Origin of the sequence: Christiangramia sp. (genome assembly GCF_029937855.1) — a bacterium.
GTDB lineage: Bacteria > Bacteroidota > Bacteroidia > Flavobacteriales > Flavobacteriaceae > Christiangramia.
In genome coordinates this window covers 9,275-66,945 of the sequence record NZ_JAPYPC010000001.1, presented here as the reverse complement: position 1 = coordinate 66,945, position 57,671 = coordinate 9,275, and the positions used below count along the sequence as shown (strand labels likewise).

The 57,671-nt window shown below is 37.7% G+C and carries 58 protein-coding genes (1 of these 58 cut by a window edge); 45 read left to right on the top strand and 13 right to left on the bottom strand.

The genetic code is table 11. From position 1 onward, the window contains the following. The 3 genes from mnmG to Q1K34_RS00335 form a co-directional block, all read left to right on the top strand. Positions 1 to 1,836: the 3' portion of a tRNA uridine-5-carboxymethylaminomethyl(34) synthesis enzyme MnmG gene (gene mnmG, locus Q1K34_RS00345; RefSeq protein WP_300433676.1), read on the top strand. The gene continues 36 nt to the left of window position 1, outside the view; the window shows 1,836 of its 1,872 coding nt (coding positions 37–1,872); its start codon lies off the left edge, out of view; the stop codon is at positions 1,834 to 1,836. Positions 1,837 to 1,870: 34 nt separating this feature from the next. Continuing rightward, positions 1,871 to 2,734 (top strand): class I SAM-dependent methyltransferase, encoded by an 864-nt coding sequence (locus tag Q1K34_RS00340; protein ID WP_300433675.1) that lies wholly within the window; start codon positions 1,871 to 1,873, stop codon positions 2,732 to 2,734. 215 nt (positions 2,735 to 2,949) lie between these two features. After that, positions 2,950 to 3,501: an OmpH family outer membrane protein gene (locus Q1K34_RS00335; RefSeq protein ID WP_300433674.1), complete on the top strand. Its 552-nt coding sequence runs from the start codon at positions 2,950 to 2,952 to the stop codon at positions 3,499 to 3,501. A 73-nt stretch (positions 3,502 to 3,574) separates the two neighbouring features. Here Q1K34_RS00335 and Q1K34_RS00330 read toward each other — a convergent pair whose 3' ends face one another. Beyond that, positions 3,575 to 3,970: a DoxX family protein gene (locus Q1K34_RS00330; RefSeq protein ID WP_300433673.1), complete on the bottom strand. Its 396-nt coding sequence runs from the start codon at positions 3,968 to 3,970 to the stop codon at positions 3,575 to 3,577. Position 3,971: 1 nt separating this feature from the next. Continuing rightward, a complete protein-coding gene (locus Q1K34_RS00325; protein WP_300433672.1) occupies positions 3,972 to 5,129 on the bottom strand; it encodes a DNA polymerase III subunit delta' in 1,158 nt (385 codons plus the stop codon). Positions 5,130 to 5,197: 68 nt separating this feature from the next. Here Q1K34_RS00325 and pgk point away from each other — a divergent pair, with 68 nt between their 5' ends. From pgk to Q1K34_RS00310, 3 genes are read left to right on the top strand one after another with little or no spacing between them, the layout of a single operon-like run. Beyond that, positions 5,198 to 6,382: a phosphoglycerate kinase gene (gene pgk, locus Q1K34_RS00320; RefSeq protein ID WP_300433671.1), complete on the top strand. Its 1,185-nt coding sequence runs from the start codon at positions 5,198 to 5,200 to the stop codon at positions 6,380 to 6,382. A 49-nt stretch (positions 6,383 to 6,431) separates the two neighbouring features. Then, positions 6,432 to 8,018, top strand: a complete 1,587-nt coding sequence (locus Q1K34_RS00315) for a lytic transglycosylase domain-containing protein (protein ID WP_300433670.1) — start codon at positions 6,432 to 6,434, stop codon at positions 8,016 to 8,018. A 26-nt stretch (positions 8,019 to 8,044) separates the two neighbouring features. Then, positions 8,045 to 9,031: a DUF4837 family protein gene (locus Q1K34_RS00310; RefSeq protein ID WP_300433669.1), complete on the top strand. Its 987-nt coding sequence runs from the start codon at positions 8,045 to 8,047 to the stop codon at positions 9,029 to 9,031. A 79-nt stretch (positions 9,032 to 9,110) separates the two neighbouring features. Here the strand turns inward: Q1K34_RS00310 and Q1K34_RS00305 are convergent, their stop codons facing one another. Further along, positions 9,111 to 9,320 (bottom strand): twin-arginine translocase TatA/TatE family subunit, encoded by a 210-nt coding sequence (locus tag Q1K34_RS00305; RefSeq protein ID WP_300433668.1) that lies wholly within the window; start codon positions 9,318 to 9,320, stop codon positions 9,111 to 9,113. 155 nt (positions 9,321 to 9,475) lie between these two features. On the opposite strand from Q1K34_RS00305, the gene Q1K34_RS00300 reads away from it, so the two are divergent. From Q1K34_RS00300 to Q1K34_RS00270, 7 genes are read left to right on the top strand one after another with little or no spacing between them, the layout of a single operon-like run. After that, the gene (locus Q1K34_RS00300) at positions 9,476 to 10,345 is read left to right on the top strand and encodes a M23 family metallopeptidase (protein WP_300433667.1); all 870 of its coding nucleotides are present in this window, start codon (positions 9,476 to 9,478) and stop codon (positions 10,343 to 10,345) included. Positions 10,346 to 10,348: 3 nt separating this feature from the next. Next, positions 10,349 to 11,842: a GH3 auxin-responsive promoter family protein gene (locus Q1K34_RS00295; protein ID WP_300433666.1), complete on the top strand. Its 1,494-nt coding sequence runs from the start codon at positions 10,349 to 10,351 to the stop codon at positions 11,840 to 11,842. A 9-nt stretch (positions 11,843 to 11,851) separates the two neighbouring features. Continuing rightward, positions 11,852 to 13,540, top strand: a complete 1,689-nt coding sequence (locus Q1K34_RS00290) for a hypothetical protein (RefSeq protein ID WP_300433665.1) — start codon at positions 11,852 to 11,854, stop codon at positions 13,538 to 13,540. A gap of 9 nt (positions 13,541 to 13,549) precedes the next feature. Beyond that, entirely contained in the window at positions 13,550 to 14,095 is a 546-nt protein-coding gene (gene rfbC / locus Q1K34_RS00285) for a dTDP-4-dehydrorhamnose 3,5-epimerase (protein WP_300433664.1), read from the top strand. Then, a complete protein-coding gene (gene rfbD, locus Q1K34_RS00280) occupies positions 14,092 to 14,943 on the top strand; it encodes a dTDP-4-dehydrorhamnose reductase (RefSeq protein WP_300433663.1) in 852 nt (283 codons plus the stop codon). Before rfbC ends, rfbD begins: the two co-directional genes overlap by 4 nt. A 19-nt stretch (positions 14,944 to 14,962) precedes the next feature. Continuing rightward, positions 14,963 to 15,952, top strand: coding sequence for an SDR family oxidoreductase (locus tag Q1K34_RS00275; RefSeq protein WP_300433662.1), 990 nt, complete (start codon positions 14,963 to 14,965; stop codon positions 15,950 to 15,952). A 1-nt stretch (position 15,953) separates the two neighbouring features. After that, positions 15,954 to 16,739: a glycosyltransferase gene (locus Q1K34_RS00270; RefSeq protein ID WP_300433661.1), complete on the top strand. Its 786-nt coding sequence runs from the start codon at positions 15,954 to 15,956 to the stop codon at positions 16,737 to 16,739. Here the strand turns inward: Q1K34_RS00270 and Q1K34_RS00265 are convergent. Next, positions 16,720 to 18,030, bottom strand: a complete 1,311-nt coding sequence (locus Q1K34_RS00265; RefSeq protein WP_300433660.1) for a phenylacetate--CoA ligase family protein — start codon at positions 18,028 to 18,030, stop codon at positions 16,720 to 16,722. The genes Q1K34_RS00270 and Q1K34_RS00265 overlap by 20 nt on opposite strands. Before the next feature lie 84 nt (positions 18,031 to 18,114). On the opposite strand from Q1K34_RS00265, the gene purD reads away from it, so the two are divergent. Continuing rightward, the gene (purD, locus tag Q1K34_RS00260; RefSeq protein ID WP_300433659.1) at positions 18,115 to 19,392 is read left to right on the top strand and encodes a phosphoribosylamine--glycine ligase; all 1,278 of its coding nucleotides are present in this window, start codon (positions 18,115 to 18,117) and stop codon (positions 19,390 to 19,392) included. Here the strand turns inward: purD and Q1K34_RS00255 are convergent. Continuing rightward, positions 19,378 to 19,608, bottom strand: a complete 231-nt coding sequence (locus tag Q1K34_RS00255) for a uracil phosphoribosyltransferase (protein ID WP_300433658.1) — start codon at positions 19,606 to 19,608, stop codon at positions 19,378 to 19,380. The two genes, purD and Q1K34_RS00255, sit on opposite strands and share 15 nt — an antisense overlap. A gap of 43 nt (positions 19,609 to 19,651) precedes the next feature. Here Q1K34_RS00255 and Q1K34_RS00250 point away from each other — a divergent pair, with 43 nt between their 5' ends. From Q1K34_RS00250 to Q1K34_RS00240, 3 genes are all read left to right on the top strand, one after another. After that, positions 19,652 to 20,575 (top strand): DUF6427 family protein, encoded by a 924-nt coding sequence (locus tag Q1K34_RS00250; protein ID WP_300433657.1) that lies wholly within the window; start codon positions 19,652 to 19,654, stop codon positions 20,573 to 20,575. A gap of 115 nt (positions 20,576 to 20,690) precedes the next feature. Continuing rightward, positions 20,691 to 21,299: a DUF4254 domain-containing protein gene (locus Q1K34_RS00245; RefSeq protein WP_300433656.1), complete on the top strand. Its 609-nt coding sequence runs from the start codon at positions 20,691 to 20,693 to the stop codon at positions 21,297 to 21,299. Positions 21,300 to 21,301: 2 nt separating this feature from the next. Further along, positions 21,302 to 22,372 carry a glycosyltransferase family 9 protein gene (locus Q1K34_RS00240; protein WP_300433655.1) on the top strand — a complete coding sequence of 357 codons (1,071 nt, stop codon included), beginning with the start codon at positions 21,302 to 21,304 and terminating at the stop codon, positions 22,370 to 22,372. 598 nt (positions 22,373 to 22,970) lie between these two features. Here the strand turns inward: Q1K34_RS00240 and Q1K34_RS00235 are convergent. Beyond that, entirely contained in the window at positions 22,971 to 24,020 is a 1,050-nt protein-coding gene (locus Q1K34_RS00235) for a ferredoxin--NADP reductase (RefSeq protein ID WP_300433654.1), read from the bottom strand. A 96-nt stretch (positions 24,021 to 24,116) separates the two neighbouring features. Here Q1K34_RS00235 and Q1K34_RS00230 point away from each other — a divergent pair, with 96 nt between their 5' ends. From Q1K34_RS00230 to Q1K34_RS00130, 21 genes are all read left to right on the top strand, one after another. Continuing rightward, entirely contained in the window at positions 24,117 to 25,601 is a 1,485-nt protein-coding gene (locus Q1K34_RS00230) for a DUF5687 family protein (RefSeq protein WP_300433653.1), read from the top strand. 10 nt (positions 25,602 to 25,611) lie between these two features. Next, positions 25,612 to 26,322 carry an ABC transporter ATP-binding protein gene (locus tag Q1K34_RS00225; protein ID WP_300433843.1) on the top strand — a complete coding sequence of 237 codons (711 nt, stop codon included), beginning with the start codon at positions 25,612 to 25,614 and terminating at the stop codon, positions 26,320 to 26,322. Between the two features lie 94 nt (positions 26,323 to 26,416). Further along, positions 26,417 to 28,954 carry a hypothetical protein gene (locus Q1K34_RS00220; RefSeq protein WP_300433652.1) on the top strand — a complete coding sequence of 846 codons (2,538 nt, stop codon included), beginning with the start codon at positions 26,417 to 26,419 and terminating at the stop codon, positions 28,952 to 28,954. An 11-nt stretch (positions 28,955 to 28,965) separates the two neighbouring features. Next, complete coding sequence (locus tag Q1K34_RS00215) at positions 28,966 to 29,364, top strand: polymer-forming cytoskeletal protein (protein WP_300433651.1); 399 nt, start codon at positions 28,966 to 28,968, stop codon at positions 29,362 to 29,364. Next, on the top strand, positions 29,345 to 29,560 hold the full coding sequence (locus tag Q1K34_RS00210; protein ID WP_300433650.1) for an AtpZ/AtpI family protein: 216 nt from the start codon (positions 29,345 to 29,347) through the stop codon (positions 29,558 to 29,560). Before Q1K34_RS00215 ends, Q1K34_RS00210 begins: the two co-directional genes overlap by 20 nt. After that, positions 29,561 to 29,944 carry a hypothetical protein gene (locus tag Q1K34_RS00205; protein ID WP_300433649.1) on the top strand — a complete coding sequence of 128 codons (384 nt, stop codon included), beginning with the start codon at positions 29,561 to 29,563 and terminating at the stop codon, positions 29,942 to 29,944. 134 nt (positions 29,945 to 30,078) lie between these two features. Continuing rightward, positions 30,079 to 31,182, top strand: coding sequence for a F0F1 ATP synthase subunit A (atpB, locus tag Q1K34_RS00200; protein ID WP_300433648.1), 1,104 nt, complete (start codon positions 30,079 to 30,081; stop codon positions 31,180 to 31,182). 24 nt (positions 31,183 to 31,206) lie between these two features. Beyond that, entirely contained in the window at positions 31,207 to 31,428 is a 222-nt protein-coding gene (atpE, locus tag Q1K34_RS00195) for an ATP synthase F0 subunit C (RefSeq protein ID WP_011711113.1), read from the top strand. 84 nt (positions 31,429 to 31,512) lie between these two features. Continuing rightward, complete coding sequence (locus tag Q1K34_RS00190) at positions 31,513 to 32,007, top strand: F0F1 ATP synthase subunit B (protein ID WP_300433647.1); 495 nt, start codon at positions 31,513 to 31,515, stop codon at positions 32,005 to 32,007. Between the two features lie 3 nt (positions 32,008 to 32,010). Then, positions 32,011 to 32,565 (top strand): ATP synthase F1 subunit delta, encoded by a 555-nt coding sequence (gene atpH / locus Q1K34_RS00185; RefSeq protein WP_300433646.1) that lies wholly within the window; start codon positions 32,011 to 32,013, stop codon positions 32,563 to 32,565. Positions 32,566 to 32,609: 44 nt separating this feature from the next. Further along, positions 32,610 to 34,190 (top strand): F0F1 ATP synthase subunit alpha, encoded by a 1,581-nt coding sequence (gene atpA, locus Q1K34_RS00180; RefSeq protein ID WP_300433645.1) that lies wholly within the window; start codon positions 32,610 to 32,612, stop codon positions 34,188 to 34,190. Between the two features lie 91 nt (positions 34,191 to 34,281). Continuing rightward, positions 34,282 to 35,142 carry an ATP synthase F1 subunit gamma gene (gene atpG, locus Q1K34_RS00175; protein ID WP_300433644.1) on the top strand — a complete coding sequence of 287 codons (861 nt, stop codon included), beginning with the start codon at positions 34,282 to 34,284 and terminating at the stop codon, positions 35,140 to 35,142. 132 nt (positions 35,143 to 35,274) lie between these two features. Continuing rightward, positions 35,275 to 35,718, top strand: a complete 444-nt coding sequence (locus Q1K34_RS00170) for a hypothetical protein (RefSeq protein ID WP_300433643.1) — start codon at positions 35,275 to 35,277, stop codon at positions 35,716 to 35,718. Between the two features lie 60 nt (positions 35,719 to 35,778). Next, entirely contained in the window at positions 35,779 to 37,230 is a 1,452-nt protein-coding gene (locus Q1K34_RS00165) for an oligosaccharide flippase family protein (protein ID WP_300433642.1), read from the top strand. 3 nt (positions 37,231 to 37,233) lie between these two features. Then, on the top strand, positions 37,234 to 37,668 hold the full coding sequence (dut, locus tag Q1K34_RS00160) for a dUTP diphosphatase (RefSeq protein ID WP_300433641.1): 435 nt from the start codon (positions 37,234 to 37,236) through the stop codon (positions 37,666 to 37,668). A gap of 21 nt (positions 37,669 to 37,689) precedes the next feature. Then, positions 37,690 to 38,700 carry a sugar phosphate nucleotidyltransferase gene (locus Q1K34_RS00155; RefSeq protein ID WP_300433640.1) on the top strand — a complete coding sequence of 337 codons (1,011 nt, stop codon included), beginning with the start codon at positions 37,690 to 37,692 and terminating at the stop codon, positions 38,698 to 38,700. Between the two features lie 9 nt (positions 38,701 to 38,709). Continuing rightward, entirely contained in the window at positions 38,710 to 40,074 is a 1,365-nt protein-coding gene (locus tag Q1K34_RS00150) for a tetratricopeptide repeat protein (RefSeq protein ID WP_300433639.1), read from the top strand. Further along, positions 40,074 to 40,844, top strand: a complete 771-nt coding sequence (locus Q1K34_RS00145; RefSeq protein WP_300433638.1) for a DUF4292 domain-containing protein — start codon at positions 40,074 to 40,076, stop codon at positions 40,842 to 40,844. Before Q1K34_RS00150 ends, Q1K34_RS00145 begins: the two co-directional genes overlap by 1 nt. Then, positions 40,841 to 42,064 (top strand): peptidoglycan DD-metalloendopeptidase family protein, encoded by a 1,224-nt coding sequence (locus Q1K34_RS00140; protein WP_300433637.1) that lies wholly within the window; start codon positions 40,841 to 40,843, stop codon positions 42,062 to 42,064. The genes Q1K34_RS00145 and Q1K34_RS00140 overlap by 4 nt, the downstream gene beginning before the upstream one ends. Before the next feature lie 55 nt (positions 42,065 to 42,119). After that, the gene (locus tag Q1K34_RS00135; RefSeq protein WP_300433636.1) at positions 42,120 to 42,812 is read left to right on the top strand and encodes a hypothetical protein; all 693 of its coding nucleotides are present in this window, start codon (positions 42,120 to 42,122) and stop codon (positions 42,810 to 42,812) included. Beyond that, entirely contained in the window at positions 42,796 to 43,413 is a 618-nt protein-coding gene (locus tag Q1K34_RS00130; protein WP_300433635.1) for an outer membrane beta-barrel protein, read from the top strand. The genes Q1K34_RS00135 and Q1K34_RS00130 overlap by 17 nt, the downstream gene beginning before the upstream one ends. Here the strand turns inward: Q1K34_RS00130 and Q1K34_RS00125 are convergent, their stop codons facing one another. After that, entirely contained in the window at positions 43,414 to 43,926 is a 513-nt protein-coding gene (locus tag Q1K34_RS00125) for an acyl-CoA thioesterase (protein ID WP_300433634.1), read from the bottom strand. Between the two features lie 56 nt (positions 43,927 to 43,982). Continuing rightward, positions 43,983 to 44,912, bottom strand: a complete 930-nt coding sequence (locus tag Q1K34_RS00120) for an SPOR domain-containing protein (RefSeq protein ID WP_300433633.1) — start codon at positions 44,910 to 44,912, stop codon at positions 43,983 to 43,985. Between the two features lie 99 nt (positions 44,913 to 45,011). Between Q1K34_RS00120 and dprA the strand changes: the two genes are divergently transcribed. Then, entirely contained in the window at positions 45,012 to 46,112 is a 1,101-nt protein-coding gene (gene dprA, locus Q1K34_RS00115; RefSeq protein ID WP_300433632.1) for a DNA-processing protein DprA, read from the top strand. Here dprA and trpS read toward each other — a convergent pair. Next, positions 46,109 to 47,077: a tryptophan--tRNA ligase gene (gene trpS, locus Q1K34_RS00110; RefSeq protein ID WP_300433631.1), complete on the bottom strand. Its 969-nt coding sequence runs from the start codon at positions 47,075 to 47,077 to the stop codon at positions 46,109 to 46,111. The genes dprA and trpS overlap by 4 nt on opposite strands. A 75-nt stretch (positions 47,078 to 47,152) precedes the next feature. Here trpS and Q1K34_RS00105 point away from each other — a divergent pair, with 75 nt between their 5' ends. After that, positions 47,153 to 47,896 carry a lysophospholipid acyltransferase family protein gene (locus tag Q1K34_RS00105; RefSeq protein ID WP_300433630.1) on the top strand — a complete coding sequence of 248 codons (744 nt, stop codon included), beginning with the start codon at positions 47,153 to 47,155 and terminating at the stop codon, positions 47,894 to 47,896. Here Q1K34_RS00105 and Q1K34_RS00100 read toward each other — a convergent pair. From Q1K34_RS00100 to recA, 4 genes are all read right to left on the bottom strand, one after another. Continuing rightward, positions 47,893 to 49,329, bottom strand: a complete 1,437-nt coding sequence (locus tag Q1K34_RS00100) for a hypothetical protein (protein ID WP_300433629.1) — start codon at positions 49,327 to 49,329, stop codon at positions 47,893 to 47,895. The two genes, Q1K34_RS00105 and Q1K34_RS00100, sit on opposite strands and share 4 nt — an antisense overlap. Next, positions 49,326 to 49,871: an RNA polymerase sigma factor gene (locus Q1K34_RS00095; protein WP_300433628.1), complete on the bottom strand. Its 546-nt coding sequence runs from the start codon at positions 49,869 to 49,871 to the stop codon at positions 49,326 to 49,328. The genes Q1K34_RS00100 and Q1K34_RS00095 overlap by 4 nt, the downstream gene beginning before the upstream one ends. A gap of 29 nt (positions 49,872 to 49,900) precedes the next feature. Further along, positions 49,901 to 50,350 carry a hypothetical protein gene (locus Q1K34_RS00090; protein ID WP_300433627.1) on the bottom strand — a complete coding sequence of 150 codons (450 nt, stop codon included), beginning with the start codon at positions 50,348 to 50,350 and terminating at the stop codon, positions 49,901 to 49,903. 91 nt (positions 50,351 to 50,441) lie between these two features. Next, a complete protein-coding gene (gene recA / locus Q1K34_RS00085) occupies positions 50,442 to 51,455 on the bottom strand; it encodes a recombinase RecA (protein WP_300433626.1) in 1,014 nt (337 codons plus the stop codon). Positions 51,456 to 51,652: 197 nt separating this feature from the next. Here recA and Q1K34_RS00080 point away from each other — a divergent pair, with 197 nt between their 5' ends. From Q1K34_RS00080 to Q1K34_RS00060, 5 genes are all read left to right on the top strand, one after another. After that, complete coding sequence (locus tag Q1K34_RS00080) at positions 51,653 to 52,684, top strand: rhodanese-related sulfurtransferase (protein ID WP_300433625.1); 1,032 nt, start codon at positions 51,653 to 51,655, stop codon at positions 52,682 to 52,684. Positions 52,685 to 52,890: 206 nt separating this feature from the next. After that, positions 52,891 to 54,072 (top strand): regulatory iron-sulfur-containing complex subunit RicT, encoded by a 1,182-nt coding sequence (locus tag Q1K34_RS00075; RefSeq protein ID WP_300433624.1) that lies wholly within the window; start codon positions 52,891 to 52,893, stop codon positions 54,070 to 54,072. Beyond that, positions 54,065 to 54,553: a gliding motility lipoprotein GldH gene (locus Q1K34_RS00070; protein WP_300433623.1), complete on the top strand. Its 489-nt coding sequence runs from the start codon at positions 54,065 to 54,067 to the stop codon at positions 54,551 to 54,553. The genes Q1K34_RS00075 and Q1K34_RS00070 overlap by 8 nt, the downstream gene beginning before the upstream one ends. A 15-nt stretch (positions 54,554 to 54,568) precedes the next feature. Further along, a complete protein-coding gene (locus tag Q1K34_RS00065) occupies positions 54,569 to 56,881 on the top strand; it encodes a transglycosylase domain-containing protein (protein WP_300433622.1) in 2,313 nt (770 codons plus the stop codon). A 107-nt stretch (positions 56,882 to 56,988) separates the two neighbouring features. Continuing rightward, positions 56,989 to 57,671: CoA transferase subunit A (locus Q1K34_RS00060; protein ID WP_300433621.1), on the top strand; the 683-nt coding region annotated here is incomplete at its 3' end.

Below are 57,671 nucleotides of genomic sequence, written 5' to 3'. Positions count from 1 at the left end.
GCTGGGCATGCTGGAAGTGAAGCAGCGGCAGCGGCAGCTAATATGGGTAGTAAAACGCTTCTTATTACCATGAACCTCCAAAATATTGCTCAAATGAGCTGTAATCCGGCAATGGGCGGAATAGCAAAAGGGCAGATAGTACGTGAAATCGACGCTATGGGTGGTTATAGTGGAATTGTTAGTGACACTAGTGCTATTCAGTTTAAAATGCTTAATAAATCTAAAGGGCCTGCAATGTGGAGTCCTCGTGTTCAAAGTGACCGCATGAGGTTTGCTGAGGATTGGAGAATTAAATTGGAACAGACACCTAATCTCGATTTTTATCAGGAAATGGTGGCTGGTTTAATTATAAAAAATGATAAGGTTATTGGGGTTAGAACTTCTCTTGGACTGGAGATATTCTCCAAATCTGTAGTATGTACCAATGGTACTTTTTTAAATGGATTGATACATATTGGGGATAAACAATTTGGAGGAGGTAGAGCAGGAGAGAGGGCAGCAACTGGAATTACCAAAGATCTAATAGATGTCGGTTTTGAAGCAGGTAGAATGAAAACAGGCACTCCACCAAGAGTTGATGGAAGATCTTTGGATTATTCTAAAATGGTTGAGCAACCTGGCGATGATATTCCAGGAAAATTTTCATATTCAGATGAAACAAAACCGCTTGCCAAACAACGTTCCTGTCACATGACTTACACTTCTAATGAGGTACATGAGATTTTGAAAGAAGGTTTTGACAGATCTCCAATGTTTAATGGGAGAATTAAAAGTATTGGCCCGAGATATTGCCCTTCCATAGAAGATAAAATTAATCGTTTTGCAGATAAAGACAGGCATCAGCTTTTTGTAGAGCCAGAAGGCTGGAACACTGTGGAGGTATATGTAAACGGATTCTCTACTTCCCTGCCTGAAGATGTTCAGTTTAAGGCTTTACGCTCTGTAGCTGGTTTTGAAAACGTGAAATTTTTCAGACCGGGATATGCGATCGAGTATGACTACTTTCCGCCAACGCAATTAAAGCATACATTAGAGACAAAACTTGTAGAAGGTTTATATTTTGCAGGTCAGATCAATGGAACAACCGGATACGAAGAAGCTGCTTGCCAGGGAATGATGGCGGGTATAAATGCGGCTTTAAAAGTGCAGGAGAAGGATGAATTTATCCTAAAGCGAAACGAAGCTTACATTGGTGTTTTAATTGACGATCTTATCACTAAGGGAACCGAGGAGCCTTATAGAATGTTTACTTCCCGTGCGGAATATCGAACTTTATTAAGGCAGGATAATGCGGATTTCAGGTTAACTGAAAAATCTTATAGATTAGGATTGGCTTCTGAAGATCGTATGAGAAAAATGGAAGAGAAGAAAGAAAAGTCTTTTAAATTCGTTCAGTTTCTGAAAGATCTTAGTGTGGTACCGGAAGAAGCAAACCCTGTTTTAGAACAGAGAAAATCATCCCTGATGAAACAAAGCGATAAGGCTTTTAAAGTTTTTTCACGCCCACAGATCACCATGGAAGATGTGAAAAATTTTAGCGGGGTAGAAGAATTTATTTCGGAAAATGATCTGGATGAAGAGATGATCGAGCAAACAGAAATTCAGGTAAAATATTCAGGGTATATTCAAAAGGAAAAAAACAATGCTGATAAGCTGAACCGATTGGAAGATCTTAAGATCCCACAGAACTTTGATTATTCCAATATTAAATCTATGTCTTACGAAGCTCGGGAGAAACTTAAAAAAGTCCAGCCCGCAACCGTTTCTCAGGCTTCAAGAATTAGTGGTGTGAGTCCTAACGATATTTCCGTTTTATTGGTTTATATGGGAAGATAAGTTTAAACGTTCCACGTGGAACAAATTATATTCATTGATCAAAATAGAGAATAAATATAATTCCGGGTTGCAGCCTGAATCAAAGTTAATCTGCAAAGATTATTTGGTAAGTGGCGAAAGTTTTGAAATCTCAGAATTCGAAAAAGGGATTTTTAAGACAGAGCCGGTGCCGGAAAATTTATCGCGGTATTATGAGAGCGAAGATTATATTTCTCATAGTGATTCAAAGAAAAATTTCAGGGAAAAAATATATCAGCTTGTAAAATCCTATATGCTTTCAAAAAAAGCAGGCTGGATACAAAATTTTAAAAGACAAGGAAAAATTTTAGATTATGGAGCCGGCACTGGAGACTTTCTAAACAAGATGAAAAGTTTAGATTGGAAAGTTGAAGGAATTGAACCTAATAATGATGCTCGTAAACTTGCTGTTTTAAAAGGGCTGAATCTTAAACCTGATTTATCAGATTTGGGAAGTGATCAATATGATGTAATAAGTCTTTGGCATGTGCTGGAGCATATTCCAGATTTTGAGAAAAAATTAGTACGTTTCCATAAATTATTAAAAGAAGACGGCTTATTGATAATAGCCGTTCCTAATTATAATTCTTACGATGCCCATCATTACAATAAAAATTGGGCAGCCTGGGACGTGCCCCGACATCTTTGGCATTTTTCGAGGACAGGACTGGAAAGCAAACTCGTAGAATATGGCTTTAATTTAGTGAAAGAAAAACCTCTCAAGTTTGATTCTTATTATGTAAGTCTTTTGAGTGAAAATAGCGATTCCAAAATCTCAAATTTATTAAATGCGTTTTATAGAGGTTTTATTTCAAATATTAAGGCTAAGCAATCTGGAGAGTATTCATCTATAGCTTATTTCTTCAGAAAAGGAGCTTAAAGTCAATTTAAGCCTTTTTAAGAGCTTATTTCCATCTAAAGCAATATGGATTAACAAAAAACTTCGTTTTATCTTTGAGCCGCTTTAAAATTTATTATTTTCTATAAGCAAAACTTATATTAAAAAATTTACGATTAGAAATGATTATAAGTGGTTCACTTTCTTCTTTGCCACAAAAAATACTTTTATACATTTGCGGTTCAAAACGAAAAATTATGATCAAAAGATTTATTGGTATTGCAGCAGTTGCAATTTTAATGGCCTCATGTAATGAACAAAAAACAGCGTATGTAGATACCACTGTTTTAATTAAGGAATACAAAGAGATGAAAGATGTAGAAGCTCAATTCACATCAAAATCTGATTCTGTTAGACAACAGCTGGATTCTGTAGCAAAGGTTTTCCAACAGGAAGTTCAGGAATATCAGTCGCAAATGAATTCTATGTCTGAATCTCAACGTAAGGCAAAAGAGCAGGAATTAATGCAGAAGCAACAAATGCTTCAGCAACAACAGCAGATGGTGGGTAACCGTCTTAGAGAAGAGAGCAATACGGTAATGGATTCTCTTGTAACCAAGATCAAGGACTACGTAAAGGATTATGGTAAGGATAATAATTATACCTATATTTTTGGTTCTAATGAAAGCGCTAATATTATGTACGCTGAAGAAGGACTGGATATTACCCAGGAAATCCTAAGTGAACTGAATGAAGAATACGGTGGAGTAGAAGAAACCGAAACTGAAGAAGCAACTAACGAAGACTAATTCTTATTCGCTTATCTTAATAAAAAAAGCTTCAGAGAAATCTGAAGCTTTTTTTATGTTATAATTTTTGAATTTAACTTAAGAGGTAAACCCCGAAAATTGATACTACAAAATATCCTGTTAAGGTGAACGCTCCCGCATAATCTTTAGCAATTCGCTGCCCAAAAAGGAGCATTAGTAAAGTTACGCAAGCTAAAACACAGGTATATAAGCCAAACGAAGGTTCATTATAGGCAATTATCTGGAATATAGCGGCAATTGCCAGAATTCCAGTTATTATTTCAATAATCATAATAATACCCACCATAAGTGGAACTACGCCTGATAATATGGTTTCTGAAAAATGATCCTTCAACCAGCCCGTATTCCCATTCCAGTCGGCTGCTTTGTCTATACCTGATTGTAGGAAGGTGATCAGGATAAATAAAAGAATTAAAATTTCAGTAATGTTGGTTGTAAGATTGGCCATTTTATGCTGCTTTTTTATGTAAAAATCGGGTTAGTTTAATAGAGAGATCTGTTAAGATGATTTTAGCGTTTCCATTTCGTTCAATATGATAAATTGCAGTTTCCAGTGCTTCGGTAATTTCTTTAATATTATTACCATGTACATAGGAAGCAAAATTCTCAAGTTTAAATTTTTCTGCGGAAGGTTCCAAATAAACGAGGCTTTTTGCCTTATAATTCATTAATAATGACTGCCGGAAAAAATCCAGACAATAGAGCAGGAAACTTTTCTGGGTCTCTCGACCAAGCGCCGCAATTTCTTCACTCCAGGATACTAGTTCCAGCACCGTGGCTTTGTTTCCTTTGGCTTTAAAAGCACTACGAATCCAGCTTATAAACCAAGCTTCAAATTGTTCATCACCAGAATTTTTTCTTAATATATGAATAGCTTTGGTGTAATCACCATTAGCCTGATGCGCTATTTTTTTCGCTAAAGTATGGCTGCAATCTTCTCGTTCTTCCAGAGTTTTTGCTATATCAGCCTCACTTAAAGGAGGAAAATGAAGCCTTTGACACCTGGAGCGTATAGTTTGAATAATTTGTTCTTCGTCTTCGGCAATTAAGATAAAAATGGTTTTATTGGGAGGCTCTTCAATTAATTTCAGCAGTTTATTGGCGGCTTCGGTATTCATCTTTTCTGCCATCCAGATAATCATCACTTTAAATCCGCCTTCGTATGCCTTTAAAGAAAGAGATTTAACAATATTCTGAGCCTCATCCACCCCTATTTTTCCCTGCTTATTTTCAACGCCCAATTTTTGATACCAGTCATATAAACTTCCATATGGACTGGTTTTTAGAAATTCCCTCCATTCCTCCAAAAAATGTGATGAAACAGGATGACTTTTAACCTTATCATTTCCGGCAACAGGAAAAGCAAAATGTAGATCTGGATGGGATAAATTTTTAAACTTCAAATTACAGCTTGCGGCCTGTTCACTATTATTTTCTCCGTTATCATTACTACATAAGATGTATTGTGCATAGGCTATTGCCATAGGCAGGGCACCACTTCCTGGCTTACCGGTAAAGAGTTGAGCATGCGGGATTCTCATTCTGTCGGCCGTGGTCGTCAAATGATTTTTGATGTGCGGAAGACCAATTATATCGTTAAAAAGCATAGGCAAATATAAAATTATATAAGCTTTATTATCTTCGGAAAAAATTATATTTGTAAGAAAGCAATACTATGAAAACAATAGACGACTACAATTTTGATGATAAAAGAGCCCTCATCAGAGTGGATTTCAACGTTCCTTTGAATGAGGATATGGAAGTAACCGATACGAATCGTATTGAAGCGGCGAAACCAACTATCGTTAAAATCCTGGAAGATGGAGGTAGTGTTGTTTTAATGTCTCATTTGGGAAGACCAAAAGGGAAAGAAAGTAAATATTCGCTTCAGCATATTACCGGTAAGGTTTCTGAAATTCTCGGCGTGGAGGTGAAATTTGTGGAAGATTGTGTTGGGGAAGAGGTAGAAAATGCTGCTAAAAATTTAGAATCAGGAGAAATCCTTTTATTGGAAAATCTTCGTTTTCATGAGGAAGAAACTAAAGGTGATGAGAAATTTGCCCAAAGCCTCTCCAAACTAGGAGATATTTATGTGAATGATGCTTTCGGTACTGCTCACAGAGCCCATGCTTCCACCACAGTAGTTGCAAAATTCTTTGAGGATAAATGCTTCGGTTATCTTTTGGCCAAAGAGATTAAAAGCCTGGATAAGGTTTTAAATAGTTCTGAAAAACCAGTCACTGCAGTTCTTGGTGGGGCTAAGGTTTCTTCTAAAATCACTGTTATTGAGAATATTTTAGATAAAATTGACCATTTGATTATTGGCGGAGGAATGACTTATACCTTCATCAAAGCTCAGGGAGGGCATATTGGGAATTCCCTGGTGGAAGATGATAAACAGGAGCTTGCCCTGGAAATATTAAAAAAGGCTAAAGAAAAAGGTGTGGAAGTCCATCTGCCGGTAGATTCGGTTATTGGTGATAGCTTTTCTGAACAGGCAAGCACCCAGACCGAAAGTGTAGATAATATACCTGATGGTTGGATGGGTCTCGATATTGGTCCGGAAACCGTGAGTAATTTTTCCAGTGTAATCAAAGATTCTAAAATCATATTATGGAACGGCCCTATGGGTGTTTTTGAGATGGATACTTTTGCCAAAGGAACTATAGAGTTGGGAGAAGCTATTGCTGAAGCAACTAAAGACGGCGCTTTTTCGCTTGTTGGAGGAGGGGACTCTGTTGCAGCTGTTAAAAAATTCGGACTTGAAGATAAAGTAAGTTATGTTTCTACCGGTGGTGGTGCAATGTTAGAGATGTTAGAAGGAAAATCCTTACCAGGAATTGAAGCAATTAAAAATTAATCAGGTACGAAGTTTGATAACTTTTCGTTTGATAATGTAAAATGAACCTATGCTGAAACGAAGATTTTTATTGTTGTTGCTCCTCGCCGGGATGTCTAGCCTGGCCCAGGAAAAGAAGAACAAGGAACGGGTGGAAAAAGCCAATTTTAGAGTTCAGATATTTCAAAAGAGCGATGATACAGAGATCAAACTTGCAGAGCCAGATCCTGAATTCAGGGATAAATTACCGATTTCTGCAGCAATTAGGGATTCTTCAAAAGTTAAATTAGAAGACCTTCCCCAGGCTAAAACCATAGATTCCCTCTGGAAGCTTGAATTAACAAATTCAGAGCTTTTTGAAAATATGCAGAAAAGTATCAGAGAGCAAGATTATGAAGAAGTAGTTTATAAAGATCTTCCTACAGATACGCTTAAGGCACGGCTAGCCAAGCTCAATGCGAGGACTCCCTTTAATGTGGAGTACAATCCTATCTTAGAAAGCGTTATCAAGTCCTATCTAAAAAGAAATAAGCAAGGTATGGAACGTTTAATGGCTCTAAGTAGCTATTATTTTCCAATGTTTGAACAGGAACTTGATAAATATGATATTCCTTTAGAAATTAAGTACCTGGCGATTGTTGAATCTGCCCTTAATCCCAGGGCTAAATCCAGGGTAGGGGCAACCGGTCTTTGGCAGTTTATGTTTACAACAGGTAAAATGCATGGTTTGGACGTAAGCTCTTATGTAGACGAACGTATGGACCCTGAAAGGGCTACGGAAGCTGCTGCACAGTATTTAGCCAGTCTTTACAAGGTGTTTGGGGATTGGGATCTAGTATTGGCATCTTATAACTCCGGCCCCGGCAATGTTTCCAAAGCGATTAGAAGAAGCGGTGGTTCTACAGATTACTGGCATTTAAGAAGATTTCTTCCACGTGAAACAGCGGGTTATGTTCCTGCTTTTCTAGCAACTCTTTATTTATTCGAATATGCAGATGAGCATAATTTTCAACCTTCAAAGCCAGATGTTGTTTATTTTGAAACTGATACTATTAAGGTAAAACAGCTTTTATCTTTTGATCAAATTTCCAAAGTTACCGGAGTGGAAAAGGAGATGTTGCAATTTTTAAATCCTAGCTATAAACTGGATATTATTCCTTTTGTAGAGGATGAGCAGTATAGTGTAAGACTTCCAAAACCGGCTACCGGGAAATTTGTTTCTAACGAAAGTGCGATCTATGATTTTATAGAAAATCAGATGGTGGAGGAAAAGAAAGCACTTCCAAAATATGTGGAAACGGAAGATCGAATTCGGTATAAAGTGAGAAGTGGAGATTATTTAGGTAAAATTGCGGAAAAATATGGCGTGGGAATAAGCAGTATCAAGCGCTGGAACAATATGAGGGGTAATACCCTTAGAATTGGCCAATATCTCACGATTTACCCCCGTAAACCTGTTGAAGTTGCCTCGAACAACACATCAGGCGATTCAGATAAAAGTTCTAATCCCAGAATTTATACTGTTAAGAATGGAGATTCGCTTTGGAGTATTTCAAAAAAATTCCCGGGAGTTACGGTACAAAATTTGAGGTCATGGAATGATATGAACACAAATAGTCTGAAACCGGGTATGAAACTCAAACTTTCCAAGGGGTAAAGACGATTTAAATCAAAACCGAAAAAATGAAACGTAGCCTAATCCTGCTAGCCAGTATTTTCTTTTTAATTTCATGTAAAAGCGATGAGAAATCATCTAATCGAGACGATAGAATATTATCTGATTCTTCGGGAAACATCAATCAACTCACGGTAGTAATAGAGAATAATCTCTGGGAAGGAGAAGTAGGAGAGGCAATAAGGGAAAATCTGGCCGCACCCGTAGATGGCCTGCCCCAGGAAGAGCCTTTATTCAGTCTGAGCCAAATTCCACCGGAAACTTTTACGGGTTTTGTTAGAAACAGCCGAATCTTTCTAAAGATAGAAGAAGGAGGTAATAAAGGAATGGATCTCTTTAAAGATGAATTCTCCAGACCTCAAACCGGTATTGTTATTCAGGGAAAAAGCTCCGATGAAATAATCGAGGTTATAAATAAACAGTCTGATTCTATTGTAAAAATCCTCAAAAAGACAGAATTAACTGAAAAACAGCGGAGAATTAGAAAATCCTTAAAAAAAGATGATGCATTGGAAGAGAAATTTGGGGTTAGTCTTAAATTTCCAACTGCCTATAGATATGCTAAAGAGGAGGAAAATTTTTCCTGGATAAGAAAAGAGATCCCAAAAGGGAGTATGGAGATTCTGGTATATGAAGTTCCTATGAGCCAGATTGAAAATGATTCCAGCGTAATCTCAAATATTATTAAAATGAGGGATTCCATTGGGGAAGCTCAGATTCCCGGTAGATTGGAAGACTCTTATATGATTACCGAAAAGGCTTATGCGCCTTATCTTTTCGAGACCAAAATTGACGGCAAATTTGCTTATGAAACCCGAGGAACCTGGGAGGTTCAAAATGATTTTATGGCAGGTCCATTTGTGAATTATGCTGTGAAAGATGAAGAAAATAACCGATTTATAATTCTGGAAGGATTTGTATTCTCACCTTCCAGAAGCAAAAGGGATAATATTTTTGAACTGGATGCTATTTTGCAATCAGCGAAGATTGATTAAATAAAAACTTTCTAGACAGCCTCAAATAAAAAACCCAACTATTTTAGTTGGGTTTTATTTTTTATATAAGTACGGAAGTTTATTTGTTTTCTTCCGGAACTTTTTTACTGTCGTCTGGAGTTGCTCCATTTTCGTCGTCTTTTGAAGCATCCTTAAATTCTTTAATTCCACTTCCCAAGCCTCTCATTAATTCAGGAATCTTACGTCCTCCAAAAAGCAATAATATTACCACTACTATTAATATTATTTGTGGTGCTCCTATAGCCAAAGGCAAAATAAATGCATTCATGTCTTTTAATTTAGAAATACAAACTTAACAAGAATTACGCAATATAAACGTTAAGAAGACAATAAATTGCTACGGAATAATACCTCCTTAATAAGTTATTTTGGCTTATAGTGAGCAAATTATTTCATTTATCTTTGTAAAACTTAAATATGGCTATGGCTAAGGATACGAAAGCAAAAAAGAAATTTACCAAAAAGCTGCTTCATAAATATAGGATGGTGGTGCTAAATGAAGATACGTTTGAAGAGCGTTTTTCATTTAGATTAACAAAGCTGAATGTTTTCGTAGTTGTTGGCCTATCAGTAATTTTTTTAATAGCCGCTACCACCATTTTAATCGCTTTTACCCCTTTACGCGAATATATACCAGGTTATTCCAGTGCACAACTTAAAGAAGAAGCAACCCATCTTGCATATACTTCAGATTCGCTTCAAAATGTGATCAGGCTGAACGATCAATATTTGAGTTCCATTAAAAATGCCTTAACCGGCGAATTAGATATCGATCAGTTAAATAGGGATTCAGTATTAAGCAAGCCTATTACAGATATAGAATATGAAGAAATAAACAGGATCAAAGCAGATTCGTTGCTTAGGGAAGAAGTTGCCCAGGAGGACAAATATAATATTTTACCAACGGCTACAGATAATATTAATTTCTCCCTGTTTCCACCGGTTAAAGGCTCAATTTCTGAGGAATATAATTTAGAAGACAGGCATTATGCCGTAGATATTGTTACCACTAGAAATTCTCCTATAAAATCTGTGGCAGACGGAAGGGTGATTTTTGCTGAATGGACCGCAGAAACAGGTTATGTGATCATCATTGAACATAGCTATGGGCTACTTTCAGTGTATAAACACAACGCTTCGCTTACCAAATCCCAGGGGGATATGGTGCGTGGAGGCGAAGTGGTTGCCACAGCAGGAAATACAGGAGAATTGACTACTGGTCCTCATCTACACTTTGAACTTTGGAATGAAGGAAACCCTGTAGATCCTTCAGAATATATTGATTTCGATTAACCTATGTCTATAAAATCTTTTACTGCTAAAATATTTGCCTCCCGCATTAGGAAAAAGATAGATTATTGGGCTTCACATCCGCATAAGACCCAGGAAAAAGTTTTTCAAGAGCTAATTAGAAAGGCTAAAGCTACCAAATTCGGAAAGGAGCATAATTTTGATCATATCAGGACACATCAGGATTTTATGCAAAACGTTCCGGTAAGGGATTACGAGGAGCTGAAACCATATGTAGATCTTATGGTGAAAGGTCAAAAAGATATTCTATGGCCGGGAAAACCTCTTTACTACGCAAAAACTTCTGGAACAACCAGCGGGGCAAAGTATATTCCGCTTACCAAAGATTCCATGCCTACCCATATTAATGCCGCGAGAAACGCCATTCTTTGCTATATCGAAGACACTGGAAATTCGAAATTTGTAGACGGAAAAATGATCTTTCTTCAGGGAAGTCCAGAGCTTGATGAAAAAAATGGAGTTAAACTAGGCCGACTTTCAGGAATTGTAGCGCATTATGTTCCCGCATATCTTCAGAAAAACAGGATGCCAAGCTGGGAAACCAATTGTATTGAAGACTGGGAAGATAAGGTGGAGGCAATTGTAGATGAAACGGCGAAAGAAGATATGTCTGTCATCAGCGGAATACCCTCCTGGGTACAAATGTATTTTGAAAGACTTATAGATAATACAGGAAAAAAAGTAGGGGAGATCTTCCCTAATTTTAATCTTTTCATTTATGGAGGAGTAAATTATGAACCATACCGTTCTAAATTTGAAAATCTTATTGGGAGAAAAGTAGACAGTATAGAGCTTTATCCGGCTTCGGAAGGTTTTTTTGCTTTTCAGGACAAACAGGATGAAAAGGGAATGCTGCTTCAGCTAGATTCAGGAATGTTCTATGAGTTTATTAAGGCTGATGAATTTTACGAGGAAGCTCCCAAAAGATTATTATTGAAAGATGTGGAAATTGGCGTGAATTACGTCATGATCATTTCTTCTACGGCTGGACTTTGGGCATATAATATTGGGGATACCATACAGTTCACTTCAGATAAACCTTATCGGGTAATTGTTTCGGGAAGGATAAAACATTTTATATCAGCTTTTGGAGAACACGTTATCGCTAAAGAGGTGGAACAGGCGATGCAGGAAGCTGTGGCTGCAACAGGAGCTGCTATCAGCGAATTTACAGTGGCACCGCAAATAAACCCTGACGGAGATGAACTTCCGTTTCACGAATGGTTTGTAGAATTTGAGCAGGAACCGGGAGATTTGAATAAATTTGCTGAAATTATCGACAGGTCGTTACAAAAACAGAATTCCTATTACCTGGATCTTATAGAAGGAAGTATCCTTCAGCGACTGAAGGTCACCAGAGTTCCGCAGAATGCTTTTCAGAATTATATGAAATCCATAGGTAAATTAGGTGGTCAAAATAAGCTTCCAAGGCTTTCCAACGACCGGAAAATCGCAGATAAATTAAAAGAGATTATTTAAAAAGTTACTATGTCTATATTAAAATTACAGGGCAGAACAAGAGCACAGGAAAGTTCAGGCGCTATTGAACGCATGTATATAACCATGAGACACCTTTTCAATAGGGGTTTCTATAAACCAATGGGTGTTTCCGGAGAAACGCTTAGGGAATCCCTGCTTACTTTAAGACCTGAAATTTATGGCTCTATTGCAAACGATAAAGCTGAATTAGAAGGCTTATTATATGTAATAGACAGGCTTCCGAAAGGAATTGAAGAATGCCGGTTTATAAACCTTACCAGTGATGAAGGCTACGGAAATTCGCATTTTAAACCCATAGTTCCGCCTAAAAGGAGAAGGAATTGTTATAGGATTGATGAAGAGCAGATGAATATTGAGATTACCCGCGGAAGATCTGAAATATATGATATTCTCACCCATCTTACCTTCCTTTTTATCGAATCGCATAAGATCATGAAAAGGGTTTTGATAGACGAAGATGGTAGTGTAAACAGGGATTGGGAAAAATTAGAGTTCGCAGTCACTCAAACTAAAGATTTAACTCAGGCACAGCGTGAGATTGCTCTTACGCATACTGCCAGTATTTTAGGTAGGACTTTTAGTGAAATAAACAGCTTATATCCTAAATTTTCAAGTCCAAATAACCCAGATCGATTTTTGAGAGTTATTTGGTCGCTCGGGAAAATGGCGATACGTGAAGCCATAAAGAATGAAAAAAGGATTATCACTTTTAGCCCGGTACTTAGGGAACGCCTGGGACATCATATTCACGGAGAAATTTGGTCTAACGATATTAAATTAAAGCTAATTGAAAATGACCTAATGGATAGGCCAATCCATATCATCAGTGCGAATATGCATAGCGTTATGAACACGCTATATACCCCCTGCGCCCTAAAAGCCGAATTAAAGAAAAAGAAAGCCCTGGATATCTACGAAGAGTTGAGTGATAGCGGCAATGGTTCATTACGAAACAAAGTGACCAAAACCGCTTTAGATAAAGGGATGTTTTTTATTGAAGATAAAAGCGGAACTAATATTGACGTTCAGATCTTTGATACCGATAAATTGGAAGATGGGTTTACCGGAACCAGGCTCAGTGAATTAAAAAAAGAAGAAAAACCGGTGATTATCGTAATGGATTATGCTTTTGGGGAGCAGGCATACGAAACTATGGATGAGCTTCTAAAACCATTTAACCATGAGAATAAAGAGATGAGAATGAACGTAAAGTCGATTTCGATAATGGGGAAGGCTGGAATTTTGGAAGGCGGGAAAGGAGATATTATGATCCCAGATGCCCATTTATTTGAGGGAACGGCAGATAATTATCCATTTAGAAATCAGTTAAAGAAATCAGATCTTGAAGGCCACGGAATTAATGTAGTGGACGGGGCGATGATAACTGTTTTAGGAACTTCGCTTCAGAATAAAGATATTTTGAGGTTTTTTCATGATTCTACCTGGAACGTTTGCGGCCTGGAAATGGAAGGGGCACACTATCAGAAAGCAATTCAGGCGGCCTCGAGGTTACGGGGAAGCATTGATGAGGAGGTGAAGGTAAGATATGCCTATTATGCTTCAGATAACCCTCTGGAAACAGGTAGTACCCTTGCTTCCGGAGGTCTTGGCACCTCAGGGGTGAAACCTACTTATTTAATTACAGAAAAAATTCTGGAACAGATTTTTAATTCTTAATTCAACAAAATGCAGATAGAAGAAACACCTTTAAAAGATTGTTTTCTTATAAAACCCAGGATATTCGAGGATCACCGAGGGATATTTTTGGAGACCTATCAACGCAGGCGTTTTGCTGAACTTTCTGGTATCGACGAAGATTTTGTTCAGGATAACCAATCGGTTTCCAGGTATGGAGTGCTTCGAGGAATGCATTACCAGAAGGGTGAATTTGCGCAAACAAAAATTGTTAGGGTGCTTTATGGAAAAGTTTTGGATGTAGTAGTAGATCTACGTCCAGATTCGCCAACTTTTAAGCAGGTACATTCTGTAATTCTGGATGATGAAAACCTGAATCAGTTGTATGTTCCGAAGGGATTTGGGCATGGATTTTTAACGCTTTCCGAAAAATCGGTTTTCGCTTATAAATGTGATCAATATTATACTCCCGGCTCTGAAGCAGGTATTATCTTTAACGATCCCGATCTTAATATTGACTGGAACTTTCCAGAGCGGGAAATGATTTTATCTGAAAAAGATAGGAAATTGCCAACTTTTAAAGAGACCTTCGAATGAAAACGATCTTGGTAACAGGCTCCAGCGGACAGTTGGGACAATGTTTTCAGAAACAGTCTAAGCAATTTCCAAATTTTCAATTTCTAAATTGTTCCTCTAAAGAGCTTGATATTACTTCTAAAAAGGCAGTACAACAATTTTTCAGCGATCAGAAAATTGATTATTGTATAAATACTGCGGCCTATACCAATGTGGAACAGGCCGAAAAAGAGGAAGAAAAAGCTTTTTTGGTTAATGCAGAAGGAGCTAAAAATATAGCCGAAGTTTGCAAGGAACACAATTCGGTTTTATTTCATTTTTCCACAGATTATGTCTTTAATGGGAAGTCAAGAACTCCATATTTGGAAGCTGATGAGGTAAATCCCATCAATATTTACGGAGCCTCTAAGCTGAAAGGAGAAGAGGAAATCCAATCGGTTTCCAAGCAATATTTTATTCTTAGGACTTCCTGGTTATATTCAGAATTTGGCCATAATTTTTTCAGAACAATTCTTCGGAAAGCAGAAGAAAATGCAGAATTGAATATTACCACTTCCCAAATTGGAACTCCAACCAACGCAAATGATCTTGCCGATTATGTGCTCAAAATAATTCAGTCTGAATCTAAATCTTTTGGCCTCTATCATTTTAGCAACGAAGGAGAGGCAACCTGGTATGATTTCGCGGAAGAAATTTTGAAATATTCCGGGAAAATGGGTCAGGTTACATTGAATAAGACCGGATTTTTTAAGACCTTGGCGAAAAGACCGGAATATAGCGTGCTTTCCAAAGAGAAGATCACTACACGATTTGAACCAGTGCAAGACTGGAAAGAAAGTCTTCATCGTCTTATAGATACGATGAATTAATTAGTAGAAAATTTCAAAAATGGCTAAAAGAATATTGATTACCGGGGCTGCAGGTTTTTTGGGTTCGCACCTTTGCGACCGATTCCTGCATGAGGGCTTTGAAGTTATTGGAATGGATAACCTTATAACCGGCGATCTTAAAAATATTGAACATTTGATGAAGCTTCATAACTTTGAATTTCATCATCATGATATTACCAAATTTGTGCATGTAGCTGGGAAGCTCGATTACATTCTTCACTTTGCCTCTCCCGCAAGTCCTATAGATTATTTAAAAATTCCCATTCAAACTTTAAAAGTCGGTGCTTTTGGAACTCATCATTGTCTTGGATTGGCGAAAGAAAAGAATGCGAGAATTCTTATAGCCTCTACTTCAGAAGTTTATGGAGATCCATTGGTTCATCCTCAAAATGAAGAATATTATGGAAATGTAAACGCGATTGGTCCTCGCGGAGTTTATGATGAGGCAAAACGTTTTCAGGAATCTATTACCATGGCTTACCACAGGTTTCATGGTCTTGAAACAAGAATAGCCAGGATATTTAATACCTATGGGCCAAGGATGAGACTGAATGATGGCAGGGTAATCCCGGCTTTTATCGGTCAGGCGCTGAGGGGAGAAAATTTAACTGTTTTTGGCGATGGTTCACAAACCAGGTCTTTCTGTTATGTAGACGATCAAATAGAAGGGATTTACAGACTTCTTTTAAGTGATTATTCTGAACCTGTTAATATTGGAAATCCAGACGAGATAAGTATTTTGGATTTTGCCGATGAGATTATTAAACTTACGGGGACAGATCAAAAAATTGTATTTAAAGATCTTCCGAAAGATGATCCTATGCAAAGACAGCCAGACATATCCAGAGCGAGGGAAGTCCTGGGATGGGAACCAAAAGTTTCCAGAGCTGAAGGGATGAGGATCACCTACGATTATTTTAGAAATTTGAGTCCCGCTGAATTAGAAAAAAGAGAGCATAAAGATTTTTCGAAACACATTAGACGCTAGTATGAAGGATAAGGGATTGGTTTCAGTAATCATGCCTGCATATAATTCAGAGGCTTATATTACTGAATCTATCCAATCTGTAATTCAGCAAACCTATCCGCATTGGGAACTATTAATAATCAATGATGCTTCTTCAGATTCCACCAAAGAGATCGCTGGTAAATTTTCTTCCGAAGACAAACGAATAAAATTGTTGAAGAATGAAGTCAATTCAGGAACCCATCACGCCAGGAATAAAGGAATTAAAGTGGCTTCAGGGAACTTTATCGCGTTTCTTGATGCTGATGACCTCTGGAAGCCTGAAAAGTTGTTCAAACAGCTAAAAGTGCTTTCTAAACCTAATGTAGCTGCCTGCTTTTCAAGTTATGAGCTTATGAATGAAAAGGGGGAAAGGCTTAATAAAAAAGTTCAGGCGCTACCTGTGCTTCATTACGATAAATTGCTGAAAGCAAATTATGTAGGTAATTTAACGGGTATCTACAATGTAGAAATACTTGGAAAAATCTATTGTCCTGAAATTTCGAAACGTCAGGATTGGGCGTTATGGTTAAAAGTAATTGAAGAAGGTGGCCCTATTGAAGGGATACCGGAATCCCTTGCAGTTTACAGGGTAAGGAAAAAATCTATCTCTACCAATAAACTTGCACTGCTGAAATACAATTTCAGGGTATATCACAGCGTCCTGAAATATGGTTTTTTTCAAAGCAGCTGGAGAATGCTCCTATTTTTAAATGAGCAGTTTTTTATAAAATCCAGGCAGGTAAAGGCTATTCCAAATGAGAAATAAATTGCTTGAGTTTTCCACTGCCACTTCTTTTTAAGATATCTTTCTGTTCAAAAGTGATTTTCAGATTTTTCCCAACATACGTCCCAATAGCATCTAGAATTTTATTTCGTTGTTCTAAAGTAAATTCATTTTTACTAACATATTCTATCTTGAATTTATCCAATTCTGTTTGAATGATCACAAACTCTTTAATATGCCCATTATCCTCTATGATGGTTTTGGTAACATAGTAAAAAGTAAGGCCTGGAACTACTTTCCCGTCCGGTAATCTTGCTATATCATTGGTTCTTCCAATTAATTTTTCAAGAATTGGTTTTTTCAAGGTACTTTTTTTGGAAAGACAACCAAAATCTCCAATATCGTAACGTATCATGGGATGCGCTTTATTGTATAAGGAGGTAATTACCACTCTGCCTTCTTCTCCATAAGGCAGGATATGGTCATTTTCATCTAAGATCTCTATGTATAGATCTTCAGAATTAACGATCCAGTGGTTATCCCGATCTTCGAATGCGATCAAACCCACTTCACTGGCGCCGTATTCGTTTATTACCTGAACTCCCAATGCATTTTCAATAAGTTCCTTGTCTTTTTCAAAAAGCCTTTCAGAAGTTACAATGCAAATTTTAAGACTGGGGCAAAGTTCTTTCAGCACAATTCCTTTTTCTTTTAAAAATCGGGCGAAAAGTACGATAGCACTGGTATAACCATTTAAATAATTAAAATTCGATTTTTTAAACCTTTTCAGAAAGGCTTCCATTTTTTTCTCGCTGAGGTCAAAAATGTTGAACCTTCTTCTCAGGCTTATCCTGTCTTTGAGGCGTTCCTGTATATTTCCGTAGAAATCAAGCGGAATTCCATAAAATCGTGCCTGCAGGGATTTATTAAGGTCAATTCCATACCAGTGGTACCGGTCCTGGAAACCCGCCCAGCTTAAAGCATGGGCAAATCTATTTTTGGCAAAAATAAAAGGCGTTCCACTGCTTCCTGAAGTCTTGCCAACATAGGCAGTTTTGGAATTATAAGTAGAACTCAGCCGATCTTTTAAGGGGTGCTGAAGATCAGATTTTTTCATTATAGGCACATGCTGCCAGTCGTCAAAACCATCCCAGTTAAAGAATTCCCTGTAAAAATCATTATGCTGAATATGATAATCCAGGATGGCATTTTTTCGCTTTCGTTGATATTCTGTATAATCCTCTTCAGGAATATTCTGAATTTCTTCCAGAGTTTTTTGCGCCCTTTTTATCGGGAATTTATTAAGCTGTAATGAAAGTTTAAACCAATCCAAGGGCAGAAAAGCTTTTTTAACGAATTTATTGGTGCTTCAATTTACAAACAATTATTTTTGAAGCAATATTAAAATCAAAAGCACATGAATATTCTTATCCTTGGCTCCGGTGGGCGAGAGCATACTTTTGCCTACAAGATGGCTCAAAGCAGCAAATGCAGTAAACTGTATGTTGCACCCGGAAATGCCGGAACCGCAGAAATTGCTGAAAACCTTCCGCTTAATCCTATAGATTTCGCTGCCGTTGCTAATACTGCATTGGAAAAGGATATTCAAATGATCGTGGTTGGACCAGAAGATCCCCTGGTAAAGGGCATTGTAGATTATTTTACACAAGATGAAAGACTTAAGAATATTCAGATTATTGGTCCTTCGAGTCGCGGTGCTTTACTGGAAGGTAGTAAGGAGCGGGCAAAAGAATTTATGGCGATGCATAATATTCCAACCGCTGCATATGAAAGTTTCAGCTATGAAAGTCTCGGTGCGGGAAAGAACTTTTTGGAGACTTTAAAACCGCCATATGTTTTAAAAGCTGACGGACTCGCCGCTGGGAAAGGAGTACTTATCATAGAAGATCTGGAGGAAGCCAAGAAGGAACTGGAAAATATGCTTTCGGGTAAATTTGGTGCTGCCAGCAAAAAAGTAGTGATAGAAGAATTTCTAGATGGGATAGAGCTAAGTGTATTTGTTCTTACCGATGGGAAAAATTATAAAATATTACCTACCGCAAAAGATTACAAGAGAATTGGAGAGGGTGATACCGGGCTAAATACGGGAGGTATGGGCGCAGTATCTCCAGTTCCATTTGCCGATGAGACTTTAATGAATAAAATTGAAGAGCGTATCGTTAAACCAACTGTGGATGGACTTCAAAAAGAGGAAATAGATTATAAAGGTTTTGTATTTATAGGATTGATTAAAGTAGGGGATGAGCCTTATGTGATTGAATACAATGTGAGAATGGGAGATCCTGAAACCGAGGTGGTATTGCCAAGGATACAGTCAGATCTTGTGGAATTGTTCGAAAAGACCTGGAACGGAGATCTGGATAAGGCTCAATTAGAAATTGATCCAAGATCTGCAACTACGGTGATGATGGTGTCTGGCGGTTATCCAGGATCTTATGAAAAAGGAAAGATCATCTCAGGAATTAAAGAAATCCAAGATTCCATCGTTTTTCATGCAGGAACAAAAAATGAAGGCAATAATATTGTGACCAGCGGCGGAAGAGTAATAGCCTTAACTTCTTTTGGGGATGATTACAAAAAGGCACTAAAAAAATCTTATCAAAGTGCAGAAAAACTACAATTTGATAAGATGTATTATAGAAAGGATATAGGCTTTGATTTATCCCAGGAATGAGTGAGAAGTAGATTCCCTATTCTCTTCATTTCTATCGTTGAATGTTTTTAACTGCTTCATCCAGTATAGGAAAGCAAGGAAACCAACGATTACGAAAATCCAGTTCAAAATGTTTGCAAGAAACCATGAGTCAAGCTCAAGAGATCTTAAAGCATCAAGAGGATAAAAAAGTATATTTTCAAAAAGCCACTCTATTCCTTCAAAAAAATCTTTCATTTGGTAAACTTTGTTTGTGAGTACAAAAATATAAAAAACCCCAATGCTAACAAGCTTTTTTAATAAATCAAAACCTTTAAACCTTTCGGTGATCATTCTGCTGCTCTGTGTTTTTTATTTCGGGGCTAATTTTACCAGCTGGGAAGAGGGGTTTGATTTGCTGGAACTTTTTCAGAAAATAGGGGTTTTATTGCTTTTGGTTTTGAGCCTTTTAGTGTTGAATTTCATCGCTAAAAAAAATGAGCTTACTAAAAGAAGTGCCTATAAAACTTTACTCTTTGCGCTATTTTGTATTTCTTTTAGCAGTGTTTTGAAGAATGAATCGGTTATAATTTCAAATCTGTGTGTGCTGTTTGCGATGCGCAGGATCATTAGTTTAAAATCGCATAAGTTTATTCAGAAAAAGATTTTTGATGCGACTTTTTGGATAAGCATTGCGACGCTATATCATTTTTGGTCGGCGCTATTTTTCCTGATTGTTTTTTTTGCTATTTTAAATTTCGCCTCCAATTTTAAAAACTGGCTGGTGCCCATTGTTGCTTTTGCTGCAGTAGTTTCCCTCACCATATGTTTCCATCTTGTGGCATATGATCAGTTTTATACTTTTTCAGATTGGTATCAGGAAAGTAATTTTGATTTTTCCAGATATGGAGATCTAAAATTATTGATTCCTTTGAGTGTTATTCTGGCATTGCTCATCTGGACTTTATTTCAGTTTTTTTCGACTATTCAAAAAGCAAGTATCAACAGAAGGCCGGTATTAGGTATGATCTTTTTTAGTTTACTGGTTGCTGCGGGAGTGGCCTTGTTTTCTCCCACGAAGAACGGAGCGGAACTTATTTTCTTTTTTGTTCCCTTAAGTATTATTTCTTCCAATTACTTCGATGGTAAAAGTGATAAAATATTAAAAGAGATCATCCTCGCAACACTTTTAATAATGCCTTTTGTAGTGGCATTTTTTGTTTAGATTTTAGGTTTCCTTTCAGTTTGAACCTATACTCTTTTTAAAAATAATATCTTTGTACAAGCTGTAATTTTTAGCCATTTCAGTATATAATAAACCAGAATAAGAAGAAAAATATATGTTTTCAGATAAAGCCAACTCAATCTTTCAGGAAGTAATAGAGAAATATCACGAAAAAGATAGTGTGGATCAGGAATTTAATAATCCTTACGATGCTGAAAAAGATCCTTTGGAACATTTACTATATAGAAAATGCTGGATAGACACTGTGCAATGGCATTATGAAGATATTATTCGGGATCAAAATATAGATCCCGTGAAGGCTTTAAAATTGAAAAGGCAAATTGATGCATCCAACGAGGATCGTACAGATACTGTTGAATTTATAGACAGCTATTTTCTTGAAAAGTACAAGGATGTAAAGCCAAATACAGATGCTATAATCAATTCTGAAAGTCCGGCATGGGCTATAGATAGACTTTCCATTCTTGCACTAAAAATATATCATATGGATGAGGAAGCCAATAGAACAGATGCATCTCAGGAGCACCAGATGAAGTGTAAGGCTAAACTGGATGTGTTACTGGAACAGCGGGTAGATCTTTCTACGGCGATCAATCAGTTATTGGATGCGATTTCTAAAGGCGAAAAATATATGAAGGTCTATAAGCAAATGAAGATGTATAATGACGATGAGCTAAATCCCGTACTTAGGGGGAATAAATAGTTATGGATAAGTCCGGAAATCATTCGGAAATTAAAAGCAGTAAAGCGAAGCATATACTGGTGATACGTTTTTCTGCCATGGGAGATGTCGCTATGACCGTTCCTGTGCTAAGTGTTTTAATACATACATATCCAAATTTACAGGTTACCGTACTTACCAAAAATTTTTTCAGGCCCCTTTTCAGTCATCTTCCGAATGTTACTATCTACGAGGCAGATCTTAAAGGTGTACATAGTGGGGTGCTAGGGCTTGGAACATTGGCTACTGAACTTCGTGACGAAGAAATAGATGCCGTGGCAGATCTCCATGATGTCCTTCGAACTAATGTGTTAAGATCATTATTTTATTTCTACGGAATACCTTTTAAACAAATTGATAAGGGCCGTGCTGAAAAAAAAGCCTTAACCCGAGATAATGATAAGGAATTTAAACAGCTAAAATCCTCCCATCAGCGTTATGCCGATGTTTTTAGGGAATTAGGATTTCCTTTAGATCTTTCAGAATATTCACCACCTCCGAAAAGGAAACTACTACCAACGGTGCAGGAAATCATTGGCACAAAGAAGCAGAAATATCTCGGTATAGCTCCTTTTGCTCAGCATGATTCCAAATGTTATCCTGAAGACCTTATGGAAAAAGTGATCGCTGAACTTTCTTCCCAAGAAAACCTAAAGATCATTTTATTTGGCGGAGGAAATACTGAAAAAGAAAAACTGGAACATTGGGAACAAAAGTTTCCAAAGGTGATAAGTGTAGTAGGGAAGCTGAGGTTTACAGAAGAATTAAGTCTTATCTCAAATTTAGACGTTATGCTTTCTATGGATAGTGGAAATGCACATCTCGCGGCTATTTACGGGATACCTGTAATTAGTCTCTGGGGCGTTACCCATCCCTATGCCGGTTTTAGAGCTTTCAACCAGCCAATGGAGAACTGTATTTTGCCAGATCTCGAGCAATATCCAAAAATCCCCACTTCCATCTACGGAAATAAATATCCGGAAGGCTACGAAGAGGTAATGCGAAGCATTCCTCCAGAAAAGGTCATTCAGAAAATAAAAGATATTTTGGGATAAGTACCTATCCTGTTATAGAATTTTTTGTTTGTCCATAAAGTTTCCTAAACCGAAAAATGACGTCATTCTGAACTTGTTTCAGAATCTCATTTTGATATAAATCAGTGCTATATTGAGACCCTGAAACAAGTTACCATTGACGTATTTCTGAAATTATTAATTATAAGGTTAAATACTTAATTTTAAGAGCCTCCATTTTTCCCGGCCTATCGAAAATATATCGTAAAATTTGAAGTGTAAGCACCGTAAAATTTTAGGCTGTTTGAGCTGTACACATTTTCTATAAAAACAAATCTCAATAGCGAGTTCCTAAAATTTAGGTGCTGAACGATAAATTTAGATAGAGTTTCGTTAGCCTAGATTTTGAATGCATCTGACGACCAAAGGGAGAGGAATGCAGAATTTTTCATCAATGGAAAAAATGAACAAGTATCTTCATAAAATATGTCAATTTCCTACACTAGATAATTTTTATCATGGGTCTCAGGGTGACGAAAAAAGCTTCTAGGAAAGGAAATGGATATACATTAAAATGTTTTTCTTTTTTGAATTGCCAAAAAAGAAAGTCCAGGCTTCATAAAATTTTTAAAGCTACCAGTTAAACATCATCAAAATCCACCTTTAAAATTGGAGTGGTTGGATGTGCCTGACAGGTGAGCACAAAACCTTCTTCAATTTCCTCATCTGTTAAGATCTGGTTTTTGCTCATTTCGGCTTTTCCTTCCGTTATTCTAGCCATGCAACTGCTGCAAATCCCTCCCTGACAGGAATAAGGGACATCAATATCATTTTCCAGCGCAATATCGAGCACTACTGCAGATCTATCCATAGAGAATGAAAATTCCTCGTCATCCACAGTAATAGTTACCGCGGTTTGACCGTCAGTATCCCCCTGGATTTCTTTTTCTTCAGCAGTAGTTGTAAAAAGCTCAAACAGTATTTGATCTTCACTTACCCCATTTGCCTGAAGCACTTCCGAAACATGATTGATCATTTGTTCTGGTCCGCATAAATAGAACTTATCAAAAGGGTGATTTTTGAATTTATTTTTTACCACATAGTTCACCGTGCTTGTTTCTATACGGCCAAAATGCGAATTTTCTTCCCGGGTTCTACTGTATACGAATTCTACGAACAATCTGTCTGGAAACTGAGATTGTAAGCCTAGCAATTCTTTAAAAAAAATGGTATCATCTACAGATTTATTTCCGTAGGTAAGAACAAATCTACTATGAGGCTCATCGCGCAGAACTGTTTTTATGATAGAAAGAATAGGAGTGATTCCGCTTCCCGCAGCAAATGCAGCATAATTCTTTTGCCCCTCTCCGGGTTGGAATATAAATTTGCCTTCAGGCGGATGAACTTCCAGCACATCGCCTGCACTTAATTTATTATTGGCTATCACTGAAAATTTTCCGCCTTCTACTTCTTTTACCGTTACTTTAAAATCTTCAGAATTTGGTGCAGAACATAAAGAATAGGCCCTTCTTACCTCTTCGCCCTCAATTTTAGTTTTAATGGTGATATATTGTCCGGCAGAAAAACTAAATGTTTCTGTTAAGTTTTGAGGTATCTCGAAAGATAAACTTACCGCCTGGGGTGTTTCGCGAATTATTTCCTTTAATTTTAGCGGATAAAACTGACTCATTGTTTTGTATTTGTGCGCAAAAATACAAAGTATGGTGGTTTTAGAAATGTAACAAAAGTTTAAATTTCTCTACCAATTGAATAAATAACGATTTTTATGTTTAAGAAATTCGTCTGGCTGGAGTGGAAATCTTTTTTCAGATCTGCCAGTTTTGGGAAAAGTCTAGGGCTGAAAATCCTGATGGCTTTTCTTGCCCTGTATTTCTCCGCCATGTTCCTTACCCTGGGAATTGCCCTTTTTCCTTTGCTAAAGGAGCTGTACCCTGAAGCCGATCCCTTAAAAGTGGTGAATGGTTTTGCGCTCACCTATTTTTCTTTTGAATTGCTTTTCAGGTTCTTGTTACAAACCTTACCTGTGATGGATATCAAGCCTTTGATGATCCTTCCCATCAAAAAATCGAAAGTGGTGAATTTTATACTTTTAAAATCACTTTATTCATTTTATAACTTTTTACCACTCCTGCTAATTATTCCTTTCGGACTTTTTTGCATCATAAAAGAGGCCTATCCAACCACAAATATGGCCGGATGGATGGTTGCCATGTTCGCGACCACACTTTGTATTAACTATCTCAATTTTATTATAAAGAAGCGTTTTACTGAAAATTTAAAAGCACTTATACCTGTTATCATTCTTGGTTTGGCTCTTGCTTTATTGGATTACCTTGAAATATTTCAGGTAGGCCTGTATTTTGGAAGATTATATGATTACGTGTATTTAAATCCATATTTAGCCTTCGTGCCGGTGATTATTTTGGTGGCGCTTTATCTATGGAACCTTCAAAATTTATCCGGAAAATTTTATCTGGATGCTGGTTTAAAAGGCAAGACTACTAAAACCAATACCAAAGAGTTTGGCTGGACCAGGAAATTTGGTAGCATAGCGCCGTTCCTTCAGCAGGATCTTAAACTTATCTGGCGAAATAAAAGGCCTAAAACTACTATTTACCTGTCGCTAATATTATTGAGTTACGGTCTAATTTTTTACCCCAATGAAACTTATCAGGGTATGCCTTCTTTTTTTGTTTTTGTCGGCATATTTATGACGGGTATCTTTATGATCAACTTTGGTCAGTTTGTGCCTTCCTGGGATGCATCATACTATCCTATGATCATGGCTCAGAATATACCAATGAAACAATATCTCGCATCAAAGATGGCTTTAATCACCTTTAGCGTAGTTGTGTTGGGAGTTTTAACGACACCTTATGTATATTTTGGTTGGAATATTCTATTACTTAATATCACCTGTGCCATTTATAATATAGGAGTTAATATTCCCTTACTAATATTCGCCGGTTCTTTTAATAAAAAAGCGATAGACCTGGATAAAAGTCCGTTTATGAATTACCAGGGAACGGGAGCAACTCAATGGCTGGTAAGCCTCCCCTTATTAATATTTCCCATTCTTATCTTTTGGTTTATCAATAAGTTTGTGAATTACGAAGCAGCAATTGGCGTGCTTTGCGCACTTGGTATCATTGGATTAATTTTAAAGCCGGCAATACTTACTTTTTTGGCACAGCGATACCGCCAGAGAAAATATGTGACAATTCAGGGATTTAAACAAAAGGGCGATTAAAAACTTTATGATGATAACAGCTACAAATCTTTCAAAAATATATAACGGCACTAAGGTGTTGGATATTGAACATCTGGATATTCCTTCAGGACAGAATTTTGGCCTGGTAGGCAATAATGGAGCAGGGAAAACGACATTTTTCAGTTTGTTATTAGATCTAATCGAGCCAACTACAGGAAATATTTTTAATAATGAGATAACGGTTAGTCAGAGTGAAGATTGGAAACCTTTTACATCTTCGTTTATTGATGAAAGTTTTTTGATAGGATATCTTACACCAGAAGAATATTTTTATTTTATCGGTGATCTTAGAAACAGGAATAAAGCTGATATCGATACTTTTCTCACTCAATTTGATGATCTTTTTAACGGAGAGATCATCGGTAGAAAAAAGTATTTAAGGGATCTTTCTAAAGGAAATCAGAAAAAAGTTGGAATAGTCGCTGCTTTAATTGGTGATCCTGAAGTTGTGATACTTGATGAACCCTTTGCAAACCTGGATCCTACAACCCAGATCAGACTTAAAAAACTGCTGAAGGAGCTTTCCAAAACCACAGGTACTACGGTGCTTATTTCCAGTCACGATCTCATTCATGTGACAGAAGTTTGCGAGCGTATAGTAGTGTTGGATAAAGGAATAATTGTTCGCGATATGGAAACTTCAGAAGCTACTTTAAATGAGCTGGAAGCATACTTTTCAAAAGAAATAGCCGAAGGCTAAACCGTCGCTTATTGGACTTTAGAAAAAGAAGTTTACTTTTACATACTAAACTAGTTGTATCAAAGTTATTCATGATACCCAGAATTGGTTCATTTTGAATACGTTTACCCGATATTTTTTATTTCTTCTGCTTTCTGCGGCCATTTTTAGCTGTTCCAGAAAGAAAGACAGCTTTATTAATCGAAATTATCACGCGGTTACTGCGGAATATAATACACTATACAACGGCGAAATCGCGCTGGAACAGGGTAGGGAGGAAATCAATCAGAATTATGCAGATAATTATTGGGATATTCTTCCCGTTGAAAGACTTGCGGTTGATGAGAAAATTTTACTTCCGGATAGCGTAAGAAATCAGAATTTTGGCAGGGCAGAGGAAAAAGCTGTGAAGGCAATTCAGAAACATTCCATGCAGATTAGTGGCAAGGAGCGAAATCCTCAAATGGATGAAGCTTACCTGCTTTTAGGAAAAGCGAGATATTTTGATCAAAGATTTGTTCCCGCTTTAGATGCTTTTAATTATATCCTTTACCGATATCCCGCAAGTGACAATATAAATCATGCAAGGATCTGGCGCGAAAAGACGAATATCAGGATCGGTAATGAAAGGCTGGCGATAAAGAACCTTAAAAAGATACTGGATTCAGATCGGCTTAACGATCAGGATTTAGCTGATGCCAGTGCAAGTATCGCTCAGGCCTATATTAACTTAAAGCATATAGATAGCGCAGTGGCGCCTTTATATAATGCGGCCGATTTTACGAATAAGAATGCTGAAAAAGGCCGGTATTTTTATATTCTTGGTCAGCTGCACAATCGTCTTGGTGAAACTGCTACCGCAAACGCGGCCTTTGATGAGGTGATTGAGCTTCATCGAAAATCTCCCCGAATTTATTACGTAAATGCCCAGGTTCAAAAAGCCAGGAATTTCGATTTTAATTCAGGGAATGAGCAATATCTATTGGAGCTTTTAACTGAACTGGAAGAAGATCGGGAAAACAGGCCATATTTGGATAAAATATATTTTCAGCTTGGGGAATATTATAGCAGGCTGGATTCCACGGAAACAGCATTGGAATATTATAATAAATCCTTAAGAGCTCCTTCGAGTGATATCTATCTGAAATCTATTAATTACGAGATCCTTGCCAATATTAATTTCGATAGGGCGAGGTATCAGGATGCCGGAAAATATTATGATAGTACTTTAACCTATATGTCTCCGGAATTGCTGGAATTCAGAACTATCAAAAGAAAGAGAAGCAATCTTGATGACGTTATAAAATATGAGCAAATTGCAGAGGAAACCGATAGTATTTTAAGGCTAGCACAACTTTCTGAAGAGGAACGTATCGCGTATTTCACTAAATATACTGACGATTTAAGGACACAGGCTATAAAAGATATTGAAGCGGGAGAACTTCCGGTTTATACCGCCAGCATTGGCGCCTCCAATAATTTCCCATCGGCAAGCGTTCCACCGGCAGGACCAAATGCCGGCAATACGTTTTATTTCTATAATCCTATCCGGGTTTCAAAAGGCGCACAGGAATTTATGCGGGTATGGGGAAACAGGGAACTTGTAGATAATTGGAGATGGGGATCTTCAGCTTTAAATCAAAGTTCTATCAATGCCCAGGAACGCCTGGTGGATATTAACCTGGATAACGATCCGCTTTACGATCCCATGACCTATGTAAGTCAGATCCCTGGAGACCGTTCTATTTTAGACAGCCTGGCAACTCAGCAAAATTTGGCATATTATCAATTAGGCGTTATTTATAATGAAAATTATGGAGAGTATGACTTGGCGGCAGAACGACTCGAATTTTTACTGAAAAACGAACCTGAGGAACGATTGATTCTGCCTGCTAAATATAACCTGTATAAAATATACGGGGCTCAGGGAAGATTGAATGCTCAGGAGGAAATAAGGAATGATATTCTGCAGAATTATTCAGACTCCAGATATGCCGCTTTTATAAGAAATCCTGAAAGTCTTCAAAGGGACGAAAATGCCCCGGAAGTTTTGTACAATGAATTGTTTAGGAAGTATGAAGATGAGCAGTATGAAGAGGTGATCCAAAAATCAAATCAATATGTCTCCCAGTTCACTGGGGATCCTATAGTTCCGAAATTTGATCTTTTAAAAGCGCGTGCCACTGCCCGACTTATGGGAGTAGATGCCTATGAAAAGGCACTTAATTATGTGGCAGTAACTTATCCTCAATCCAAAGAAGCTCAGAAAGCTCAGGATATTATTAATAAAACAATTTCAGAATTAAAATCCCTCGAATTTGTAACTGATAGTCTTCAAAACAACTTCAAACTCATTTATCCTGTAGATAGTGAAAAGAAGGAGGAAGCTATGCAATTAAAAGAAACTATTGAAAAATCTTTATCAGAATTAGGCTACAGGAATTTAAATGTTTCGGTAGATGTATATGATATTGAGCAAAACTTTGTAGTAGTTCATGGATTATCGTCTAAATCTAAAGCTTTAGGATTTCAGGAGTTGTTACGGGATAATAAAAATTACAAAATAGCCCGGGAAGCTATGGTTATGTCCGCAGAAAATTATAGAATTGTACAAATTAAGAAAAATTTAAGAAATTACACGGACAATAACTAAACCCTACAAGTATGTTTTCCGAAACCAAAAAAACGAAAGTAAGTTCAGGACAGAACGGACAAAATAGAATTGCCGCAGGCACGCTTATCACTGGAGAAATTTCAGGAAAAGGATGTTTTAGGATTGAAGGTACTTTGGAAGGAAGTTTAAAAACACCTGAAAAAGTTGTGATTAGTGAGGGAGGAATGATAGATGGCCTTCTGGAATGTGAAAATGCTGATATTGAGGGCAATTTTAAAGGAAAGTTATTTGTAAAAGGCACACTTACGCTCAGGGCGCTGGCTAATATAGAAGGAGAAGTTGTTGCAGGTAAACTTGCCGTGGAACCAGGAGCTGTATTTAATGCAACCTGCGAAATGAATGCCGGGGTTAAGCCACTTAAGGAAAATAATGAAAAAAGATCAGCGTAATAAATACCTGGGTTTAATTAATATTGCCTTTCAAATGGGAATTATTATCGCCCTCGGTGTCTTCGCTGGTATCTGGCTCGATGAGCAATTTCCTAATAAATATTCTGCCTACACCATCTGCCTGTCATTATTGGGAGTTTTTATAGCGCTTTACCAGGTATATAGATCGGTTAAAAATTTGAATGAAGACGAATAAATGAAGATTACACTAATTCAATTTCTTAAACCTTTTATTCCGTTTTCAATCCTTCTGTTTACTATCCAATTTATACTGGTAAATTATGTGTTTGAAATAACATTTTATTATTCAGTAGTCGCCGTATATGCCTTTCATATTAGCGCCACTTTTCTTATTTATCTTTTCCTGGTATATGTTAACAAATCTTTCGGTGATAAAACCGGCTTTGCATTTATGGCTTGTAGTCTATTAAAAATGCTGGCAGCGGTACTATTTCTTTTACCCATGATGCTGAATGATGCACCAAATCCATTTCAGGATATGATCGCTTTTTTTATACCTTATTTTTTGTTCCTGATTTTCGAAACTGTTTATGCAGTAAAGCTCATAAATACCAAATAACAAACTGTCTTTCAGTAAAATCGTTAAATTTTCTGAAAGCTTTAAAAAATTATACGGCGGGCTTTCAGATAAAAATTAAAAGTATACCTTTGCACGGAAATTTAGAGCCCATAATTTTAAGTAGAACAGGTACTATGACAGCACGGAAATCTTTAGTGATTAGCTTGTACTTTGCAATAGCATTTACTATTTCCCCAATGTTTTCTTTCGCTCAGGCACACGAGCAGGAGGAAAAGTCACTTCAGGAGGCTGAAGAAGAGTTTAACGCAACCGACATGATTATGCACCATATTGGTGATGCTCATGGATGGCATTTCTTTGGAGAAGGAGACAGTTCTGTTACTCTTCCTTTACCTGTAATTCTTTATACCGATGGTGAGCTTGTAACTTTTATGTCTAGCGAATTTCATCATGATACCGAAGGTCAGCATATCGTTGAAAAAGACGGGATGCGCTTTGTGAATTTGCATGAAGATATCTACAAATTAGATGCGGGTGCCGAAACTATTGAATTTGACGAGGAGCACCACCCTTTAAATGCATCTAAACCATGGGATCTTTCGATTACAAAAAATGTTGCCGCCATGTTCTTAACGGTGATCTTGATGATCCTTTTCTTCTCTGTGGGTCTGGCAAGGCATCACAAGAAAAATGAACATGCGCCAAGAGGTTTCAACAATGTACTTGAAACACTGGTTCTTTTTGTAAGGGACGAGATTGCTTTACCTCAGATAGGCGAGAAAAAGTACATGAAGTTTATGCCTTTTCTGTTAACGGTATTCTTCTTTATTTGGATCACAAACTTAATGGGGTTATTACCTGGTGCAGCTAACGTAACAGGAAATATAGCAGTTACCGTGTCTTTAGGTCTTTTCACGATGTTGATTATGATCTTTAACGGGAATAAAGATTTTTATAAGCACACTTTTTGGATGCCAGGAATTCCAACCTGGGTAAAACCTATCCTTGCAATCGTGGAAGGATTAGGATTGCTTATTAAGCCTGCGGCACTTATGATTCGTTTATTTGCGAATATCACCGCGGGACACATCATCATCCTGAGTTTAATAGGATTGATATTTATTTTAGAAAATGCAGGTATTGCCGGAGTTTCCGTTCCCTTTGCCTTATTTATAACAGTATTGGAATTGTTAGTAGCATTCCTTCAAGCGTTTATTTTTACGATTCTGTCGGCCCTGTTTATCGGGATGGCAGTTGAGGAACATGAACATCATTAATTTTAATTTTTAATTTTTTCAACTATGGAATTATTGTATGTAGGTCTTGCAGCTTTAGGAGCTGGACTAGCGGTTCTTGGAGCCGGAGTAGGTGTAGGTAAAATCGGTGGTTCTGCCATGGATGCTATCGCACGTCAGCCAGAAGCTTCTGGAAAAATCCAGACAGCTATGATTATCGCTGCTGCACTTGTAGAGGGTGTTGCTCTTTTTGGAGTAGTTGCCTCTTTATTAGGTGTATTAAGATAATTAATTTCAAAGAGTCCCTTTCGCAACGGTTGGTTGCGAAAGGACTTCTTTAAATGATGTTTTTAACTATTATTATTTAAAACTATGGATTTAATAACTCCCGAAATTGGCTTGTTCTTCTGGCAAACCGTTGTTTTTCTGATATTAATGTTCTTAATGGCGAAATTCGCCTGGAAACCTATTCTTAATTCAGTAAGAAATAGAGAACAGTCTATTAACGATGCGTTGGCTTCAGCTGAAAATGCCCGTAAGGAAATGCAGAATCTTAAGTCAGACAATGAGCAGTTGATGAAAGAAGCTCGTGCTGAAAGAGATGCGATCCTAAAAGAAGCCCGTGAGTTAAAGGAAAAAGTAATTACAGACGCTTCGGAAGAAGCAAAAGTAAAAGCTGATAAAATTGTTGCAGATGCCAAAAGAAGTATTGAGCTTGAAAAGCAATCTGCAATGGCTGAATTGAAAAACCAGGTTGCTGAACTTTCAGTAGAAATCGCTGAAAAAATAGTTCGCAAAGAACTTTCAGATAAAAAAGAACAACACCAGATGATCGAGAAGATGATCGGTGATGCTAAGCTAAACTAAGTTATGAGAGGAACCAGAGCCGCACAACGTTATGCAAAGGCGATCCTTTCTTTAGCAAAGGATAAAAATTCAGCGGAAGCTGTAAACGAGGATATGCTTTCAATTTCTGAAACTGTTTTAAACAGCAAGGACCTTGAAAATATGCTTACCAGTCCTGTAGTAAAAGACAGTATTAAGAAGAGTGCTTTACTTGAAATTTTTAAGGGACTTAATACTATTACCAAAGGCGCTATAGATATACTTTTGGAGAACGGAAGAATCAATATTCTTCATATAGTCGCAAGACAGTATATTATTTTATTTAATGAATTGAATAATGTACGGCAGGCTGTTGTTACAACGGCAGTGCCTCTAGATAAAGAATTGGAAACTGTGATTCTTGCGAAGGTAAAAGAATTAACAGGTTCAGAAGCCAGTCTTAAAAGCATCGTTGATGAAAGCATCATTGGTGGTTTTGTGTTAAGGGTGGGAGATTTGCAATATGATGCAAGTGTTTCCAGAAACTTAACAAGGCTAAAAAGAGAATTAAAAGACAACACATACGTTTCAAAAATTTAATTAAAACCGTCGCATTCTAATGTGGCATTTTATCTTGAATAATTATGGCAGAAGTAAATCCTGCTGAAGTATCAGCAATATTAAAACAACAATTATCAGGTTTTGAATCCAAGGCCTCTTTAGATGAAGTAGGTACCGTTCTAACCGTAGGTGACGGTATTGCTAACGTTTATGGATTGGCTAATGCCCAGTATGGGGAATTAGTACAATTTGAAAGCGGTCTTGAAGGGATCGTTCTTAACCTTGAAGAAGACAACATTGGGGTAGTACTTTTAGGTCCTGCAAAAGAGATCAAAGAAGGTTCTACTGTAAAAAGAACACAACGTATCGCTTCTATCAATGTTGGTGAAGGTATTGTTGGCCGTGTGGTTGATACATTGGGTGCTCCCATAGATGGAAAAGGTGCAATTGAAGGTGAAACCTTTGAGATGCCACTAGAGCGTAAGGCTCCCGGGGTAATTTTCCGTCAGCCGGTAACCGAGCCACTTCAAACGGGAATCAAATCTATCGATGCCATGGTACCGGTAGGAAGAGGACAACGTGAACTGGTAATTGGAGACCGTCAAACCGGTAAAACCGTAGTTTGTATTGATACCATCCTTAACCAGAAAGAATTTTACGATGCCGGTGAGCCGGTTTATTGTATTTATGTAGCTATTGGTCAAAAAGCTTCAACAGTTGCGGCTATTGCCAAAACTCTTGAAGACAAAGGCGCTTTAGCTTATACCACTATTGTTGCGGCAAACGCATCAGACCCTGCGCCAATGCAGGTATATGCTCCGTTTGCAGGTGCTGCTATTGGAGAATATTTTAGAGATACTGGTCGTCCTGCATTGATCGTTTATGATGATCTTTCTAAGCAGGCGGTTGCTTATCGTGAGGTTTCCCTTTTACTTCGTCGTCCACCAGGACGTGAAGCATACCCAGGAGATGTATTCTTCCTTCACTCAAGATTATTAGAGCGTTCTGCGAAGGTTATCAATGATGATGATATCGCAAAACAAATGAACGATCTTCCTGATGTTCTTAAAGATAAGGTAAAAGGTGGCGGATCACTTACTGCACTTCCAATTATCGAAACTCAGGCAGGAGACGTTTCAGCATATATTCCAACCAATGTAATTTCGATTACAGATGGACAGATATTCTTAACTTCAGACTTGTTTAACTCGGGTGTACGTCCTGCAATTGATGTGGGTATCTCTGTATCCCGTGTGGGTGGTAATGCACAGATCAAGTCGATGAAGAAAGTTGCCGGTACCTTAAAACTGGACCAGGCTCAATACCGTGAACTGGAAGCATTCGCCAAGTTTGGTTCAGATCTTGATCCGGCTACCAGGAATGTGATTGAAAAAGGTAAGCGTAACGTGGAAATCCTTAAGCAGGGGCAAAATGATCCGTATCCTGTAGAAGACCAGATCGCTATTATTTATGCTGGTTCAAAGAATCTTTTAAGAGATGTTCCCGTAGATAAGGTGAAGGAATTTGAAACTGAATACCTTCAGTATTTGGATACCAAACATAGAGATACACTGGATACTCTTAAAGCAGGTAAATTAACTGATGAAGTAATTGATACTTTAACTCAGACTGCTAAAGAACTTTCAGCTAAATACAAACAATAGTAAGTCCCCTCCCATCCTCCCCGAGGGGGAGGGGTTAATATAATAAAATTGAATACTAATTTCTCCCCTATGGGGAGATTAAGAGGGGCTTATGGCAAACTTAAAAGAATTACGTAGCAGGATTACTTCGGTATCTTCAACGATGCAGATTACCAAAGCCATGAAAATGGTATCGGCTGCAAAATTGAACAAGGCCCAGGATGCAATTACCCAAATGCGTCCCTATTCTGAAAAGCTTACCCAGTTGCTACAGGATTTAAGTGCTACTCTGGATGATGACTCTGGAAGCAAATTTGCTGAAGAGCGCGAGATAAAAAATGTTTTGATCGTTGCTATTTCATCAAATAAGGGATTGGCCGGTGCTTTTAATACCAATATCATAAAAGCGGTTAAATACAAGGCTAAGAACGATTACAAAGCTAAAAATATAGATGTCTATACCCTTGGGAAAAAAGCCAATGATATTCTGAAAAAGGAGTATGATATTCATAAGAATAACAATGAGATCTATGATGATCTGAGCTTTGAAAATGCTTCGGCTATCGCTGAAGAATTGATGCAACTTTTCCTTGATGAGAAGTACGATAAGATCGTTCTTGTATACAACCAGTTTAAAAATGCCGCCACGCAAATTGTTCAGCATGAACAGTTTTTGCCTATTGAACAATTTGATTCTGAAGAGAACAAACAATTAGATTATATTTTTGAGCCTTCAAAATTAGAGATTGTTAAAGATCTTATTCCGAAGTCGCTGAAAATGCAATTATTTAAAGCACTGAGGGATTCTTTTGCTTCAGAGCACGGTGCCCGTATGACGGCCATGCACAAAGCGACAGAGAATGCCACAGAGCTTCGAGATGATCTTAAACTTTCTTATAACAAAGCTAGACAGGCTTCTATTACGAACGAGATCCTTGAGATCGTTGGTGGTGCAGAAGCACTAAATGGATAGTCCGTCATTCCGAGTGTAGCTAGGAATCTCAACCTGACAACTATAAATTACATATATAGCCCTCATTTTAGAGGGCTTTTTTATTTGGTATGGGTTTTGTTTTTATAACTTTAAATCTATAAACCAGACGATATGAAAAATGCATTACACTTAATGGCAGGAATTTTTATTCTTACAGTTTTCGCTTCCTGCGGAAGCAATAAAGATCTTCAGGAACGGGCTCCGGCACAGTTCAATGAGGTTTATTATACCTATACTTCTGAAGGAATTCAATTAAACATTCCCGTAGCAGCAATACAGGATGATAGAGTTAGTCTGAAAGCGGTATACTTTCACGGGATGAAATCTGATCTTAAGAAAAGTGAGGAAAAACCCAATCAGTATGTGGCAAATTTCCGCCTTGGCAGTGAGGATATGGTGATGCATGAGGATCCTAAAAAGGAATATGGAAACAAACCACCGCAAAAACCTGAAAAAAGCCCTTTTACTATAGAAGAAGATGAAGCTATTTTGGTTTTCTCACAAAATGACAAGACCAGATATTATAAACTAACAGGGATTGTGGAAAAGGAATAATGCGAAAGCTTTTATTATACTGATTTATTCAGATATTTGTAATAAATCAACCCACTCCTGTTGAGTACCTTTAAGAAACTATTTCAACAAACATTTTTGTATGGACTGGCAACTGTGTTGCCGAGAATGCTCAGCTTCTTATTGGTTCCACTATACACCGAAATTTTGCCCACAAAGGAATATGGGGAAATTTCGGTGATCTTTGCTTATTTTGTGCTGTTTAATGTTATCCTGGCTTATGGAATGGAAACAGCTTTTTTTCGCTTTTATAATAAAAAAGAAAATAAAACGGAGGTTTTAAGTACGTCGGGATGGTCACTTGTTGTCTCCTCTCTGATATTCTTTTTTCTTGCTTTTTTCGTTAAGGATCAAATCTCCCTACTGTCCGGTATCCCCTTACAATATATTAATTTGGCAATATGGATCTTATTGTTAGATGCCTTAGTGATCATTCCATTTGCCTGGCTCAGAGCCGCAGAGAAGCCAATGCGGTATGCTGTGATCAAGATCATGAATGTAGCGGTAAATCTTGGTCTTAATGTCTTCTTCCTGGTATTTCTTCAGGGTCTTGCTGAAGACAGTAAATTATTTGCATCGATTTATCTACCTGACTTTGAAATTAGCTATGTTTTCATTGCTAATTTAATAGCCAGTGGTTTAACCTTGCTCTTGATGCTTTCGTTTTATTTCAGAATTAAATTTGAGTTCAATGTAAACTTATGGAGAAAAATGATGAAATACGCTTTCCCGGTATTGATTGCCGGAATTGCATTTTCCATCAATGAAGTTTTCGACAGGATCATGCTGGACTATTTATTACCTGCAGATATTGCAAGATCTGAAATTGGAGCTTATTCAGCCTGTTATAAACTGGCTTTATTCATGACCTTATTTGCAACTGCATTCAGATTAGGTATAGAACCTTTCTTTTTCAGTCACGCTGAATCCAAAAATGCCTCACAAACCTATGCCCAGATCACTAATTATTTTGTGGTTTTTGGAAGCATTATTTTACTTTCAGTAATTGTCTTTGCAGATTTGTTGAAGATCATTTTAATTCAGGATGAGGCTTATTGGGAAGCAATGGAGATAGTACCGCTCATTTTACTTGCCAATCTTTTCCTGGGAATTTATCACAATCTTTCAGTTTGGTACAAAATCACCGATAGAACGAAATTTGGGGGATATATTTCTCTGGCTGGAGCTGCTTTAACCATTATGCTGAATATCTTTTTGATCCCAAAAATAGGTTATACTGGTTCAGCTATTGCTACACTCGCGGCTTATGGACTTATGGTAATCCTTTCATATTATTTTGGCCAGAAACATTACCCTATCCCTTACAATATGAGAAAGATCAGTGGTTATCTGGTTATTTCCATTCTATTCTCAATACTCTCATTTTATGTATTCCGCGGAAATTATTTTATTGGAATACCGTTATTATTAGTATTTATCGGGATAGTCTATTTTTCTGAAAAGAAACACATTCTCAAAATCATACAATCTTAATTTATGGATATAAAAATTATAAATAAATCGGCTCATAATTTACCGAATTACGAAACAGATTTTTCAGCTGGAATGGATCTTCGGGCAAATATTGAGGAACCAATAAGCCTTAAACCTCTTGAAAGAGCTATTATAAAAACAGGTCTTTTTATCGAACTTCCCTTAGGTTTTGAAGCACAGGTTAGACCCCGCAGCGGGTTGGCAGCAAAAAAAGGTATCACCGTCTTAAACGCGCCCGGCACAATTGATGCCGATTATCGTGGCGAAATAGGGGTGATCCTTGTAAATTTGTCCAATGAAGAGTTCGTCATAAATAATGGTGAGCGAATTGCTCAAATGGTGATCGCAAAACATGAACATATTTCCTGGAAAGAAGTAGATATTCTTGGCGAAACATCTCGTGGAGCGGGAGGATTCGGTAGTACAGGACATGAATAAAAATTAATTTAAAAGAGAGAAATGAAAATAATTGTACCAATGGCAGGTCGTGGTTCGCGACTTCGTCCACATACTTTAACCGTACCAAAACCGTTAATTCCTATAGCAGGCAAACCTATTGTGCACCGTTTGGTGGAGGATATCGCCAAAGTTCTGGATGAAAAGATAGATGAAGTTGCTTTTATTATCGGAGAAGATTTTGGAGACAAAGTAGAAAAGGACCTTATGGAAATCGCCAATAGCCTTGGTGCTAAAGGGACGATCTATTATCAGGATAAACCTTTGGGCACCGGGCATGCTATAATGTGTGCAAAAGAGTCACTTAGGGGACCGGCCGTAGTAGCCTATGCAGATACGCTTTTTAAGGCAGACTTTAACCTGGATAAATCTGCAGATGCGGTGATGTGGGTTAAAAAGGTGGAGAACCCTTCAGCTTACGGAGTGGTAAAGCTTAACCAGAATAACGAGATCACAGATCTTGTGGAGAAGCCAGAGAAATTTGTATCAGATCTTGCAGTGATAGGGATCTATTACTTTAAAGATGTGGAAGTGTTGAAAAATGAACTTCAAAATGTGCTGGATGCTAAGCTAACCCGAGGTGGGGAATACCAGATCAATGATGGGATTGAAGCTATGCGTAAAAGCGGATTAAGATTTGTGCCTGGAAAAGTTGACGAATGGATGGACTGCGGAAACAAGAATGTGACCGTGGAAACCAATGGAAGAATGTTGAATTTCCTTCACCAGGATGGAGAAAAGTTGATTTCAGATTCAGTAAAAATCAAAGATTCTGAAATTACCGAGCCGTGTTATATCGGAGAGAATGTTGAGTTGATCAATGCGAAGATCGGTCCCAATGTTTCTATAGGAGATGGTACTAAAGTTGAGAATTCAACGATTAAGAATAGTCTTATCCAAACTTTTGCAGAGGTAAAAAATGCCAAACTCGATAATGCGATGATTGGGAATCATGCCAGGTTTGATGGTGAGTTTACTCAAATTAGTATTGGAGACTATTCGGTATTGGAATAAAATAAAAATATGAAGAACCTGTTTTTCACCCTGATGATGGCTTTCCTGGCAATTCCTGTAAATTCACAGGAGTTACCACAACCTTTTCAGGATGTTAACCAGGATGACCTTGGTAATGTTAGTGACGAATTCCAGGACTATTTTTTTGAAGCACTCAAGCAAAAAGGTATTGAGAACTATGAAAAAGCGATTATCGCTTTAGAGAAATGCCTTGAGTTAGATACCGAAAAATCGGTAGTTTATTTTGAATTAGGGAAGAATTACAGGGAGTTGGAAGAATTTGATAAGGCCATATCAAGTTTTCAAAAAGCAAACGATCTGGAGCCAGAAAAAGAATCAGTCCTTGTCTATCTTTTTCAGACCTATGGAATGATGGAAGATTTTGATGGGGCCATTGCTACTTTAAAAAAATTGATCCCTATCGATGTCTCTTATAAAGAAGATCTCGCAAACCTGTATTTACTGAATGAAAATTATGATCAGGCATTGAGTTTACTCGATAAACTGGATGCTGAACTCGGAGCTAACTCCTATCGAAACTCTTTAAGACGGCAAATCTTTGCTCGTACTAATAATACCACTGCACAAATTGAAAATCTTCAGGAGGGAATTTCTGATAATCCCGATGTAGAACAGAATTACCTTAATCTTATCTATATCTATGGTGAAAATGGGGAAGATGAGGAGGCTTTTAAAGTCGCACAGGAGCTTTTAGAGACAAATCCAGGTTCTACTTTGGCTCACCTTGCGCTGTATAAGTTTTATTTGAATAAAGGCAATACAGACGCCGCAGTGGCTTCAATGAAAATTGTATTTGAGAGTGAAGAGATCGATGCAGAATCGAAATTCAAGGTTTTGAATGATTTCCTAAATTTTGTTCAGGAAAATCCGGAATATGAAGATGAATTAATAGAGGTGGCTGGAAAACTTTCAGAATGGGAAGATGCTCCAAAGCTTTATGAACAACTGGGGAGTTATTATTTAAAAAAGAATAATCGCGAAGATGCGTTAAAGTTTTTTGAATTGGGTTTAAAAGAGAATCCGGAGAACTTTCAGTTAACAAAGAATACCCTTCTTTTGCAATTGGAATTTGGAAAGTTTGATGCTGCTAAAAATTTGAGCGCAAAAGCGCTGGAAGGTTTTCCATCCCAACCGCTGCTTTATTTATTTCAGGCGGTAGCGCTAAATAAGTTGATGGATTATGAAGCAGCTGCAGAAAGCTTACAGGATGGATTGGATTATCTCATAGATGATAAGCTGATGGAAATTGACTTTTATTCCCAACTTGCAATTAGTTACAATGGTATGAAAAATGCTGATAAGGCGGAAGAATACCGCCGCAAGGCAGAAAATTTAAAAAAAGAAATCAACTGATGTTAACAAGAATATGTACCCTTATTTTACTTTCAGTTTTTGTTGTTTCCTGTGGTAGCAGGACTTCAACTGGGAGAATAGCTACAAAAAATGCCGAAGCTGTTTCAGTCATTAAAAAACATTATACCAGCGAAACCGAGTTTAAGACAGCTTCAGGAAAACTCCGGGCAGTTTACCAGGATGATGAAAAAACACACTCTGTAAATCTCAGTTTCAGACTGGAAAAAGATAAGGCGATATGGATGAGTGCCAGTATACTTGGTTTCCCTGTGGCGAAAGCCTATATCACCCCTACCAGTGTAAGTTACTATGAAAAAGTAACCCAAACGTTTTTTGACGGTGACTTTAGGTTGGTGAGCGATTTCCTGGGAACACCACTTGATTTTCAAAAACTTCAGAATTTATTGATAGGTCAGGCGATCTATGATCTTCGCGAAGAAGAATACGATTTTATACAATCCCCTCGCGGATTTCAATTTGTCCAGGATGAAGATGCCATGATGAAAAAAATGTTTTTACTGAATCCTTCAAATTTCAAAGCAGAAGCACAACAGTTAATTCAGGATAATGAAAATCGTGGTTTAACTGTCACCTATTCAGAATATCAGGAGGTAGACGGTTTAATTTTTCCGGAGAATATTAAGATCATTGCGAATGAAGGAGGTTCCAGTACTAATATTGAACTTACCTACAGATCTATTAGCTTCAATGAAGAAGTTAGCTTTCCGTTTGATATCCCATCAGGTTACGAAGAAATCAGTTTAAAATGATTGAACTAAAGTTTTCAAAATCTCTGTTTTTTATTTTGTTCTTTTTTCTTGGATTGAATTTATCCAATGCACAAACCAATCGTGAAGAACTTGAAAAGAGGCGTATTGAGCTTCGGAATGAAATAAGCCGAATCAATGAACTTCGAATATCTAATCAGAAGAAACAGCGTTCGGTTTTGGGTCAGGTGGAAGACCTGAATCAACAGATAAAAAGTACCGAAGATCTTATTAAACTTACTAATCAGCAGGCTAACCTTCTTACCAGGGAGATCAACACCAATACCAATAAAATTAGTCAGCTTAGAAAGGAATTGGAAAAGCTAAAAGAAGATTATGCGCGAATGATTGAAAAATCATATAAGAGTAAATCTCAGCAAAGCCGGGTGATGTTCTTATTATCTTCTAAAAACTTTTTGCAGGCCTACAAACGGCTTCAGTATATGAAACAATATACGAACTACCGGAAGCAGCAGGGAGAAGAGATAAAAGCTAATACTATAGAATTACAGCAACTAAATGCCCGTTTGGTTCAACAAAAGGAAGAAAAGGATAAACTAATTGCCGAAAACAGGAAAACCCGGGCTGAACTTGAAAAGAATAGAAAATCCCAACAAACACTGATGGCAACCATCAGGCAGAAAGAGGGCCAATTTGCTTCCCAGATTAGACAAAAACAAAATGAGATTGATGAGATAGACCGTGCTATAGATAAGATGATTCGGGAATCTATCGCAAAAGCCAATAAAGAAAGTGGATCCAGTTCCAGAAGTACCTATGAACTTACTCCAGCCGCGAAAGCCCTGGCAGCCGACTTCAATAATAATAAAGGGAAGCTCCCATGGCCGGTGCAATCTGGAGTGGTGACCATGCGTTTTGGAAAACAGCCGCATCCGGTGGTAAGATCTGTGATGGTAAATAATAATGGAGTTAGAATCGATACGGATAAAGGAGGAAAAGCTCGCGCTGTTTTTAACGGAACCGTTAGTGAGGTGCAGGCGGTAAAAGGAGCAAACCAGGCGGTAATGGTGAGACATGGTGATTATATTACCATTTATAATAACCTGGAAGAGGTTTATGTGAAAAGAGGGGATAAAGTAACAACAGCCCAGGAGATAGGAGAAGTTGCTACCAGTAGGACTACAGGTAAAACTACCCTTCACTTTTTACTATACAGGAATGATCAAAAAATGGATCCGGCAGATTGGATTTATAGAATGTGATCTCTAGAACGCAACCTTTTAGGTATTCCGGTATCTTACATATACACGTCATTTTATGCCTAAATTTGGTCATTATTTAGTAATTCTCATACTGGCATTTCTTGCTAGGTCCTGTACTCCCGTTTCCATAGAAAATAATAAACGTATTTTGGTTGACGGAAGGATTTTAGGGGAAGACATGCAGCCCTTGGAGGGAGTGGAGGTTCGCACCGCTACCTATGTAAACCGATTTCTTAATCGGGGTATTGAGACCCTGGCTAAAGGAACTACCAATGAAAATGGTGAAGTTTCTTTTGTTTCCCTGGATGTGAATCCCGGGATGATCTGCCTGGATATTGGAAGGTTTCCCGGAACTGAAAATTATCAACAAATTAGAATTTGCGATTCTTCAAGTTCAAGAAAGGCTAATAAATTTGATCTGGGAGATTTTCAGCTGAGGAAACAAGCAATTGTTACCCTTATAGTCTCATTAGATCAAAATTTGGGATATACCCTCAGTTTTGAAGACGATTATGCACAATACGAAATAGAAGACTGGAATGAGCTAAGTAATTTTGATAACCCCGATCTGGTGGGAGAAATAAGTGAATTATCAGGGGTGTTTAATTCAGAAAATATAAGAGACACATTAAGATTCAGGACATTACAAAATTCAAGTTTTGAATTGTTGGTAAGATATCCGGTAAACCAGGAGATTTATGAATTTGAAGTTAACCAGGAGGAAAATATTTATGAGATCGATCTTTAAGATTTTAATGGCTGCGATCCTTATGTTTCCGGTGTTATCCTATAGCCAAAAAGATTCAACCAAATTATCCCCACATCATTTCAACAGGATACAACTAAGTCTTGGTTTAAGTTATGATATGGCCCTTGGAGATGGATTTTTAAATGATGCCTATGATCTTCAGGTAGGGTCAGATTTAACGGCAGATTTTTATCTTGACTCACACTGGTATATAGGTTCCAGGTTCAAAATGATCAATACCGAAGTGATAAAACCAGAAAAAACAGAAGGGATCAGTGCTACCTCGATCTTTAGCTTTGGTTTGCAGGGAGGTTATGCCTTTAAATTTAATGATAGGCTATATTTAGATCTTATAGGGGGAATTGGACCTACCACCTACAATCACGACTCAAAATTTGGCACAAAATTTCGTGATTCTGCCACTACGCTCTGGGTAGGGCCTAAAATGAGTTACCGAATAAATAATTTCTTCGGAATTTATGGCGGACTTGAGTTTAGGAATGATTTTATGAATACCAGTGTACCGGCTGAGCTAGAAAATTACTATGGAGATGCATCCATTTTTAGCCTAAGCGCAGGGATGAGATTTATTACCCACTAATCAATCCTCAAAAAGTGCTTTTAACTCGGTAGCTTCAGCGGGTTTCATTTTTCCGGCAAGTACAAGACTCAATTGCTTTCTTCTTAAAGCAGCTTCATAACGCTCCTTTTCCAGATCTGTTTCTGGTTTCAGCGCTGGAATTTGAATTGGGGTTCCGGTTTCATCTACCGCTACAAAAGTATAGATAGCTTCATTTGCCTTCGTTCTACGGCCACTTTCACGATCTTCCACCCAAACATCGATATAGATTTCCATAGAGCTCTTAAAAGCTCTGGAAACCACTGCCTCTACAGTTACCACGCTACCTAACGGAATAGATTTATTGAAAGCCACGTGATTTACAGAAGCCGTAACTACAATTCTACGGCTATGCCTTCTTGCGGCAATACTTGCGGCACGATCCATACGCGCAAGTAATTCACCACCAAAGAGATTATTCAATGGATTCGTTTCACTGGGTAAAACAAGATCGGTTAAAGTAGTACGTGATTCGCTTGGTGATTTAGCCTCCATGTCAATTTTTTTGCAAAAATAAGGAGGATAGGTGAAAGTAGGCCGTTAATAAAGTATTAAAGTTCCTCTACCAATAACCAGGCTGCTTCGTTGCTTCTCTTAACTTCGTAAAGTTTGTTGATTGCTTCTCTTCGGGTTTGATGACTGGAATAAACTACCTGGTGCAGTCCATATTTGTTTGCTCCAATGAGCCTTGCTTTATGACCGTCTGTACGAAGTTCATCTACTTTCTTCTGAGCATTTTCTTCAACGCGGAAAGCACCGGCAACTATATGATAATTTCCAGATTGCTTTTCCACTTCAAAAGTAACCGCCGGCAGTGGATTGTCAATTACAAAGGTGGCTTGCTGTATTTGTTGCTGAAGCTGGCTTTCGGCTTCCTGTTGCTCGGCAATATTATGTTTTGACACCTGACTGCTATAAATATTCAATCCGGCAAAACTCGATATTCCAAGGGCTAAAAGTCCTATTGCTGCATATTTGAGAAAAGAAGATTTTCTTTTTTCCGGAGTGAAAAGAAGCGGTGCTTTTTCTTCAATTTCTTCTACCTGTTTCTTATAAACTTCACGCTGAACGGGAATTGTTTTATAAGAATTGAGTCCAAAGGATTGTGTCAGGAAATTAACTTCTGTGAAAGGTTCAAACTGAAGCTTATCTTCGTTATCAAGAAAAAACCTTCCAATATTTGCCAATTCTGCTTTTGCATCATTTTGCAATGAATTTTCAAGATCATATACAAATTCCTGGATCATGTTGTTTGCTGAATTATAATTTACAGATTCAACCTCTGCAATATAATTAGCCAGTAAGCCATCATTCTTGATAAGCTGCCTGTTGAAGGAAATAAGCTTATTAGGAGGATAAAATTCATTTGAATTTTTATCGATATATGCTGACTGTTTTTGTGAAAGGAAGGCGCCAAATCCTGGCAGCACTACGCATTCATATCTATAAAGCAGATCCTGGATGTAATTGGAAATATTCATTGTTTGCAAAAATATAGGTTATTGGCAGTGCTATAAAGTTACCTAAAGAAAATTTATTAACAAATGTTTTTTTCTGTAATTTTAATCAAATTAACCTGGATGAATTCTGAAGATTTATTTTATAACCTGGCACTGCAACATGTTACAAACCTGGGAGATACAACCGCAAAAAAACTTCTCGGTAAATTCAAATCTGCAGAAAACATCTTTAAGGAAAAGAAAGCCAATCTTTTAAAAATTGATGGTATTGGTAAAATCAGAATTCAGGAATTATATGACTCCAAACACCTAAAGGCAGCTGAAGCGGAGTTGAAGTTTATAGATCAAAATAATATTCAAACCCATTACTTTCAAGACGAAAATTATCCGGAAAAATTAAAGCACTGTTTGGATGGACCAATTTTAATATTCTCTAAGGGCAAAATTGATCTTCAGAAAAAGAAAATTATCAGTGTTGTGGGGACACGGCAAATTACTCCACAGGGAATTTCATTTTGCAAATCATTTATAGAAGATATTGCGGCATTAGATCCTGTAATTATTTCCGGGTTTGCTTACGGCGTTGATATCACAGCACATAAAGCAGCAGTAAAAAATGGATTACAGACTGTAGGATGCCTGGCGCATGGATTGAATCAGATCTATCCTAAATCCCATAAAAAATATATGAAAGAGATAGAGGAGAATGGAGGGTTTTTTACAGATTATTGGAGCACAGATAAATTTGAACGTAACAATTTTCTAAAACGAAATCGAATTATTGCAGGCTTGAGCGAGGCTACTATTGTGATTGAAAGTGCCGAAAAAGGAGGGGCATTGGTGACGGCAGATATCGCAAATTCTTACGATAGGGAAGTTTTTGCTGTGCCGGGAAGACCTTCAGATAAATACAGTACTGGTTGTAATAATCTTATTAAAGCTCAAAGCGCCCATGTTTTAACCTCTGCAGCAGATCTTGCTTATATCCTGAACTGGGATGTCGAGACAGAAAGAAAACCGATTCAAAAACAGCTTTTTATAGAACTGGAACTTGAAGAACAAAAACTGTACGAATTCCTGCAAACGCAAGGAAAATCTGAATTGGATACGCTTGCCCTTAACTGCAACTTTCCAACCTTTAAAGCTGCTACTTTACTACTTAATATGGAATTGAAAGGAGCTATTAGACCGCTACCCGGAAAACTTTTTGAAGTAATTTAATATCCAGCGCTGGCCCTTACTTTTTTCAAAACTTCATTGGCAACGATCTTAGCCTTTCCTGATCCTATCTGTAAGGCTTTATCAACCTCTTCAAGATTATTGATATAATATTCATATTTCTCTCTGGCCTCCTGAAATTTTTCTTTGATCAATTCAAAAAGTGCCTGTTTCGCATGGCCATAGCCATAACCTCCGGCTTCGTAATTTTTACGCATTTCAGCAATTTGATCTTCTGAAGCCATGATCTTATAAAGAGCAAAAACATTACAGGTATCTGGATCTTTAGGATCTTCCAGTGGGGTACTGTCTGTATCAATACTCATAATTTCTTTGCGCAGCTTTTTATCTGTTTGAAATATATTAATAGTATTGCCCTTGGATTTGCTCATTTTGGCACCATCTGTTCCTGGGATATACATAGTTTCCTTTTGTACATTCGCTTCCGGCATTACAAATACTTCCCCCATTTTCGCATGGAACCTGGAAGCTACATCCCTGGTCATTTCAATATGCTGTAGCTGATCTTTGCCAACTGGAACTATTTCAGCATCATACAATAGAATATCTGCAGCCATTAACATGGGGTAGGAGAACAAACCACTATTTACATCTTCAAGCCTGTCTGCCTTATCCTTAAAAGAATGAGCTAACGTGAGTCTTTGGTATGGAAAAAAACAGCTTAAATACCATGAAAGTTCAGTAACCTGAGGGATATCACTCTGGCGATAAAAAACGCTTCTTTCAATGTCAAGACCACAGGCTAGCCAGGTTGCCGCAACAGAATAGGTGTTTTGCCTAAGTATTTCAGCATCCTTTATTTGCGTAAGCGAGTGCATATCTGCAATAAAAATAAAGGACTCATTATCCGGTTGGTTCGCCATTTCAATTGCCGGAAAAATAGCTCCTAAAAGATTTCCTAAATGTGGGGTTCCCGTGCTTTGTACTCCTGTAAGTATTCTGGACATTGACTTCTTTAATTTTGTTGCAAAGGTAATTTTTTTATAGAATTCGCTCGGTTCATTTTGTTACTTTTGGAGACTATGAGTTTTATTAAAACGGCAGCAATTCTATTATGGCGCATCTGGTTCTATATTTTAATGGTAGTGCCAATTATAATTATGTTACCCTTTCTCATTGTTTTTACTTCTTCTGAAAAATTTTATCCGCAATTTTTTGTCTGCGCCAGGATTTGGGCTGCAATTATTATTTATGGAATGGGATTTTATATTAAAACTGAAGCTGATGAGAATTTAGAAGAAGACAGGAGTTATATGCTGGTCGCAAATCATACCTCTATGCTGGATATCATGTTGATGCTGGCAGTGGTCAAACAACCTTTTGTTTTTATTGGAAAAATAGAGTTAGGAAGAATTCCCGTTTTCGGATTCTTTTACCGTCGTACCTGTATTCTGGTGGATCGAAAGAGTCAAAAAAGCAGGATGGCAGCTTTTGAAGAGGCGCAGCGCCGGTTGAAGCAGGGAAATAGTATCTGCATCTTTCCGGAAGGTGGAGTTCCGGAGGATCAGTCAATCGTTTTAGATCAATTTAAAGACGGCGCGTTTAGATTGGCTATAGAGCATCAAATTCCCGTAGTGCCCATAAGCTTCCATGATACGAAAAAACGATTTTCCTATAAGTTCCATACTGGTAGCCCGGGAAAATTAAGGGTGAAGATTCATAACTTTCTCTGTACCAAAGGCCTGGAAGCGACAGAAAGAAAACCATTGAGAGATCAAGTATTTAAAATCATCTATCAGGAACTCACCCAACCAACAATTTCTTAAAAATTAAAACTTAAACCGGAATATATTCCAAAGTTTACCGGTTGTACATTATCAACTCTATCAAAGGCATTTATCTGATACTTAAAAATAGGCTCTACACTTATGCTGAACTTATCAGTAAGTTTATAGTCCATGCCAACACCAATATTTGTACTAAAACTAGTATTATTAATATTGGTAGCTTCACCAAGATCTGTTTTTGATTCTCCTGCAACTAATTGAACCCTGTTGTTATCTAAAAATAAACTACTACCGCCACCAATAATATTCAGGCCAAATTGTTTATCTATTAAAACGTATTCCATTTCCAGTGGGACCTCGATATAGCCAAATTGTTGTTTGATCTCTCCGGGAGTAAAAACTGAAGTAGATAAAGAATTATTCCGGTCTAATTCCCCCATGGGCAGACCATTTTCTGAAGGAGTAGGGGAATTATCCCTAATTTGCACATTATCTTCTACCGAACTTATATTTTCAAATCCTACAGATAAGGCCGTGGGAGAGTAGGAAATATCCTGAATATTTTGATTGATATCAATTTTGCTAATGCCGGTTCTAATCTTAAACCTGTCAGATATTTTATAAGCTATTTTCATACCGTAGGATACAGTAACTTGAGACGAGGTTGAGTTATTGGATAATTGGTTTGATAACTCATTTCCGCCGCCAATATTTTTATAGAATACTGGTGCCGCGAAGGTGGAAAGTTCCATTTTTTTAGAATCTGCCTGAGCTATGACTTCTTCTTCATTTTCAGTTTTTTTCTTTTCTTCTTCTACCTGTGCCAGTGCATTCTCTTCTTTTATAAGAAAATCTTTTTTAACAGAGTCCGATTGGACAATATTACCGGAAGGATTTATTTTATGTAATCCAGAAGGATTCTTGGTTTCCCAATTTTCATAAGTCGTATTTGTTTTTTGCTCATTGATTGCAATTACTGCTTCGGAATTAGATTGATCACCAGGATTGGTATTTTTATTTGTTGTTTTATACGAATTATTTGTATTAGCGATTCCTTCTGAAGTTGATGAAGAATTATTTCCTGAAGCAGAATTTTGTCCACCAGTTTTAGATTTAGGATCTTCTTCATCTGCAGCAAGTGAAGCTTCAGGATCATCTGTTTTATTCTCTTTTTGTAAAGTATCCTTCGAATCTTCCTGCTTATTTGTTGGTTCTTCAGGTTTTTCAAAAACTACTCCCGGTTCTCCCGAAACAGGATCCTGAACATCGATAAAAAGAAGACTGCTCAGTATAATCGCTAAAACAGCTGCCACTCCGCCTATCTTAAACCATATAGGAATAATGAGGGGCTTTTTTTTATCTTTTTTATCCAGTCTTGAAGCGATGTTGTCCCACACTTTTTCAGGGGGTTCCTTTTCAAAATCCTTGAATTTTTCCTGAAAAATCCGGTCTATGCTTTTCTTTTCTTTCATGACGATTGAGCCGAATTTCTGTTTATATTCTCTTTTTCTATTTTTTCTCTTAAAGCCATTCTTGCCCTGGCAAGATTAGACTTTGAGGTTCCTTCAGATATATTTAACTGGTCGGCAATTTCTCGATGAGAATAACCATCCATGGCATACATGCTGAAAACCTGCCGATATCTGTCCGGCAGACTGTGAATACAGGCTAGTAGAAAATCCACTGAAAGCTCTTCTGTTTCTACTTCAGCCTCTTCTTCCTGCAGGCGATCTTCATTAGTGATGCCGTATACTTTTTGCTGTCTGTGCTTTTGTAAGGCGGTATTGATTAAAATACGTTTCATCCAGCCTTCAAAAGAGCCTTCATCTTTATATTGAACGATTTTATCGAAGATGGTTACAAATCCATCCTGTAGGTTATCTTCCGCCTGTTGGTAATTTCCTGAATACTTCAGGCAAACACCAAAAAGCTTTGCCGCATATATGCGATAAAGCTCCTCCTGTGCACCCCTATCATTTTTTTTACACCGGCGAATGAGGTCTTTTAAACCCACAAAAATCTTTATTTTATTTCACTTCAATTTTAATTTTCAGAAGAAACTTGATCCTGAACGGGAACAACTATTTCTGAATATATAGGCTCATTATTACTATCTGTCCCGGTCCAAAAATAAAAGGTATAATCTTCAGTTTCATCTATTGTAATAGAAAAATTACTTGAGCCTTCTGCCCCGGGTGTATTTGGGTCACAATTATTAGCATCGTTAAATACAGAAACTATACCCACATATATTTGTCTTTTCTCGTTGCCAGCTAAACCCCCTCTGCTCGCATCTAATCTTGCAAACGAGTTGCAAGCGGAAGGCAGGGTATATTCCACATTTACAGCATAAGTTTCACCAAGTATAAAATTATCAGGCAGGTCATTTCCGGTAATTTCTGCCAACTCATAGGTAGTGTTCGATGCGTCGTCATCTATAGAACAGCTACTCATCATAATCAAAGCCATTATGGCGAAAATCAGTCTTTTCATAAAATATTTGCGTTTGTACTATAGATGCATTTTAACTGGAATGGTTGCGTACAAAGCAAAAAAAAATCCCCGAAAGGGGATTCTTACTGGTTTATTCTTTTGCGACTTTAATCGCATTTTTGATCTTTTCTTCGAGTTCCTCCATGAGATCTGGATTGTCTTTCAGTAAAATTTTAACTGCATCACGTCCCTGTCCCAGTTTGGTATCTTCATAACTAAACCATGAACCGCTTTTTTTCACGATCTCATAATCTACGCCAATATCGATGATCTCTCCAATTTTGGAAACACCTTCTCCGTACATAATATCGAATTCAGCAGTTTTAAATGGCGGTGCTACTTTGTTCTTTACAACTTTCACGCGGGTTTTATTCCCCATCACATTGTTAGAACTATCTTTTATTTGGGTAGATCTTCTAATATCCAGTCTAACCGAAGCGTAAAATTTAAGAGCATTACCACCGGTAGTAGTTTCTGGATTACCGAACATAACACCAATCTTTTCCCTTAACTGATTAATGAAAATAACCGTACAGTTGGTTTTGCTGATGGAGGAGGTAAGTTTTCTAAGTGCCTGAGACATTAGTCTGGCATGAAGACCCATTTTGGAATCCCCCATTTCCCCTTCGATCTCACTTTTTGGAGTAAGAGCGGCAACTGAATCAATTACAATAATATCAATCGCTCCGGAACGGATCAGGTTATCTGTAATTTCAAGGGCCTGCTCCCCGTTATCCGGTTGCGAAATAATAAGATTATCTATATCTACATCCAGTTTTTCAGCATAAAATCTATCAAAGGCATGTTCAGCATCAATAAAGGCAGCGATTCCCCCTTTTTTCTGAGCTTCAGCAATAGCATGCAACGTAAGGGTTGTTTTACCTGAAGATTCAGGACCGTAAATCTCAATCACCCTTCCTCTTGGATATCCTCCAACACCAAGGGCCAGATCAAGGCCTAAAGAACCGGTAGAAATAGCATCTACATCTACCACAACCTGGTCACTCATTTTCATGACGGTACCTTTTCCGTAGGTTTTATCCATCTTATCCAGTGTAAGCTTAAGCGCCTTTAATTTCGCTTCTTTTTCTTTATCGTTGCTCATTAATGTGTTTTATAATATGAAATAAGGTGTGCTAAAATAAGATAAGTTTTGCTGCAATACAATAAAACTTATGAAGGATTTATGGAATAATTCCAAAAATTTGGATGAGATGTAATCTTTCCTAATTGCTTTAGGTTATTTATGGAAAAATGTATCTTTGCAAAAATTTTCTTTAACACTTAAAATATTGGTATAGCATGCAACTGTACAATAAATTGAGCGCTAAAGAAAGAGAAGCCCTTTTAGAAGAAGCCGGAGAAGACAGGCTTACGCTCTCTTTCTATGCTTACGCAAAGATCGGAAACCCCGAATTATTCAGGAATCATTTATTTATTGCCTGGGACCAGATGGACGTTCTGGGAAGAATTTATGTGGCTAATGAAGGTATTAATGCCCAGCTTTCTGTACCCGCAAAACGTTTTAATGAATTCAAAGCCTTTATAGATAATATTTATTTTCTGGAAAATGTTCGTTTGAATATCGCTATTGAGCACGATATCAAATCTTTCCTTAAATTAAAAGTAAAGGTGAGAAATAAGATCGTTGCTGATGGTTTGAATGACGATACTTTTGATGTTACTAATAAAGGTATTCATGTGGATGCTTTGAAATTTAACGAATTGATTAATGATCCTAATACGGTGCTGGTAGATATGCGAAATCACTATGAGAGTGAAATTGGGCATTTTCAGGGAGCGATCACTCCAGATGTAGATACTTTTCGCGATTCGTTGCCTATCATAGAGAAAGATCTTAAGGAGCATAAGGAAGATAAGAACCTGGTGATGTATTGTACCGGCGGAATTAGATGTGAGAAAGCCAGTGCTTATTACAAACATCGCGGGTTTAAGAATGTTTTTCAGCTTGAAGGAGGGATTATTGAATATACCCGGCAGGTAGAAAAACAAAAGCTTGAAAATAAATTTATTGGTAAAAACTTCGTATTTGATCATCGTCGTGCTGAAAGAATTTCAGAAGATGTGATCGCGCAATGTCATCAATGCGGAAAAGCTTGTGATACACACGTAAATTGCGCAAATGAAGCATGTCACTTACTTTTTATTCAGTGTGAAGAATGTGCTGAAAAAATGAATGATTGTTGTTCAGATAATTGTAAGGAGATAGCGGCTTTGCCTTATGAAGAGCAAAAAGCGCTTCGCAAAGGTAAAGGCGCAAGTAACAAGATCTTTAAAAAAGGAAGGTCTGAGGTTTTACGATTTAAGCAATAGGTTTCTTTTCTAAAATGGTGGTGCCAATTAATATTGGTATATTTACGTTGAAAATTTTTTATGAACCTCAAGAAGGAGCTTTAAAAATGTACGTTAGGCTGAAAAATTGCCAATGAAGATGAAGGAGATTCTGCAAAAACGCCAATGGGCGGGACAGAATGATGTTTATAAATGTACAAAAGCGACTTCCTCAATATATATAATATATGGCTTGCACAAGTTGCTCGACCGGCAAAGACGGTCAGCCAAAAGGATGTAAGAATAATGGAACCTGTGGAACCGATGGGTGTAATAAACTCACCGTTTTCGACTGGCTTTCAAATATGTCTCTTCCGGGAGGTGCAGAACCTTTCAATTTTGTTGAAGTCCGTTTTAAGAACGGTCGTAAACATTTCTTTAAAAATACTGAAAACTTAAGTTTGAGTATCGGTGACGTGGTGGCTACAGAAGCCAGTCCGGGTCATGATATTGGGATCGTAAGTCTTACCGGGGAACTGGTGAGGGTTCAGATGAAGAAGAAAAAGGAAGACCCTGATTCCCCGGAAATTTTAAAGATCTATAGAAAAGCTTCTCAAAAAGATATTGATGTTTGGCAGGAAGCCCGTGACCGGGAAGAAAAGATCAAACAACGCTCGAGACAGATCGCCATCAGGCTGAAACTCAGTATGAAAATCAGTGATATTGAATTTCAGGGAGATGCTTCAAAATGTACTTTTTATTATACGGCTGAAGATCGTGTAGATTTTAGGCAATTGATCAAGGAATTTGCGCGTGAATTCAATACACGTATTGAAATGAAGCAAATTGGCCTTCGTCAGGAAGCTGCAAGACTGGGAGGGATTGGTTCCTGTGGTCGTGAATTATGCTGTTCTACCTGGTTAACAGACTTTAGATCGGTAAGTACTTCAGCAGCCAGATATCAGCAATTATCTTTGAATCCGCAGAAATTAGCGGGGCAATGCGGTAAATTAAAATGCTGTTTAAACTACGAATTGGATACTTATCTGGAAGCATTAAAATCTTTTCCAAAAAGCGACGTTAAGTTAAAGACGAAGAAGGGAACAGCCGTTTGTCAGAAAATCGACATTTTTAAAGGCCTTCTTTGGTATGCCTATGAAGGGGAATGGATGAACTGGCATACCCTTACACCGGAACAGGCGAATAAAATAATCGCTAAAAATAAGAAGGACGAATCGGTTGGAAGCCTGGAGGAATATGCCTTAGATCTTCAACTGGAAGAAAGCGATAAGAAAAGTTTCAATAATGGAATTGGCGAAGACAGCCTTACCAGATTTGATAAGCCAAAGCAGCATCATAAGCGAAGGAACAATAAGAATAAGAAAAGGAAAAAACGTAAAGGAAATACTTCAAAGTCTAAAAATGCGTAGTGCCTTAGCTGTTTCTTCTTTGATTTTAGTAATAGTCATCTTTTCATCCTGTGACCGTGATCGGGTTTATGATGAATATGAATCTTTAAGTGGATGGCATAAAGATTCCCTGGTTAATTTTGAATTGAAAAATATAGATTCCACACAGGTATATGACTTATTTATCAATGTGAGGAACAACAACGAATATCAGTATAGCAATTTGTTCCTGATCACTGAGATAAAATTTCCGCAGGGAAAGGTGATAAGCGATACCCTGGAATATAAAATGACCAAACCAGACGGCGAATGGCTCGGCACAGGTTTTGGTGATGTAAAGGAGAATAAACTCTGGTATAAGGAAAATGTAAAATTCGAGGAGTCCGGAACCTACAAAGTAAGTATCCAGCAGGCGATGCGTAAGAATGGGGAAGTAGACGGAATTCAGGAATTAGAAGGAATCACCGATGTTGGATTCCGTATAGAGAAAAGTGACAATTAATTTTCGTGATATAAAATGGCTCGCACACCAAAAAAAAATGAGAAACCTACGCATAGCAATAGAAAATATATCGTAGGCTTCTGGACGCTATTCGGAATAGGAATTCTGATAGCCATCTTTGTTTTCTTACTCGCAGGATGGGGCGCATTTGGAAAAATGCCGACTTTCGAAGAGCTGGAAAACCCCGAAACAAATCTGGCTACGGAAATATTTTCTTCAGATGGCGAAACCCTTGGTAAATATTATAGCGAAAATAGGACTCCCATAAAGTATGAAGACCTTCCCGAGCATCTGGTGCAGGCATTAATAGCTACTGAAGATGAGCGTTTTTATCAGCATGCGGGAATAGACGCAAAAGGAACGGTAAGGGCTGCGGTTTATTTAGGAACCAGAGGTGGTGCGAGCACGATTACCCAACAGTTGGCAAAACAGCTTTTTACCGAAGATGTTGCACAGAATAATTTTGAAAGAGTTTTTCAGAAAATAAAGGAATGGGTGATCTCTACAAGGCTGGAAAGGCAATATACCAAGGAAGAGATCATAACGATGTATTTTAATAAATATGATTTTGTGTACCAGGCAGTGGGGATTCGTTCTGCTTCCAAAATATATTTTGACAAAGAGCCGAGGGATTTAAAAATTGAAGAATCTGCGGTTTTGGTGGGGATGCTTAAGAATTCTGCATTATACAATCCTATGAGAAGGCCAGAACTGGTTAAATCTAGGAGGAATCAGGTTTTTGAGCAGATGAATCGTAACGGCTATATTTCTGAACAGGAAATGGATTCCCTTCAGAAATTACCTATGAAGATAGATTTTACCCCCGAAGGCCACGATGAAGGGATGGCTACCTATTTCAGGGCATATCTTCAGAAATTCATGAGGGAATGGATCGAAGAAAATCCCAAGCCGGATGGAAGTGAATACAGCCTTTTTAGAGACGGACTAAAGATTTACACTAGCATCGATTCTAAAATGCAGGAATACGCTGAAGATGCCGTAACAAGACATATTTCTCATCTTCAAAAGGAATTTGACCGCCAGAATGAGAATAATTCTACCGCGCCTTTTAGGGATATTGATAAAACCGAAGTGGAAAGCCTGGTGGAAAGTGCCATGAAGCGTTCTGAAAGGTGGAGAAAAATGGAGGCTCAGGGTAAATCTGAGGAAGAAATAAGGAAATCTTTTACCGAAGATGCAGAAATGCGTGTTTTTAGCTGGAAAGGAACCATAGATACAGTTATGACTCCGCGTGATTCCATTCTTTATTATAAATCCTTCCTTCAGGCCGGCATGATGTCTATGGTGCCTCAAACAGGGGAAGTAAAGGCCTGGGTTGGAGGTACCAATTTTAAGCATTTTAAATATGACCATGTGAAACAGGGGAAAAGACAGGTAGGTTCAACCTTTAAGCCCTTTGTATATGCCACGGCTATAGACCAGTTAAAATTTTCACCTTGTGACACATTACCAAGAGCAAGATTTACTATTGAAGCAGGAAAACATAACAATCAAAATGACTGGGCTCCAAAGAATGCCGGTAACGGCGGTTATGAAGGAATGATTTCTCTTAAAGACGCGTTAGCGCAATCTGTAAATACGGTTACCGCACGGCTTATTGATAAAACCGGTCCTGGGCCGGTAATTGACCTGGCTGAAAAATTAGGAGTAGATGTTTCCAATATTCCGGAAGTTCCTTCGATCGCGTTGGGTACGGCAGATCTAAGTTTATTCGAAATGGTTTCTGCTTTCAGCACGTTTGCAAACCAGGGGGTTTATGTAAAACCTGTACTGGTAAATCGTATAGAAGATAAAAATGGTACGGTACTTTATCAACATGTGCCCGAAACCCGTGATGTGCTTAGCAAAGAAGCAGCTTATGTGACCACTAGTTTACTGGAAGGTGTAACTCAAACCGGGTCAGGCATTCGTCTTAGAGGTACCTGGGCAAAGGGCAGGCAGGATTATGAAAGAGCTGTAACCGGATATCCCTATGACTTTAAAAATCCAATTGCCGGGAAAACGGGAACTACCCAAAACCAGAGTGATGGCTGGTTTATTGGAATGGTTCCGAATCTTGCCACGGGAGTCTGGGTGGGTGCTGAAGACAGATCTGTACATTTTCCATCGATTACTTACGGCCAGGGAGCTACTATGGCCCTGCCTATTTGGGGAATGTATATGAAAGATGTGTACGCCAATGAAGAGCTTAAGGTCTCCAAAGAAGGTTTTGAACGTCCTGAAAATTTAAGTATCGAAGTGAATTGTGCTAATTATGCTGCTGATCAGAATTCTGATGATTCGGTGCCAGATGAACTCGATTTTTAGGGTTTTCACAAAAATCAACACGTATTTTTATCTATAATATATTTCGCGACCATCTTTCGTTGTGACCACATTTTTATTTTCGTATTTTCGGGTAAAATTCTGAAAAAATGATCATAAAAACGGTTGATAATGTACAGGATGCTTTAAAAGGCGTTGAGGACGGAATGACTTTTATGCTTGGCGGTTTCGGGTTGTCCGGAATTCCTGAAAATGCCATTTCCGAACTTGTTCGTCTTAATGTTAAAAAGCTTACCTGTATTTCTAATAATGCCGGGGTAGACGATTTTGGCCTTGGACAATTACTTCATAAAAAACAAATTGATAAGATGGTGTCTTCTTATGTAGGTGAGAACGCCATTTTTGAAAAGCAGATGTTAAGCGGGGAGCTTGATGTGGAATTGATTCCGCAGGGAACCCTGGCTGCTCGATGTCAGGCTGCACAACAGGGCTTTCCCGCAATCTATACACCTGCCGGTTACGGTACCGAAGTAGCCCAGGGAAAGGAAACCAGGGAATTTGATGGTAAAATGTATGTGCTGGAAGAAGCTTTTAAAGCCGACTTTGCCTTTGTAAAAGCCTGGAAAGGGGATAGGGCAGGAAATTTAATTTTTAAAGGAACCGCGAGGAATTTTAATCCTGTAATGTGCGGATCTGCGAAAGTTACCGTAGCTGAAGTAGAAGAACTGGTAGAACCCGGAGAGCTTGACCCGAACCAGATTCATATCCCTGGGATTTTTGTGCAAAGAATTTTTCAAGGGAAAGATTACGAGAAAAGAATTGAACAACGAAC

Coding starts and splice junctions, on each gene's coding strand:
- purD (WP_300433659.1), top strand. CDS start 18,115: ATGAATATTCTTATCCTTGGCTCCGGTGGGCGAGAGCATACTTTTGCC.
- rfbC (WP_300433664.1), top strand. CDS start 13,550: ATGCAGATAGAAGAAACACCTTTAAAAGATTGTTTTCTTATAAAACCC.
- Q1K34_RS00170 (WP_300433643.1), top strand. CDS start 35,275: ATGAAAAATGCATTACACTTAATGGCAGGAATTTTTATTCTTACAGTT.
- Q1K34_RS00105 (WP_300433630.1), top strand. CDS start 47,153: ATGAGTTTTATTAAAACGGCAGCAATTCTATTATGGCGCATCTGGTTC.
- Q1K34_RS00250 (WP_300433657.1), top strand. CDS start 19,652: ATGCTAACAAGCTTTTTTAATAAATCAAAACCTTTAAACCTTTCGGTG.
- Q1K34_RS00150 (WP_300433639.1), top strand. CDS start 38,710: ATGAAGAACCTGTTTTTCACCCTGATGATGGCTTTCCTGGCAATTCCT.
- Q1K34_RS00215 (WP_300433651.1), top strand. CDS start 28,966: ATGTTTTCCGAAACCAAAAAAACGAAAGTAAGTTCAGGACAGAACGGA.
- Q1K34_RS00255 (WP_300433658.1), bottom strand. CDS start 19,608: ATGAAAGATTTTTTTGAAGGAATAGAGTGGCTTTTTGAAAATATACTT.
- Q1K34_RS00205 (WP_300433649.1), top strand. CDS start 29,561: ATGAAGATTACACTAATTCAATTTCTTAAACCTTTTATTCCGTTTTCA.
- atpE (WP_011711113.1), top strand. CDS start 31,207: ATGGAATTATTGTATGTAGGTCTTGCAGCTTTAGGAGCTGGACTAGCG.
- atpH (WP_300433646.1), top strand. CDS start 32,011: ATGAGAGGAACCAGAGCCGCACAACGTTATGCAAAGGCGATCCTTTCT.
- Q1K34_RS00125 (WP_300433634.1), bottom strand. CDS start 43,926: ATGGAGGCTAAATCACCAAGCGAATCACGTACTACTTTAACCGATCTT.
- Q1K34_RS00330 (WP_300433673.1), bottom strand. CDS start 3,970: ATGGCCAATCTTACAACCAACATTACTGAAATTTTAATTCTTTTATTT.
- Q1K34_RS00315 (WP_300433670.1), top strand. CDS start 6,432: ATGCTGAAACGAAGATTTTTATTGTTGTTGCTCCTCGCCGGGATGTCT.
- Q1K34_RS00335 (WP_300433674.1), top strand. CDS start 2,950: ATGATCAAAAGATTTATTGGTATTGCAGCAGTTGCAATTTTAATGGCC.
- Q1K34_RS00065 (WP_300433622.1), top strand. CDS start 54,569: ATGGCTCGCACACCAAAAAAAAATGAGAAACCTACGCATAGCAATAGA.
- Q1K34_RS00240 (WP_300433655.1), top strand. CDS start 21,302: ATGGATAAGTCCGGAAATCATTCGGAAATTAAAAGCAGTAAAGCGAAG.
- Q1K34_RS00230 (WP_300433653.1), top strand. CDS start 24,117: ATGTTTAAGAAATTCGTCTGGCTGGAGTGGAAATCTTTTTTCAGATCT.
- Q1K34_RS00155 (WP_300433640.1), top strand. CDS start 37,690: ATGAAAATAATTGTACCAATGGCAGGTCGTGGTTCGCGACTTCGTCCA.
- Q1K34_RS00310 (WP_300433669.1), top strand. CDS start 8,045: ATGAAACGTAGCCTAATCCTGCTAGCCAGTATTTTCTTTTTAATTTCA.
- Q1K34_RS00275 (WP_300433662.1), top strand. CDS start 14,963: ATGGCTAAAAGAATATTGATTACCGGGGCTGCAGGTTTTTTGGGTTCG.
- Q1K34_RS00325 (WP_300433672.1), bottom strand. CDS start 5,129: ATGCTTTTTAACGATATAATTGGTCTTCCGCACATCAAAAATCATTTG.
- atpB (WP_300433648.1), top strand. CDS start 30,079: ATGACAGCACGGAAATCTTTAGTGATTAGCTTGTACTTTGCAATAGCA.
- dut (WP_300433641.1), top strand. CDS start 37,234: ATGGATATAAAAATTATAAATAAATCGGCTCATAATTTACCGAATTAC.
- Q1K34_RS00145 (WP_300433638.1), top strand. CDS start 40,074: ATGTTAACAAGAATATGTACCCTTATTTTACTTTCAGTTTTTGTTGTT.
- atpG (WP_300433644.1), top strand. CDS start 34,282: ATGGCAAACTTAAAAGAATTACGTAGCAGGATTACTTCGGTATCTTCA.
- Q1K34_RS00080 (WP_300433625.1), top strand. CDS start 51,653: ATGCAACTGTACAATAAATTGAGCGCTAAAGAAAGAGAAGCCCTTTTA.
- Q1K34_RS00300 (WP_300433667.1), top strand. CDS start 9,476: ATGGCTAAGGATACGAAAGCAAAAAAGAAATTTACCAAAAAGCTGCTT.
- Q1K34_RS00225 (WP_300433843.1), top strand. CDS start 25,612: ATGATAACAGCTACAAATCTTTCAAAAATATATAACGGCACTAAGGTG.
- Q1K34_RS00235 (WP_300433654.1), bottom strand. CDS start 24,020: ATGAGTCAGTTTTATCCGCTAAAATTAAAGGAAATAATTCGCGAAACA.
- trpS (WP_300433631.1), bottom strand. CDS start 47,077: ATGTCCAGAATACTTACAGGAGTACAAAGCACGGGAACCCCACATTTA.
- Q1K34_RS00140 (WP_300433637.1), top strand. CDS start 40,841: ATGATTGAACTAAAGTTTTCAAAATCTCTGTTTTTTATTTTGTTCTTT.
- Q1K34_RS00070 (WP_300433623.1), top strand. CDS start 54,065: ATGCGTAGTGCCTTAGCTGTTTCTTCTTTGATTTTAGTAATAGTCATC.
- Q1K34_RS00130 (WP_300433635.1), top strand. CDS start 42,796: ATGAGATCGATCTTTAAGATTTTAATGGCTGCGATCCTTATGTTTCCG.
- Q1K34_RS00245 (WP_300433656.1), top strand. CDS start 20,691: ATGTTTTCAGATAAAGCCAACTCAATCTTTCAGGAAGTAATAGAGAAA.
- Q1K34_RS00090 (WP_300433627.1), bottom strand. CDS start 50,350: ATGAAAAGACTGATTTTCGCCATAATGGCTTTGATTATGATGAGTAGC.
- dprA (WP_300433632.1), top strand. CDS start 45,012: ATGAATTCTGAAGATTTATTTTATAACCTGGCACTGCAACATGTTACA.
- recA (WP_300433626.1), bottom strand. CDS start 51,455: ATGAGCAACGATAAAGAAAAAGAAGCGAAATTAAAGGCGCTTAAGCTT.
- Q1K34_RS00190 (WP_300433647.1), top strand. CDS start 31,513: ATGGATTTAATAACTCCCGAAATTGGCTTGTTCTTCTGGCAAACCGTT.
- Q1K34_RS00075 (WP_300433624.1), top strand. CDS start 52,891: ATGGCTTGCACAAGTTGCTCGACCGGCAAAGACGGTCAGCCAAAAGGA.
- Q1K34_RS00100 (WP_300433629.1), bottom strand. CDS start 49,329: ATGAAAGAAAAGAAAAGCATAGACCGGATTTTTCAGGAAAAATTCAAG.
- atpA (WP_300433645.1), top strand. CDS start 32,610: ATGGCAGAAGTAAATCCTGCTGAAGTATCAGCAATATTAAAACAACAA.
- Q1K34_RS00270 (WP_300433661.1), top strand. CDS start 15,954: ATGAAGGATAAGGGATTGGTTTCAGTAATCATGCCTGCATATAATTCA.
- Q1K34_RS00290 (WP_300433665.1), top strand. CDS start 11,852: ATGTCTATATTAAAATTACAGGGCAGAACAAGAGCACAGGAAAGTTCA.
- Q1K34_RS00305 (WP_300433668.1), bottom strand. CDS start 9,320: ATGAATGCATTTATTTTGCCTTTGGCTATAGGAGCACCACAAATAATA.
- rfbD (WP_300433663.1), top strand. CDS start 14,092: ATGAAAACGATCTTGGTAACAGGCTCCAGCGGACAGTTGGGACAATGT.
- Q1K34_RS00210 (WP_300433650.1), top strand. CDS start 29,345: ATGAAAAAAGATCAGCGTAATAAATACCTGGGTTTAATTAATATTGCC.
- Q1K34_RS00135 (WP_300433636.1), top strand. CDS start 42,120: ATGCCTAAATTTGGTCATTATTTAGTAATTCTCATACTGGCATTTCTT.
- pgk (WP_300433671.1), top strand. CDS start 5,198: ATGAAAACAATAGACGACTACAATTTTGATGATAAAAGAGCCCTCATC.
- Q1K34_RS00120 (WP_300433633.1), bottom strand. CDS start 44,912: ATGAATATTTCCAATTACATCCAGGATCTGCTTTATAGATATGAATGC.
- Q1K34_RS00295 (WP_300433666.1), top strand. CDS start 10,349: ATGTCTATAAAATCTTTTACTGCTAAAATATTTGCCTCCCGCATTAGG.